Source organism: Bradyrhizobium sp. 187 (assembly GCF_023101005.1).
In the GTDB taxonomy this organism is placed as follows: Bacteria; Pseudomonadota; Alphaproteobacteria; order Rhizobiales; family Xanthobacteraceae; genus Bradyrhizobium; species Bradyrhizobium canariense_D.
Map to the genome: position 1 here is coordinate 6,238,269 of NZ_CP064693.1, position 56,116 is coordinate 6,294,384.

Sequence of the window (56,116 nt, forward strand, 5' to 3'; positions counted from 1 at the left end):
ACGCGCCAGCCCCAGCTCAGGAAGTCCGCTTCGGGCAGCTGCGTCATCAGACCGAAAATGCCGGTGGACGCGCCGACGCCGACAGGAAAGCCGATCTGCACCAAGCTGCCGTAGAAGCCGCGGCGGTTGCCGGCGTGCTCGGCCACCATCACTACCGCGCCGCTCCACTCGCCGCCGAGCCCGATGCCCTGGACGAAGCGCAAGATGACGAGAAAGATCGGCGCCCAGACGCCGATCTGGCTGTAGGTCGGCAGGCAACCGATCAGGAACGTGCCCAGTCCCATCGCCATCATGGTCGCCACCAGCATCTTCTTGCGGCCGAGCCGGTCGCCGTAATGCCCGATGATCGCGCCGCCGATCGGCCGCGCGACGAAGCCGACCGCATAGGTCGAGAACGCCGCCAGGGTACCGACGAAGGGATCGAAGCTCGGGAAGAACAGCTTGTTCAGCACCAGTGCCGCCGCCGTGCCGTAGATCAGGAAGTCGTACCACTCGATCGCGGTGCCGAGCGCGGCTGCCCACACCACATGCGCCGTCGTCGTTTTTTCCGCCGCAGTGGAGACCCCCGATGCTGCCGTCATTGCCGCGCCCCACAATTTCCGCGTGGCATCATGGCTAATCGGGATGGTGGTTGCAACTTGTGGGAGTTGTTAGTTCTCCCCAGATCACGATGCGAGATTTTCGCAGCGAGGAGTTTGGCGAAAACCCGTGCTCCGGTACTGCGGCCGCGCGGCATCGAGAGATCACGCGGTATGGGTCCCGGCCTTCGCCGGGACGACGCGGAGGCATTATTCGTCATTGACAAACTTATTCGCTATTATCTAACTTAGTGCCACAATAACCAGCCGCGCCAAGCGGTCCATAAACGAGAGGGAACGACGATGAGAGGGTTTTTGGCCTGCGCCATGCTCGCGGCCATGACTTCGGCTGCCATGACCACCGTTGCGAACGCGCAAATCTCCGACGACGCGGTGCGGATCGGCGTGCTGACGGATCTATCGAGCTGGGGCCGCGACAACAGCGGGCCGGGCTCCGTGGAGGCCGCGAAAATGGCGGTGGAGGAATTCGGGCCCACCGTGCTCGGCAAGCCGATCGAGATCATCAGCGCCGATCACCAGATGAAGACCGACGTCGGCGTGCAGATCGTGCGCGGCTGGTTCGACAACGGCAAGGTCGATGCCGTCGTCGACATCCCCAATTCCGGCATCGCGATCGCCGTCCACAACATGGTGCGCGAGCGCAACAAGATCGCGCTGCTCTCCGGCCCCGGAGCGAGTTCGCTGACCGACGAGCTTTGCAGCCCCAACACCGTGCACTTCACCTACGATACCTACGCGCTGTCTAAGGTGACAGCTTCCGCCGTGATCAAGGAAGGCGGAAAATCCTGGTATTTCATCACCGCCGACTACGCCTTCGGTCAGCAGCTCGAGAAGGACGCCACGCGCTTCATCAACGAGATGGGCGGCAAGGTCTTGGGCGGCGTGAAGCACCCCACCAACACGGCCGATTTCTCCTCCTTTGCACTCCAGGCGCAAAGCTCGAAATCGGACGTCGTCGCCTTCGCCAATGCGGGCCAGGACACCGACAATGCGATCAAGCAGTCGGGCGAGTTCGGCCTGGTCCAGGGCGGCCAGAAGCTGGTCGGCCTCTTGATGTTCGACACTGACGTGCATGCGATCGGCCTCAAATCCGCGCAGGGCACCTACATGACCACGGCGTCGTACTGGAATATGGACGAGGCGACCCGCGCATGGTCGCGGAAATTCTACGAGCGCAACAAGGTGATGCCGACCATGATCCAGACCGGCGTCTACGGTTCGGTGCTGCATTATCTCAAGGCCATCAAGGCCGCCGGCACCGATGACCCCGCCAAGGCGATGGCCAAGATGCGCGAGCTGCCAATCGAGGATACATTCGTTCATGGCGGCAAGTTGCGCGAGGACGGCCGCGTCATTCGCGACATGTATCTCGCCAAGGTGAAAACACCCGAGCAGTCCAAAGAACCCTGGGATTACCTTGAGATCATCAAGACGGTGAAGGGCGAGGATGCCTTCCGCCCGGTCTCCGAGTCCAAATGTCCGCTGCTCAAGAAGTGAGGCCCGCATGACCGGCAACGAGCGCGACGCAGGCGAAACATACGAGTGCGATGTGCTCGTGGCCGGATCGGGCTGCTCCGGGATGTCGGCCGCGATCACCGCCCGCTATCGCGGTCTCGACGTCCTGATCGTCGAGAAGGAGCCACGCTTCGGCGGCACCACCGCGCGCTCCGGCGGCTGGTTGTGGATTCCCGGCACCTCGCTGGCAAAGGCCTACGGCATCGAGGAGACGCCCGAGCAGGCGCGGACCTACCTGCGGCACGAAGCCGGCAACAACTTTGACGCCGCGCGCGTCGATGCATTCCTGAGCGCCGGCCCCGAGGCGGTGGATTTCTTCACCAGCAAGACGGCGCTCCGTTTCGACATGCCGCTGGTGTTCCCGGACTACCACGCCGAGGCGCCCGGCGGCACCCAGGGCGGTCGTTCGATGGTGGCGCGCCCGTTCGACGGCCGCGAACTCGGCGACCAGATCAAGACCCTCGGCATGCCCCTGCCCGAGCTGACCGTATTCGGCATGATGCTCGGATCCGGCAAAGACATCGTCCATTTCATGCGCGCGACGAAGTCCCTAAGCTCGGCGGTCTATGTCGCAAAGCGCCTGTCGCGGCATCTGATGGACGTACTGCGCTATGGCCGCGGCATGACGCTGACCAACGGCAATGCGCTCGCCGGGCGCCTGGCAAAATCGGCCCAGGACCTGAAGATACCGATGTGGCTGTCCTCGCCGGTGCGCGAGCTCACTGTCGAGAACGGCACTGTCACGGGCGCCATTGTCGCCCGCGACGGACGCGACGTCCGCATTCGTGCGAGACAAGGCGTCGTGCTCGCCTGCGGCGGTTTCCCGCATGATGTCGAACGGCGCAAGAAGATGTTCCCGCACGCGCCGACCGGGAACGAGCATTTTTCGCCGGGACCGACCGGCAACACCGGCGATGGGCTGCGGCTCGCAGAACGCGCCGGCGGACATGTCGAGGACAGGCTGCCGAACGCGGCAGCCTGGGTCCCGGTCTCGGTCACCAAGCGCAAGGACGGCTCACACGGCGTGATGCCGCATTTCATCGACCGCGCCAAACCCGGCGTGATCGCGGTGATGCGTGACGGCAAGCGCTTTGCCAACGAGGGCAATTCCTATCACGACTTCGTCCAGGCCATGGTCAAGGCGGCGAAACCCGGCGAGGAGATCGCGGCGTACCTGGTCTGCGATCACCAGACCCTGCGCAAATACGGCCTCGGCTGCGTGCCGCCGTTCCCGATGCCGCTGGGTCATCACCTCAAGACGGGATATCTCATGCGCGGCGAGACACTGGAGGCGCTCGCGGCAAAGGCGGGCATCGACACCATGGCGTTCGTCGAGACCGTCAAGCAGTTCAATGCGACCGCACCACACGGGCACGATGCCGCCTTCGGCAAGGGCTCGAAGGCCTATAACCGCTACCAGGGCGATGCGCTGCACGGCCCGAACCCCTGCGTCGCGCCGATCGAGAACGGCCCGTTCTACGCCATCAAGATGGTGGTCGGCGATCTCGGCACCTATGCCGGCATCGTCACCGACGAGAACGCGCGGGCGCTCGATGCGGAGGGACGGGTGATTCCCGGGCTCTATGCCGCCGGCAACGACATGGCGAGCATCATGGGCGGCAATTATCCGGGCGCCGGCATCACGCTTGGGCCGGCGCTGACCTTCGGCTACATTGCCGGCCGTCACCTCGCCGACAGCGCCGCCAAGCGCAACGCGGCGTAAGCCACGCCAGGAAGCGCATGAAGAGAGAAAGCCGCGGCATCCAGTCGATCGAGGTCGGCGGCGAATTGCTCCGCGCCCTCGCCCGCAGCGGCGAGCCGATGATGCTGCGCGATCTTGCACGCGAGGCCGGCATGACGCCGGCCAAGGCGCATCCCTATCTCGCCAGCTTCTCCCGCATCGGCCTGATCGAGCAGGACGAGACCACCGGCCGTTACGAGATCGGCGCACTGGCGCTGGAGCTCGGCCTGATCAGCCTGCGCCGACTGTCCGGCGTACGCATCGCAGGACCGAAGATCGCGGCGCTCGCAAGCCAGATCGGGCATGCGGTCTCGCTCGCGGTCTGGGGCACGCACGGCCCCACCGTGGTGCAGCTCGAAGAACCCGGCCAGCCCGTTCACATCGTGATGCGCGCCGGTTCGGTGATGGCGCTGCTGGAGACGGCCACGGGCCGGGCCTTTGCGGCCTTCCTGCCGGAAAAGACGATCAACGCCGCACTCGAAAGCGGCCTCGATCGTTACGGCGTCGGCTATAATCCGAAGCGCGCTGTGAAAGGCGCGAAGGTCACTGAGATGCTCACAGAGGTCCGCAAGCACGGCCTCGCCCGCGCGCTCGGCGACCCCCTGCCCGGCGTCAACGCATTCTCTGCGCCGGTGTTCGACCATTCCGGCCATGTCGCGCTGGTAATCACCGCGATGGGGCCGGAAGGCACTTTTGACGCGCGCTGGGACAGCCCGATCGCCCATGCGCTACGCGATTGCGCGGGCGGCATTTCGAAACGACTGGGTCACGGGATGACGGCTGCGGCGGAGTGATCTACTTCACCGGCACCGTGTAATTCAGAATCAACCGCCCACCATCTGGATAGATCGTCTGCCCCGTGATGTAGGACGCGTCGTCACTCGCAAGAAACGCGACGACGGAGGCAACTTCGCTCGGCTCGCCGCCACGGCCGGCCGGCGTGCGTGACATCACGGTCTTGCGGGCATCTTCCGAGGTGTAGATGGACGATGCCACCATGTCGGTCAGAATCGTGCCCGGCCCGACCGCGACGACACGAATATTGTGCGGAGCGAGTGCGACGGCAGCGACCGAGGTGAGCTGCTTCATGCCGCCCTTGGACATGGCGTAGGTCGCAAGCGCCGGGATTGCCAGCAGTGCATTGACCGAGGACATGTTGATGATGACCCCGGCGCCGCCTTGCGCGATCATCTGCTTCGCCGCCGCCTGCACGCCGAAGAACGCGCCCTTCAGGTTGATGCCGATGATCTCATCGAATTCTTCTTCGGAGATCTCCAGGAGGTCCCGGTTGCGAGCGACGCCGGCATTGTTGACCATGATGTCGAGCCGGCCGAACTCTTTTGCGGCAGTTGCGACCAGCTGGTCGACATCGGCACGCTTTGCGACATTGCCGACGACAGTGCGCAAGGCATCCGGTCGCGCGAGTTCGGCGGCCGTCGCGGCCAAGCCCTCGGCATCGACATCCGAGATGACGACCTTGACGCCGTCGTCCAGGAATCGCTTTGCGCAAGCCTTGCCGATACCGCGCGCCGCGCCGGTGATGGCGGCGACCTTGCCGGATAGTTTCATGGTCTCACTCCAGAGTAGCTGCTTCGACAGCAGACTTTCGCCGGGCGAGAAACCCGGCTCAGACCTACGCGAAGCTAAGATGAGCACGGAACCGATTCTTGATAAAGACGGCATCGCGCGAGGGTAGCGAGCGCGGCGGATTTTCGGCCAGAACCTTGATGACAACAAGGCGCGGGCCATCGGCCGGCTCGTCGAGCTGCGTCGCCAGACGTTCCACCTCCTCGAGCGTCCGCACGGTCCCGGTCGCGGCAAAGCCGCAGGCCACAGCGATCGCAGTGAGATCGACGCCGCGCCCGGTGTGGCTGGCCTGCATACCGGTCTCGCCAAAATGCTGGTTGTCGATCACGACGATGTCGAGATTGCGCGGGCGCGCGACGCCGATGGTGGCGATGCCGCCGAGGCCCATCAATTGCTCGCCATCCCCGGTCAAAGCGAGGACGCGCTTTCCCGGCTGGGCTTGCGCGAGGCCAAGCCCGATCAGCGCGGCGCCGCCCATGGCGCCCCAGAGATAGAAATTGCCGTCATGGTCGCCGACCGAATGAAGATCATAGGTCGGCGAGCCGAGGCCGGACACGACCAGCGTGTCCTTGCGATTCTTCAGGAGCGCGGCGACGGAGGCGCGGCGGTCGAGCTGAGCTTGCATTGGCATCACCACTTCTTCTTGCCGATCAGGCGTTGCCCGATCAGCACCGCGATCTGCTGATCGGAATCGTAGGCGAGCGCTGCGGCCGATTCCACGGTCTCGACCAGATCCTCCGCCGTCTCCGCGCGCATCACCTTCAAACCAATCGCTTCCAGCGAGGGCTGCGTCGCACGGCTCATCGGCACCTGCCAGGGATTGAACTCGGCCCATTCGCCGCGCATCGTCACCAGCATCAGCAGTGGAAATCGTCCGATCGCCGACAGCGACAGCATGTTGATGCAATTGCCGACCCCGCTCGACTGCATCAAGAGCACGCTACGCTGGCCGCCGAGCCAGGCGCCTGCGGCGATGGCGACGCCCTCCTCTTCCGTCGTCAGCACGTTGGTGGTGACGTCGCGGTCGGCGGAGAACAGGCGGATGAGCTGGCTGTGACCGGCATCGGGAACGTAGGACATCTGCCGCACGTCGGCGGCTTTCAGGATGCGGTAGAGCTCGGACGGCCAATCGTCTGCGCGCGTGTCGGGATTGGATTGAAGGCTGTGCACCGCTGGTCTCCGTGGATTTCGAGAGGCACTCTAGCGATGTTCAGGCGCCAAAGCTCTGACCGTCTGGCGCGATCAGGTATCGAGGGATTGTATAGCTGCCTCTTCCGCTGCCGGTGGGACAGCGCACGGTGCGCATGGCTGCGCCCTCTCCCCTTGCGGGAGAGGACATCACCGCTGACAGATACAAACTCATTTGGGTGAGGGGTATCTCTCCGCGAACTCATCCGCATCCATATGGGCGGAGAGATATCCACATCCGGCGCTTCGCGCCACCTTCTCCCGCACGGGGAGAAGGAAGAGGAGTCATAGACAACTTCTCGACCTCTAGCCAAACTGGCGCGGCCGCAGCCCGGCATGAAACCAGGTGATCATGGAATAGATATCGTAGACGGGCAATCCGACCTCGGCCTGAAGCGCCGCTGCATAAGGCGGCATGTTGGTGCATTCCAGCACGATCGCGCCGACATCCGGGTTCCTGGCGATCAGCTCCTTGCCGGCCTCGACCACGTCACGTTCGGCCTGCGCGATGTCCATGTCGTCCTTCTCGGCTTTGATCAGGACGCGGAAGAATTCCTTGCCATGCTCGGTGCCGACCAGCGGCGTATCGAGCGGCACGCCGGCGCCTGCGAGATGAGCCGGCGTCAAGGACGCACCGGAGACCGTGACGAGGCCGACGCGCTTGCCCGGCGGCAAGGTCGCCTGCACCCACGGCACCTGCATCAGTGACGAGGTCGCGACGGGAACGCCGACCGCAGCTGCGATCTCTTTCTGGAACAGCGAGAGGAAGCCGCAGTTGGTGGTGATGGCTTCGGCCCCGAGCCGCACCAGATCCTTCGCCGCATCGATGAAATCAGGCAGCAGACCGGCGGCGCCCTTCAGCACCACCTTCTCCGGCGAGGCACCGCTCACCACGCGATAGAGCACAGGGAAAGGCCAGGTGGTGCCGTTGCCCATGTCGCCGGGAATGCGGGGGAAGCGCGCCTCCAGCATCAGGATGCCGAGCGGCGCTCCATAGATGGCCTTGCCGCCGCGGGCGATTCGGGGGGACGAATTGGCTGGAGCGGTCATGATGCGATCTCAGAGAAAACGATCGGGCGAAAACGGTGCAAGCGGAATTTCCGGCGGCTTGCCGCTTAGAAGCTGGGCGACGAGACGACCAGTGCGAGCCGAGCCGACCAGGCCGATATGGCCGTGGCCGAAGGCATAGACAACGTCGCGCGAGGCCCGCGCGTAACCGATGCAGGGCCGGCCGTCCGGCATGCTCGGCCGATGGCCGAACCAGGTCTTGATGCGCGAAGCCGGAATGTCCGTCGGCAGTTTCGGGAACATGCTGAAGAGGTTGTCGCGCAAAATCTCGGCGCGCTTCCAGTTCGGTGCGGCCTCGAGGCCGGCGATCTCGACCGTGCCGGCGGCGCGCAAACCCTTGTCGGTCCAGTTCACCACCATCTTCGCATCCGAGGCCATCATCGAGCTGCGCGGCCCCGATTCCGGATTCTCGATCATGACGTGATAGCCGCGCTCGGTCTCAAGCGGCAGCGGATCGCCGATGGACGCCGTGAGCCGCTTCGAATGCGCACCGGCGGCAATCACCGCGGCATCGCACGCAATCTCGCCGGTCTCGGTCAGGACAGCCACGAGCTTGTTGCCGGATAGCTTCAGCCCAATTGCCTTGGCCCGCACGAGCTTGGCGCCGCTTGCCAGGGCATGTTGCGCGAGCGCCGCGACATAGGCACCGGGATCGCGGCAGCGCCCGGCCTCCTCCACCACCACGCCAAAAGTGTAGCGCGGATGCAAATCGGGCTCGCGTTGACGCATCTCGTCGGACGAAAGCTCAAGCCATTCGACGCCGACGCGCTTGCGCACGCGCCAACCGAGATCGTTGTCGAAATTGCCGCGTGACGGGAAGACATGCATCACGCCGTTACGCTCGATCAATTCAGGGACGCCCGCCTCCTCCGCGAGCTTCCTGTGCAACTGCGGCGCGTCCTTCAGGAGGCCGCGCAGCGCGAAGGCCGTCGTCTCGACCCGCGCCTCGGTCCAGCCCGAGAGCAGATATTTGACCAGCCAGGGCAGCGCCTTCGGCAGATAAGACCAGCGGATCGCGAGCGGCCCGAGCGGGTCCACCAGATAACCCGGCACCTTCTTCCAGACACCGGGCTCGGCCGGCGGGATTACCGAATGCGAAGAGAGCCAGCCGGCATTGCCGTAGCTCGCCGCCTGTTCGCCACCGGGCTCGCCGGCGTCGATCAGCGTGACGCGATATCCCTCGCGCAGCGCCTCGATGGCGCTGATCACGCCGACCGCGCCGGCACCGATGATGGCGACGTGGCGGCCCTCCGACATCGCTTAAGCCTTCACCGCAGGGGCGAAGTCCTTGCCGACCGACATCGCGCGCGGATCGATGATGCAGTGGAGGATCGACGGCTTGCCCGAGGCGAGCGCACGCTCGAACGCCGGCGCGAACTCTTCGGTGCGCTCGACGCGCTCGCCATGGCCGCCGAACGCTTTTGCGTACATCGCAAAATCCGGGTTCTTGAGCTGGGTGCCGACCACGCGTCCCGGATAGTCGCGCTCCTGGTGCATGCGGATGGTGCCGTATTGCGCATTGTCGACGATGATGACGACGAGCGGCGCATCGTATTGCACGGCAGTCGCGAATTCCTGCCCGTTCATCAGGAAGCAGCCGTCGCCGGCGAACGCGATAACGGTGCGATCCGGATATTGCCGTTTCGCGAGCACCGCCGCCGGCACGCCATATCCCATCGAGCCCGAGGTCGGCGCGAGCTGGGAGGCAAAGCTGTGGAAGCGATGATGGCGATGGATCCAGCCGGCGTAGTTGCCGGCCCCGTTGCAGACGATCGCGTCCTTGGGCAGGCGATCGCGCAGCCAGGTCATGACCTGGCCGTACTGGAACGTGCCCGGCAGCTCGCGCGCCTTTTCGGTCCAGGCGAGATGGTCGGCATGCGCCTTGGCGGCCTCGCCCTTCCAGGCAACGGCGCCTGCCGGCTTCAGCGTCTCGACCGCGGCCGCGAAGGCGGCGGGCGTGGCCTGGATCGCGAGCTCAGGCTGATAGATGCGGCCGAGCTCTTCCGAGCCGGGATGAACGTGGATCAGTTTCTGCCGCGGGGTCGGAATGTCGAGCAGCGTGTAGGATGAGGACGGCATTTCCGACATGCGGCCGCCGATCAGCAAAATGACGTCGGCGTGGTCGATGCGCGCCTTCAGGCCCGGGCTCGGCCCGATGCCGAGATCGCCGGCATAATGCGAGTGATCGGCGTCGATCAGCGAGGCCCGGCGGAACGAGGTCGCGACCGGCAGGTCGAACCGCTCGGTAAAACGCGCGATGCTCCGGGTCGCTTCATCCGTCCAGCGCGAGCCGCCAAGAATGACGAGCGGCGCCTTGGCGCTCGCAAGCATGGCGCCGACGCGATCGATATCGGCAGGCGCCGGCCAGCTCACCGCCGGCTCGATGCGCATGGCGTCCGCAACGGCTGCGGTCTCGGTCAGCATGTTCTCGGGCAGCGAGATCACCACGGGACCGGGACGGCCCTGCATGGCGACGCGGAAAGCGCGCGCGACCAACTCCGGAATCCGGTCGGGACGATCGATCTCGACCGCCCATTTCGCCATGGTGCCGAACACCGCCTTGTAGTCGAGTTCCTGAAACGCCTCGCGCTCGCGCATGCCGGTGTCGACCTGACCGACGAACAGGATCATCGGCGTGGAATCCTGCATCGCGATGTGGACGCCGTGGCTCGCATTGGTGGCGCCGGGGCCGCGGGTGACGAAGCAGATGCCGGGACGCCCGGTGAGCTTGCCATAGGCTTCTGCCATCATCGCCGCACCGCCTTCGGCGCGGCAGATCATGACGTCGATCGGGCTGTCGTGCAGCGCGTCCAGCGCCGCCAGATAGCTCTCGCCCGGCACGCAGGTGACGCGCTCGACGCCCTGGGCGACGAGCTGATCGATCAGGATCTGGCCCCCGGTGCGGGCGTTGCGAATGGTCATGACGGCTCCCTCAAGGCTTTGGCGATGCGTTTCGCAGCTTCGCGAAATTTTGCTCGGAGCTGGCGTAGGACAGGCCGACAGGGCGCGCAAGATCGAAAGGCTCCTCGCACCCTGCGCAGGCGTCATGCCCGCCCCTGCTGGTTGCACTGCAGCCCATGTCGCAGCCGCTTGCCGGACGAGAGGTGGCGAGCTTCGACGCCTTCGTTGACGACCTGGCCGAACCAGATCGGTGCCCTATTCGACCGCGACCTCAGCGAGGCCGACGTGCCGGCAAACAGCAGGGCACAGATCGTGGAGATGATTTTGGCGTGGCTGGCGGCGAAAGCGTGAGACGGCGAGGTTCGTGCCAAGCGTTCGGTGTCGTCCTGGCGAAGGCCAGGACCCATAACCACCAAACGCAGTTTGGCGAAGATTCGGGATTGCCAGCTCGCGCAGCAAGATCTTCTTGGGGGTAATGGGTCCTGGCTTTCGCCAGGACGATGAACAAAAATCACCCGCCCTTTTTCTGCCGCGCGCTCGCCAGCAGTACCAGCACGAAGGAGGCCGCCGTCATCAGCGTCGAGATGGCGGCGATGGTCGGGTCGATCTCGTCGCGGAGGGCGGTGAACATGCGCTTGGTCAGCGGCTGATACTGGCCGCCGGAGATGAAAAGCGCGACGATGGTCTCGTCCATCGCCGAGATGAAGGCGAAGATGCCGCCTGCGACCACGCTGGACTTGATCTGCGGCAAGGTCACCGCGAAGAAGCTACGCAGGCGATTCATGCCGAGGCTGCGTGCGACCATCTCCTGCGCCGGATCGAAACTCTGCAAGCCCGCCAGCACCGAAATGATCACGTAAGGCAGCCCCAGCATCACATTGGCGAGCACCAGGCCCGGCAGCGTCGCGACCAAGCCGATTTTGGCATAGAGGAAGAAGATCCCCACCGCAGTGATGATGATCGGCACCACCAGCGGCAACAGCAGCATCATGTGGATCAGCCGCATGATCCGCAGCTTCGACTGGCTGATGGCATAGGCGGCGGAGACGCCGAGCGGCGTTGCGATAAGCACGGTAAGGAGCGCGACCGTCAGCGTTACCCGCGTCGCCTGCATCCAGGCCGCGTTGGAGAAATACTGCTGATACCAGCGCAGCGAGAACGACGGTGGCGGAAAGGTCAGAAAACGCGCGCTGGAGAAGGAGATCGGCGCGATGATCAGCACCGGCAGGATCAGGTAGATCAGCACCAGCGCGCTGATCACATAGAGGGCGATCCGGGCGGGTGACAATCGCGTCATTTCTGCCCCAATATGCGATCGAGCGAGATGAAGCGGCTGACGACGAAGAAGATCGCGAGCACGCTTAAGAGCAGCACGACGGCGACTGCGCTCGCCGCGCCGAACTGGTTGTATAGCTCGACATTGCGGCTCACCAGCATCGACACCATCACCGTGCGGCCGCCGCCGAGCAGTTCCGGCGTGATGTAAAAACCGAGGCAGAGCACGAACACCATGGTGCAGCCTGCCAGCACGCCCGGCAGAGACAGCGGCAGGAAGACGCGGACGAAGGTGAGCGACGGGCTCGCTCCCAGGCTGGCGCCGGCCTGCATGAGGTCGGACGGGATCTTCTGCATGGTGGCGTAGAGCGGCAGCACCATGAACGGCAAGAGGATGTGTACCGTCGCAACCACCGTGCCGAAGGTGTTGTGCACCAGCGCGAGCGGTTCGCTCGTCACCTCGAGATAACGCAAAAGCTGGTTGATCACACCGGTGCGCTGGAGCAGCGCCAGCCAGGCATAAGCGCGCACCAGCACACTGGTCCAGAACGGCAGCACGACCAGCGACAGGATGAGAATGCTCCATCCTTTCGGCACCGAGTTGGCGAGGTAGGCCACGGGATAGCCAAGCAGCAGCGCGATTCCCGTGACCACGAGGCTGATCTCGAAGGTCAGCGCAAAGCTGCGCCAGTAGATGTCTTCGGTGAAGACGCGGCGATAATTCTCCAGCGTGAAGCCGTCATGGTAGATCGACTGCCAGGCGAGCCAGCCGACCGGCAGCACGATCAGAGCCAAGATCACCAGCAGCGCCGGCGACACCAATGCCAGCATCAGGCCGTGTTCGCGACGCTGATGCTTTTGGGAGGGATCCGGCACGGATGTCATCGACGCGGCCTCGCTTCGCCTACTTCTGCATGAACGACGCCCAACGCTTCTCGGTGGCTTCGCCCGCCGGCGAGGACCACCAGGCGTAGGACATCAGGGCCTGCTTGGCCGCATTGGCCGGCTCGCTTGGCAATTGCGCGGCGCGCTCCGGCTTGATCACGCCGGTATCGAACGCCTTGGGATTGCCCGGGCCGTAATCGATATTGAGCGGCAGATTGGCCTGGTGCACGGGATCGACGGCCTCGTTGAGGAATTTGACTGCCGTCTCGAGATTCGGCGCGCCCTTGAGAATGCAGAGCGAGGTGCTCTGCAAAACGCCCTGGTTGTAGGTGAAGGCGACCTTGGCGCCTTCCTTCGCGACTGCGCTGACGCGGCCGTTCCAGGCCATCTCCATGTCGACCTCGCCGTCATTGAGAAGCTGTGCCGACTGCGCACCGGAGGTCCACCACACCGTGATGTGCGGCTTGATCTCTTCCAGCTTCTTGAAGGCGCGCTCGACGTCGAGCGGATAGAGCTTGTCGGGCGCGACGCCGTCGGCCATCAGGGCCGCCTCGAGCGTCGCGAACGGGTGGTTACGCAGTGCGCGGCGCCCGGGAAATTTCTTGACGTCCCAGAAATCGGCCCAGCTGTTCGGCGCGTCCTTCGGAAACGTCTTCTGGCTGTAAGCCAGTACGCTGGAATAGAACTCGTAGGAAACCGAATAGGGGCTGCGATAGGACTCCGGCATCGCCGCGCCATTCGGGATCTTCGAGAAGTCGAGCTTCTCGATCAGCCCCTGCTCGCCGCCACGCAGGCAGTTGCCGGTCGGAGTATCGACGACATCCCAGATCGGCTTGCCGCTGCCGACTTGCGTTTTGATTGCGGGCCAGGCATCGGGAATGGAGTCCTGGTTGACGGTGATGCCGAGCTTCTTGGCGGTGGGATCGAGAATCGCCACCGTCTGCGCCTGCTGGTAGGCGCCGCCTTGCGAGACGAAGGTGATCTGTTCGGCAGCGGCGGCGATGCCGGTTGTTGCGAACATTCCGAGCGATCCGCCCAACAAAGCGTAGCCAAATCGAAAATCTCGTTTCGTCGTCATCCTCGCCTCCTCTGTCACTAATTAAATGTCACTGTCCGATCGCATCGAGAAACTGGTACCAGCCGGCGACCATGCGCACGGCGGGCTCGCGCAACGGATAGAACGGGATGGCTTTCAATCGCCTCGCGTCGAGCAGCCCGACCTCTGGCGTCTCGCCGCGCACGAAAGCGGCGAGATAGCGGCCCATCAGGCTCGACATCGCCACGCCCGCGCCGTTGTAGCCCATCGAGAACAGCGTGCGGTCGTCGAGCCGGCCGATATGCGGCACGGAGTCCAACGTCATCCCGACCAGGCCCGACCATTTGTAGGCGAGCGGGACGTCGGCAAGGTCGGGAAAGATTCCGACCATCGCCTTGCGCAACGCGTCGAAAGCGGTTTCCGAATCCTGCTTGCCGAACGCGCCGCGGCCGCCAAAAATCACACGATTGTCGACCATGCGGAACCAGCGCATCATGCGCTTGGTCTCGGTGTAGGTGCGCCCGGTCGGCATCAGGCTTCCCGCGAGGTTGCGCGGCAGCCTGTCGGTCGCGATGATGGCGCTTCGGAACGGGATCAGCGTGCGCTGCATGTTCGTCGTCGCGCCGGTGAGGTCGGAATAGCTGTTGGTGGCGATGATCGCCTGCTTTGCCCGCACTGCGCCTTGCGGCGTTTCAGCGACGATGCCGCTGTTGTCGCGGCGGAGCCTTACGACCGGCGACTCCTGGAAAATCGGGATGCCGCGGCGCGCCACGCCATCGGCAAGGCCGCGCAGATAATTCAGCGGATGGATGCCGCCGGAGCCGGGATTGAGCACGCCGCCGACGAAGATGTCGGAGCCAGTCTCGTCGCGCACTTGCCCCTTGTCGAGGATGCGGACCTCCGCATCCCCCATCTCGCGCTTCATCCAGTTGGCCTCGTCGATCGCGGCCTTCAGGGTCGTCTCGTTGTGAGCGGCCTTGACCTGGCCGGTGCGCGTCAACGCGGCACTGGTGATGCCAAATTCGGAGACCAGCTCCTCGACGATATCAGTGGATTCATGCGCGATCCCGTACATGCGCTGCGCCATGGCGCGGCCGTGCACGGCGTCGATCTCGCGGAACGAGAGGCGGAACTTTGCGGTGATCACGCCGCCATTGCGTCCACTCGCGCCCCAGCCCGGGCGGTTGGCCTCAAGTACGATCGGCGACAAACCGCTTTTGGCGATGTGGTGCGCAGCAGACAGGCCCGTGTAGCCCGCACCGATGATCACCACATCCGCCTGGTGCTCGCCTGACACGACCGGAAACTCGCGCGCCGGCTCGGCCGTGGCGGCCCACAGCGAGTTGGCCGACGGCAGCGCGTTCCAGTCCCGTGTCATGCCACCGCTCATGCCTTACGCCGCCGGCCCGATGGCCGCATCGGCAAGCGCCTTCAACGTCGGAAAATGGAAGTCCGGCTTGGTCAGCGTCTCCACGGCCGGTGTGCCTCCGAAACCGGCCATGCCCTGGCGGCGCTCGATCCAGCACACCTTGTAGCCGAGTTTCCGCGCAATCCCGATGTCGTGATACTGGCTCTGCGCGACGTGAAGGATATCGGACTGCTTGTAGCCGAAAGCGGACTGGCGGCCCTTGTTGTAGGCGAAAAACTCCGGATCGGGTTTCGCAACGCCAGTCTCGTCGGCGCAAACGGTATCGTCGAAGGGATTGCCGAGCGCGTGCGCGTAACAGGACAGCGCGACGCGGTCGGCATTGGTCATCGCGACCAGGCGGAATTTGGTTCTCAGGCGCTTCAGAGCCTCGACCGAGTCTGGGAACGGTCCCCAGCGCAGCACCGCGAGCTGGAACACGTCGCAGGAGGCGTCATCGGCCTGCAGCCCGAGTTCCTTGGCAAGATAGCGATAGACATGGAACATCACCTCGCTCGAACGCTCGTGGTGCTTGTCGCGACCGCGCTTGTAGGATTCGAAGATCTTGTCGTCGCTGAGCTCGGCCGGCGACTTGCCCGAGATCCGGCGCACCGCGGAGAGCACGCCGGTCTCGAAATCGATCAAGGTGCCGACGACGTCGAAGGTGAGAACCTTGAAATTGCTGAACGAGGCTGCTGACGACATTTTTGGCTTCTTCTCTCGGTTGGACAAGGCTTGGGTTCAGTCCCTCACCCTGGGCACGACGATGGTGTCCTCGGGGTGAAGGGTCACGGTAAGGCTGCCGCCCAGCGGCGGGATGCGGCTGTAGGCCTGGTGATAGCTCGCCTGGCGCAGGCTGAGCACGATGCCATCGGCGAGCGCCAGGAAGATGCGCAGGCTCTCGCCCTGATAGACGATGTCGGTGACCGTGCCGGTGAGCCGATTGCAGGCGGTGTCCGGCGCACCATCGTCGATCAGCAGTTTTTCGCTGTGCACGGCGAGCATCAGCGCGTCCCCGTCGGGAATGGCGCGGGCGCTGCGCAGAAGCACATTGCCGAGCGCAACGCCGGAGGCATCGACGCGTCGCACGGGAAGCATCGTGGCCTCGCCAATGAAACTCGCGACGAAGGAATCCGCGGGATGATCGTGCAGGCGCTCGGGCGCGTCGATCTGGATCAGCCTGCCGTCCTTCATCACGGCGACGCGGTCGCTCATGGTCAGCGCTTCGCGCTGATCGTGGGTGACGTAGATGATGGTGGCGCCGATGCGCTTGTGCAGCGCGCGCAGCTCGATCTGCATGGATTCGCGCAGTTGCTTGTCGAGCGCGGACAGCGGTTCGTCCATCAGGATCAGCCGCGGCTCGAAGATCATGGCGCGTGCGAGCGCCACGCGCTGGCGCTGGCCGCCGGAGAGTTGCGCGATACCGCGCTCTTCGTAGCCGGCAAGACCGACCATCGAAAGCGCCGCGCGCACCTTATCCGGCCAGGCCGCCTTCGGCAGCCGTCGCGCGCGCAAGGGAAAGGCAACATTCTCGCCGACGCTCATATGCGGGAACAGCGCGTAGTTCTGGAACACGACGCCGATGTCGCGCTTGTGCGGCGGCATCCAGGTGACGTCGCGGCCGCCGAACAAGATCGTTCCGCTCGATGGCAGGATGAAGCCGCCGAGGATGCCGAGCAACGTCGTCTTGCCGGAGCCGGAGGGGCCGAGCAGGGAGACGAACTCGCCGGCGGCGACATTGAGGGACACGTCGTCGAGGGCGCGAACGGCACCATAGGCCTTGCTCGCGGATCTGATCTCGACGCTTTCCGCTCGTTTGTCCAACGATCGACCTCGCCATGTCCTGAGCCGGCGTGCTTCACTGCGCGCCATAAGCCTGCTTTATAGACAGGAATTTGAGCACTCCTGGTCGAAGCGTGCACCGCACCAACATCTTCGCTCGCAGGCCCTGTCTTTTGGCTATGACGCCAATGACACCAGACTTGGCAAAACTCGGCAATTGCCAAATTCTCACCTGGGTCATAACATGGTGTTATGCCAGAGCTGCGCCGGATGCTGCCCTCAAGTAACGCCCTGTTCGTCTTCGACGCAGCGGCGCGCAATGGCAGCTTCACGGCGGCGGCCGCCGAACTGAACGTCACCCAGCCTGCGGTGAGCCGGATGCTGGGTCAGTTCGAGGACCATCTCGGCGTTCGCCTATTCGACCGCAAGGCGGGACGCGCGGTGCTCACTGAGGAAGGCGAACTCTTGTATCGCCGCGTGCTCGAAGGCTTTCGCAGCATCGAAAGCGGGCTGGTCGAGATCGAGCGGCGCCGGAAGGGCACCGAGACGGTGACACTGTCGGTCTCCTCCGCCTTCACCACGCATTGGCTGATGCCGCGCATCGACAAGCTGCAGAAGCAATTTCCTCAAGTCGATTTGCGCTTTCAGCTGATCTCCGGCGCGCTGCGCGGACCGGTGGAGAATGTCGACCTCGGCATGCGCTTCCGCGATCGCGAGGAGCCGTCATCCGGCGGCACGCTGGTGATGAAGGAGGTCATGCTGCCGATGTGCAGCCCTGCCTATCTCGGCGAAACCGATCCCGCCGAAGGCAACACCATCATTCGGCTCGCCGAGACGCCGGGCGACTGGGCCGCGGATTACGCATCGCTTCTCACCGGGCGCCGCGGTGTGGCAAAGGCGCTGAGCTTCACGGACTATGCCGTCGTGATGCAGGCCGCCCTGCTCGGCCAGGGCATCGCGCTCGGTTGGCTGACGGTCGCCTCGCACTGGCTGTTGACCGGCGCGCTGGTGCCGGCCTCCGACACGCTCACCACCACACGCCGCATCTGCGAATTCCTGCCACCGCGCAACCGGCCGATGCGTCCGATCGCCGCCGAGATCCGCGACTGGATCACCGCGCAGATGAAAAGCGAGATCGCCGCGATCGACCGGCTCTATCCGAAGCTCGGCGCGATGGCGGCTTGCTACTAGAGCGTTTTCGGGCGAAGTGGACCGGTTCACGTGAAGAAAACGCATCAAAACCGGAGTCTAGGCGGGTGTCAGCGCGGCACAGTAACGATCGGGCAGGTGATCGCCGATCCCTGCCGGCAGCAGCACCGTGAGCCTGCCGACGACATCCGTCCGCGTGTTCTCGGATACGCCGCTGAGGAGATTGCGGACCTGCTCACCAATTCCAGCATTCGCCATTGGCTCATCCGAACCAACATTCGTCATGAGCTGGCTGGCGCTGAATTTGGCGCCGCGTGCACAGGCGAGATAACGGCCGACGTGATGAAAGCCAAGCCCGGGCGGAGGCACGGTCGGGACGATGTCGGTGCCGTGCACGAGACGATAGGTCGTCCTGCCGAGCGTACCGCTGTAGAGGGCGACGAAATCGTCGCGGCCCACGCGCGGACAACCGTAAAGATAGATCTGCGCATCCGCGAGCTGGAGCTGCTCCCGCGCCAAGTCCGCCGTTGCCACCGCGATCGCGGCGCCGAGGCTGTGCCCAGTGATGAAGATCGGTGATTTGCGCGCCAGCGCTGCCGCCAGTGCGCTCTTCACGTCGTCCCACACGGCCGCCGCCGCATCGACGAACCCCTGGTGCACGGGCGCCTTCGGTCGGCCAAGCGTGAAATCGCTGACCCAGTTCAGGAGATGAAGCGGGTCGGTGCCGGCGAATGCGACAATGGTTGCGTCGCCCTTGCTCGCGATGATACCGCGCGTGTCGGTCAGCGGCAGCGTCGAATGCGCCGGCTGGCTCAGCAACTTGACGCCGGACAGATCCCAGAAAGGAGAGACCCTGTTGATCGTGTCCGGCACATGGGTCTCGTAGGCGAGTTGCGACATCCACATCATCGCGCGAGCGATGTCGAGATCAAAGCCGGTTGATGTCTCGTTGAATTTTGCAAATGCCCGTCGGTCATATTGATCGGGAGGAAGTTCGACCAGAATGCTCACATCAAGCTCCTAAATGGCTTATTGCTGCAATGCGTCGATCGAAATCGGAATGACGCTACCTTCGCATATGGCTGGAATTTTGACAATCTGTGCGCGTGCCCGTGACGTATTCTGCCTTTGCGCCTAAGGGGACAAGGTTGAGACGAGGCACCTCTCCCCCCGCGTCATTGCGAGCGTCGCGAACCAATCCAGAGTCCTTCCGCGGAGGAATTCTGGTTTGGTTCGCTACGCTCGCAATGACGGTATGGATAAAGTTTTGGCCTCTATCGATGCTCGATCGCGCGGATCGCGCCGCGGAGCTCGGCCAGGCCGCGGAGGCGGCCAATCGCGGTGTAGCCCGGATTGGTGCGCTTGGTGGCCGCGAGATCGTCGAGCATGCGATGGCCGTGGTCGGGCCGGAACACAATTTTCTGGCCGGGCGAACGCCGCGCGTTCTCCTTCAGCAGCGCCTTCAGCACCGAGACCATGTCGACGTCACCGTCGAGATGATCGGACTCGTAGAAGGACAGGCCATCCGCCTCGCGCTTGGTCGCGCGCAGATGCGCAAAGGCAATGCGCGAGCCGAAGCGTTCGGCCATCGCGGGAAGATTGTTCTCGGCGCGCACGCCAAGCGACCCCGTGCACAGGCAGATACCATTCGCCTTTGACGGCACCGCATCGAACAACGCCTGATAGTCATCGGCGCTGGACGCGACGCGCGGCAGACCGAACAGCGGGCGCGGCGGGTCGTCCGGATGCAGCGTCAATGAGACCCCGAGCTGCTCGGCGACGGGGGTGACGCGGCCCAAAAACTCGGCGAGATGCTGCCGCAGGATTTTTGGCGTGACGTCGCGATATGTTTCGAGCCGATCGCGGAATTGCGGGATGGTCATCGGCTCGGTGGTCGAGCCCGGCAGCGCGCTGGCGATGACCATGACGAGATAGTCGATATCTGCCTGGCTCATCTGCTCGAACAGTTTTTTCGCGCGGGCCTGCTGCTCGGGCGAGTATTCCTGGACGGCGGCGGGACGCTTCAGGATGTGCAGCTCGAAGGCCGCGAAACGGTCTTGATCGAAGCGCATGGCGCGGGCGCCGTTCGGCAGCTCCCATTCGAGATCGGTGCGGCACCAATCCACGACGGGCATGAAGTTGTAGCAGATGATCTTGATGCCGGCCGCGGCAGCCGCCTCCAGGCTGGCGATCCATGTCTCGATCGAGCGCGTCGCTTTAGCCCCGAGACGCTTGACGTCGTCGGGGATCGGAATCGATTCCACCACCGACCAGGTCAGCCGCGAGCGCCCGGGTTGGCCGCTCTCGATGAAGTTTTTGCGCTCCTCGACCGCCTTGCGTGTCCAGGCTTCGCCGATCGGCACCTGATGCAGCGCCGAGACGATGTCGCTCGCGCCGGCCTGCCTGACATCATCCAGCGAGACCGGATCGTCCGGCCCATACCAGCGCCATCCCTCGAGCATCATAGGAATTCTCCCGGATCAGTTCGCGGTCAGCACGACCTTCACGCTCTGCGAGCGGTCGAGCGCCAGCCGCAGCGCGTCCGGCGCGGTGGACAGCGGCCGCTCGGCGGTGACCAGCGACAGCACGTCGACGCTGCCGTCCGCGATCAGCTCCACCGCCGTCATGAACTCGAGCCCGAAGCGGAACGAGCCGCGCAGGTCGATCTCCTTGGCCATCACCGCATTGGCCGGCACCGGAATCTGGCCACCCGGCAAATTGCCGATCTGCACCACAACGCCGCCGCGCCTGACGATACCGATCGCACTGGCAAGGCCTGCAGCCGTGCCCGAGACTTCGAAAGCGACATCGTAGGGGCGCGAGGCGGCCTGCGCCTTCAGGCCTTCCTCGCCGGCTGCGACATTCTCGACGTGAGAGGCGCCGAGCCGGGTCGCAAAGGCCAGCGGCGCCGGCGCGATGTCGGCCACCGTGATGTCGGTCATGCCGGCGCGGCGCGCGGCGAGCATGGTCAGAAGCCCGATTGGACCGGCGCCGAAGATGATGCCGCGCTTGCCATCGATGTTGCCGGCACGCGCGACGGCGTGCAGGCAGACCGCGAGCGGTTCGGCGAGCGCCGCGGCCTGATAGGACACATGATCGGGAATCTTCACGCACTGTGCCGGGATCGCGTCGAAATAGTTGGCAAAGCCGCCCTGCATGTGCGGTGTCTTCGAGGCCGAGCCCATGAAGTAGATATTCTCGCAGAGGTTTTGCCGGCCTTCGCGGCAAGCGACGCAATGGCCGCACCAGCGCGACGGGTTGACGGCGACACGGTCGCCGAGCTTCAGGTTCGCCGCGGAGCCCGCGATCTCCACGACCTCGCCGGAGATCTCGTGACCGAGCACCAGCGGCGATTTCACGACGAAATCGCCGGTGCGGGCATGGCGGAAATAATGCATGTCCGAGCCGCAAATGCCGCCGGCGCCGAAACGGAGGCGCACCATGCCTTCAGCGAGCTTGTCGAGCGGATGCTCGACCATGCGCAGATCTTCGGGGCCAAACAGGGTTGCGGCGAGAGCAGTTGAAGTCATTTGGAAAGTCCCATGTATTTCGGCAGCCAGAGGGTCAGTTCGGGGATGTAGGTGATTGCGATCAGCGCAACCATCAGCGGCACCAGCCACGGCAGGATCGCCACCGTCGTGCGCTCGACCGAGAGCTTTGCGACGCGCGCGAGCACGAACAACACCATGCCGAGCGGCGGATGCAGCAGACCGATCATCAGGTTCAGCGTCATGATCAGACCGAAATGGATCGGGTCGATGCCGAGCTTGAGCACGATCGGCAACAGGATCGGCACCAGAATGGTGATCGCCGCCGTGGTGTCGATGAAGCAGCCGACGAACAGGATCAGGACGTTGGCGAGCGCCAGGAACACCCATTTGTTGTGGGTGATGCTGAGCATCCAGTCCGACAGCATCTGGGCTGCCTGCGACACCGTCAGCAGCCAGGCGAAGATCGAGGCTGCCGTGACGATGAACAGCACCGAAGCCGTGGTCTCGATGGTGTCGAAAGTCGCTTTCGCGACCGTTTTCATCGTCATGGTGCGGTAGCGTACCAGGCCGAGGAACAGCGACCAGATCACGGCGGCGACCGCGGCTTCCGTTGGGGTGAACCAGCCGAGCGTCATGCCGCCGATCAGGATCACCGGCGCCATCAGCGCCATCACCGCGGAGAAGTCGAAGTACCAGTCGATCGCGAGCAGCGCGAACAGGCCGAGACCAACTGCCCAATTGGTGGAGAGACCGGCGACCGTCAGAAGCCAGACAGCCATCGGGAAGCTCAATACGACGAGGATCTCGAGCCCCGCCGATCCCAATTGCGGCCAGGAGAACGGCGTATCGCTGCCCCATTTGTTCTTGTGCGCGAAGTAGGTGACGGTGGCCATCATCAGGAGCGTCAGCACGACGCCTGGAATGACGCCCCCCAGAAACAGCGCGCCGATCGAGACGTTGGCCATCATGCCGTAGATCACGAAAGGCAGCGACGGCGGGATGATCGGCCCGCGCGTGGCGGAGGCCGCGGTGACGCCCACGGAGAATTCCGTGGAGTAGCCGTGGTCCTTCATCGCCTTGATCTCGATGGTACCGAGACCGGCGGCATCCGCGATCGCGGTGCCAGACATGCCGGAGAAGATCACCGAGCCAATGATATTGACGTGGCCGAGGCCGCCGCGCATCCAGCCGACCAGCGCGACGGCGAATTTATAGATGCGCCCGGTGACGCCGGCGATGTTCATCAGATTGCCGGCCAGGATGAAGAACGGCACGGCGAGCAGCGGAAAGCTCTCGATACCGGCGATCATGCGCTGCGCCAGCGTGACGTCGGGCGTCACGCCGCTGACCAGGATGTAGAGCAGCGACGACGCCGCCATGGCGATGGCCACGGGAACGCCGAGCAGCATGAGGATGAGGAAGCCTCCAAGCAACAGCAACATGGAATTACCCTTCAAAGCCGTCGTAGGCGCCGGGACGTTCGAGGATCGAGTAGCCCTGCCGCAAATGTTGTATGGCCACTTGCACCGAGCGGACGAACATCAGCACGAAGCCCGCCAGCACGGCGTAATAGACGTAGTCCTTGGGAAGATTGATGGTGGTCATGGATTCGTCGCCGATGATCTGGATGTAGACCCAGACCAGCTTGATGGCGTAACCGAAGAAGACGATCCGGATCAGATCGATCACTGTCGACAATGCGCGCGCCACAAGGTGCGGAAGATAGCGATAGAGCAGGTCGACCTGGATGTGCCGCGACAGCCGCACGCACATCGAGGAGCCGATGAAGACCACGCCGATCAGGCAGTAGGTCGCGATCTCCTCGGTCCAGGCGTAGCTGTCGTTGAGGACGTAACGGGTGAAGAACTGGAGGAAGACGGCGAGCGCCATCACCCAGAAGATCGCCAGCGCGACCCAGTCCTCAAAAGCGTAGATGCCGAGATCGACCTTGGGCGTCGCCTCTTCCTCGAAGGTGTGGGCGATCTCGTCCGCGGTGATCTGCCGGTGCGTTTCGGCGGTGGACATGGGTGTGCTCCTCAAACTGATCACGTCGTTCCGGGGTGGTGCGTCAGCACCAGACCCGGAACCTCGAGATTTTCAGGTGCGCAATTGCACACCTGAGGTTCGGTCCTGCGGACCGCTCCGGGATGGCGACTACGTCATTACTTCACCGCCTGAATGCGTTCCCAGTCGGCCTTGCGGTAGCCGAAGGTCTCGAACGCGACGTTCTTCAGCACGGTGTCGCGGAACTCGCTCTTGTCGACCTCGGTGACGGTCAGGCCCTTCTCCTTGAAGAAGGCGACCAGCTTGGCCTCGTTCTGCTTGATCTCCGCGGTCGCCTTGGCGGCGGCCTCCTGCGCGACGTCGGTGAAGGTCTTCTTGTCCTCGTCGCTGAGCTTCTTCCAAAGCGCACCGGCCACCACCGTGTTGAGATGGTCGACGATGTGGCCGGTCAGCACGATGTGCTTCTGCACCTCGTAGAACTTCTTGGCCTCGATCGTGGTGAGCGGATTCTCCTGGGCTTCGACGGTACCGTTCTGGAGCGCCAGATAGACTTCGGCGAACGCGATCGGCGCGGTGTTGGCGCCGCAGGCGCGCGGCATGGCGAGATAGGCTGGCACATCGGGCACGCGCATCTTCAGACCCTTGAGGTCGGCACAGGTCTTGATCGGCTTGTTCGACGAGGTCTGGCGCACGCCGTAATAGGTCACCGCGACGATGTGGTGGCCGCTCTTGTCCTCATAACCCTTGGTGAGCTCCTTGAAGATGTCGCTCTTGGTGTAGGCGAGCAGATGATCGGCATCGCGGAAGGTGTAGGGATAATAGGTCACGCCGATCGGCGGAAAGCTCTTGGCCGCGAAGCTCGAGCCGGAGATGATGATGTCGACCGAACCGAGCGAAAGGCCCTGGTTGATGTCGGCCTCCTTGCCGAGCTGCGACGCTGGATAGACGTCGATCGCATAGCGCCCGTTGGTGCGCTTGCCGATCTCCTGCGCGGCCCAGACCGAAGCAGTGTGGAAGGGCTCCGAGGTCTCGTAGACATGGGCCCATTTGAGCTTGGTCTGCGCCATGCCGGCGCCAGCCGTAGCAATCATCGCCGCGGCCGAGACCGCCAGCACCATTGTCATCTTTTTCAACACTGACTTTTCCTCCATTTTTCAAGTCTGCTTCTTTTAAATCCGCTTCTTGTCCGCCCGCCCCCAAACGCGGGTGCGGGCCGCACGATCTCATCGCGGTCGCGCGCTGCTGCTCGCAGCTCGCTTCTTCTTCGGCGCACGTTCCGGTTTTGTCGGTTTTGCCGTCGATCGCGCCGCGCGCCCGGAGGACGGTCCTGCCGCGCTCTCGGCTCCGAAGTTCTGCGCAAAGCGCTCCTGGGATCTCGCGAGATGATCGCGCATGGCTTCGCGCGCGGCCCCGGAATCATGCGCCGCGATCGCGTCGCGCACCGCGCGATGCTCGTCGAGTGCAGTGCGCCACGTGCCCGGGCTCTCGAAATAATGCGCAAGCTGCGCGAAATAGGGATTGAGGCGCTGGTCGAACAACTCGCCGACCACGCGCACCAGAACGGCATTGCCGAGGCTTCCGGCGATCGCGACGTGGAAGGCGCGGTCGTGGACCATCGAGGCTTCGCCGGGGTGTTCTACATTCTCCATCGCGACAAGGGACGCATCGATGCGGGCAAGGTCGTCCTTCGTCGCCACGCGCGCGGCTTCTTCGGCGATGGCGCTTTCCAGGAACTCGCGGGCACGCAACAGCTCGAACGGGCCCTCGATGACGGAAGCAGGCGCGGTCGCCGCAACCGCCGCAGGCTCGATCACATAGATGCCGGAACCGACGCGGATACGAAGGCGGCCCTCGACTTCGAGCGCGATCAGGGCTTCGCGCACCGTCGGCCTGGATATCTTGAGCTGCTCGGCGAGTTCGCGCTCGGTCGGCAAGCGGCTGCCGACCGCGTACTCACCGCTGTCGATCAGGCTTCGCAATTGATCGGCGACTTGGCGATAAAGCCGTCTCGCCTCCACAGCTTCCAGCGGCACGCTGGTCCTCCCGAAAGGGTCATGCCGGCAGCTCTCGCTGCCCGCGGCCCGCCAATTTTGGAAAATTGGTCTTACCAATTGACCGCAAGCATTGACCGAGGACGGGCGCCATGTCAAGCAGCGGCCAAACAAGGGGAGAGACGACATGCGCCTCGGCCGCGCCAATCTCGACCGGCTGCCACCCGGCATCCGCCGCCCGGCCTACAACCGTTCGCGCGTCACCTCTGGCATCGTGCATCTCGGCCTTGGCGCGTTTCATCGCGCCCACCAGGCCGTCGTCATCGACGATTGTCTTGGCGCCGGCGCGACGTCGTGGGGCATCGTCGGCGCGAGCTTGCGCAGCCCTGATACACGCGATGCCCTCGCCCCGCAGGATCATCTCTATACGGTTGCCATCCGTGCAGCCGAAGGCACCGAACACCGCATCATCGGTGCGCTGCTCGACAGCGTGGTCGCGCGCGAAAGCCCGGCACGATTGGTCGAGCGAATGGCCGATCCCGCCATTCGCATCGTCTCCCTCACCGTCACCGAGAAGGGCTATTGCCACACGCCGCAGACCGGCGATCTCGACGAACGGCATCCTGATGTCGTGCACGACCTCAACAATTTCGACGCGCCGCGCTCGGCTCCCGGCTTCATCATCGCCGCGCTGGCGCGCCGGCGGGCGCTGGGCGCCCTGCCCTTTACCGTGCTGAGCTGCGACAACCTCGCCGCCAACGGCCACACCGTACAGCGGATCGTGACGCAATTCGCCGCGCTGCGCTCGAAGGATCTCGGCAAGTGGATCGCGGATACGGTGGCCTTCCCCTCGACCATGGTCGACCGGATCGTGCCGGAGACGACGGATAGTGACCGCGATGCGGTTTCATCGGCGCTCGGTTTACGCGATGCATGGCCCGTCATGACCGAGCCCTTCACGCAATGGGTGGTCGAGGATCGCTTTACGGCCGGCCGGCCCGATCTTGCCGCCGCGGGCGTCGAACTGGTGAACGACGTCAAGCCGTTCGAGCTGATGAAGCTGCGGCTGCTCAACGCCAGCCATTCGGCGCTGGCCTATCTCGGCTATCTCGCAGGCTACGAGACCATCGCCGACACCATGCTGGATCCGCATTTCGCGCGCCTCGCCGCGCAGGTGATGGAAGAGGCCGCGGTGACATTGACGATGCCATCAGGCGCAGATCTGGCCGCCTATCGCGCCTCACTGCTCAAGCGCTTCGCCAATCCGGCACTGCATCACCGCACCTGGCAGATCGCGATGGACGGCTCGCAAAAGCTGCCGCAGCGCCTGCTCGGCGCGATCCAGGATCGTCTCGCCAGGAACCTGCCGATCGCGACGCATGCGCTCGCGGTGGCCGGCTGGATGCGCTACGTCAGCGGCCTTGACGAGAAGGGCCGCACCATCGACGTGCGCGATCCGCTCGCAGCCGAGTTCGCCGGCTTGGCGCGCGAGGCAGGTCCCGTCGCCGAACGATTGGCACCCGCGCTGCTCGGCGTCGGAAAAGTGTTCGGGCCCTTGGGCGCCGAGCCGCGCCTGCGCGAAGCCGTGACCGCTGCGCTCGGCCGGCTCTACAAGGATGGCGCGCGGCGTGCGGTGGAGATTCTGGTCTCGGCGTGACCACAAAACGGGCAGCGATGCTGCATTGCGGTCCAGATCGACGGAAAGTCGACGGAAGTCTTGCTTGATTTTTGCCTGTCATTGCCCCACCCGAGAGGCATGGCAAAGGACAGCAAGGTGATCGCCGCGAACGCAGCGTTCTACGCCGCCTTTTCGACCGGCGATTTCGACGAAATGGAGCGGATGTGGGCGGACGATGACGCCATTTCCTGCATTCATCCCGGCTGGCCGGCCATCATCGGCCGGGCCACGGTGATCGGAAGCTGGCGCGACATCCTGCAGAGTCCGGAGCGGCCGCAGATCGTCTGCGCGGAACCGCAGGCCATCGTCGATGGCGACAGCGCGCGCGTGCTCTGCATCGAGATCGTCGACGGCACGGCATTGGCTGCGGCCAACCATTTTCGGCGCGTCGGCGACGACTGGCGCCTGGTGCACCACCAGTCCAGCCCGATCGCGCAGATTGTCGAGCAAGCTGAGGACGATAGAGCGAGCCACCGCGTCCATTGAGGGCGCCCGGCCCGCAGGCACATTCTACTGTGCATAGGGTTGTTTTTCAGTTTTTTTGTTTTGCCGCCTCACCCGAGCCCCGACAGATCATCCAGCACGACCCGCGCCTGGCTAAAATCGTCGTCCCGGAAGAACATGCTTCTGGTGATGAGCACGGGAATGTTCGCCCGCGAAGCTGCGGTCAGGCCGTTAGCGGAATCCTCGATCGCGACGCAGTCGGACGCGTTGAGCTTCAGCCGCGCCAGGGTCTCGACATAGACATCCGGCGCAGGCTTTTTGTGCTGCACGTCATCCCCGGCGACGATCGCATCAAAATCCGCGGCCCAGCCCTTTCCCAGGGCGCGCGACAGCAGCGCGTCGATGTTGGCGTGCGACGTGGTCGTCGCGATCGCGAGCCGCTGGCGGCGCGCCTTGGCAGCGACGAGGAGATCCGTCACCCCGGGCCGTAAGGGGCAGCAGCCGGTTTGGACCAGTTCGGCATAATGCGCGGTCTTGATGCGGTGGAGTTCCGCGATGTCCACATCCGATAATGGCGCGGCGATCCTCAGCCTTTCATGGTGGGCGCGAATGCGTTCCTTGCCGCCCGTGACCCGCAGCAGGTCCTTGTAGACGGCCCGATCCCATTGCCAATCGAGACCGTGGCGGGCGAAGGCATGGTTGAAGGCTTGCCGATGCAGCTCTTCGGTCTCAGCCAAGGTGCCGTCGACGTCGAAGATCAGCGCGGCGGCGCGGCGGACTAGCTCAGCCGCGTCAGATAGCATGATGGCTGGCGCTTCTGCCTGCATGATCGATGCGTCCCTCCGGTGAGCGACCATCGCCTGCACAGGCGGGCGAGACAAATTGCAATATCTTTTGCCGGACCCAAAAATCTCTTATGAGCGGAGGCGCGCTGCGGCGCGAACGGGAACTCCGACCTGCAAGGAAGATGTATGCGGCTCTTTATCCTTGGCCTCGGCTACAGTGCGCGGCACTTCGTCCGCCTGTTCGGTGGCCGCTTCTCGCATATCGCCGGCACGGTGCGCGATCCCGCGCAGCGGGGCGCTCTCGCCGGCGTCGAGGTGCATGCTTTCTCCGGCAGCAGTCCGGCACGCGAGACGATCGAACGCATGAGGGACGCGGATGTCCTTCTCGTTTCGATCCCGCCCGGCAGTGCCGGCGATCCCGCAATCGCGGCCTTCTCCGGCCTGCTGGCGGCGGGCGGCGACCGCAAGATCGTCTATTTGTCCACGATCGGCGTATATGGCGATCACGCCGGCGGCTGGGTCGACGAGAGCACGCCGCCGAAGGCGGACCTCGACCGGACGCGCATGCGGGTCGCGGCGGAACAGGCATGGACCGACACGACCGGTGGCGACGCCGCGATCCTGCGGCTTGCGGGTATCTATGGCCCCGGCCGTAACGCGCTGGTGACGCTGCGCGCTGGAACGGCGCGGCGCATCATCAAGCCGGGACAGGTGTTCAACCGCATCCACGTCGACGACATCGCGAGCGCGATCATGGCTGCGATTCATCACCCGAGCGGCGGCACGTGGAACGTCTGCGACGACGAGCCGGCGCCGCCGCAGGAGGTGATCGCTTACGCGGCGAAGCTGATGAATGTTGCACCGCCGCCGGAAGAGCCGTTCGAGACCGCCGAGATGTCGGCGATGGCCCGCAGCTTCTATGCGAGCAGCGCCCGCGTCTCCAACGCGAAAATGAAGTGCGAGCTCGGCGTCACGCTTGCTTATCCGACCTACCGCCACGCCCTGGATGCGTTGTGGCAAGCGGGGGAAGGAGGATCAGGATCAAGCGTCAGCTCAACACGCCATACTTCTTGAACCAGGCCTGGGCCTGCTTCCAGGCATCTTCTGCTGCGTCCTTGCGATAGCTGCCGCGGTAGTCGGCATGGAAGCCATGCGGCGCTTCCGGATAGATCTTGAAACTCGGCCGTCTTCTTGTTCTGCTCCAAGGCTGTCTTGAGCTGCTCGACCTGGGCGACGGGAATGCCGGTATCGGCGCCGCCATAGAGGCCGAGCACCGGTGCCTTCATCTCGGGCGCGAGCTGCATCGGGCTCTTCGGCCACGGCCGATTGGCTGGATCGACCGGCGGACCGTAGAAGGCGACGCCGGCCTTGAGGCTGCCCCTGTGAGCGGCATATTCCCAGACGGTGCGTCCGCCGCGGCAGAAGCCGATGATGCCGAGCTTACCGGTGTCGCCGCCTTGCGATCCCGCCCACGCCACCGTCGCGGAATACTGGATCGCCCGGTCAAGCCGGGCGATGACAGGGAGTGTGTAGCCGTAGACACGCCTTCGCGTCCTCGCGGCGTTTCGCCCGAGCTTTGCCTGGTCATTCCACCCTCAAAGCCAAGAGGGCGCAGGGAAGACCGGGTGCCGGCTGGCACCCGCGGTCCGCTGCGCGAAAAGCACACGCAGAGAGAACCGCACAGCAGCATACAGGTGTAGCCAATCACTCGGCCTTCCCTGCGCGATGGTTGGACGGCTTATGCCGTGCTCTCCCGGGAGCCGAGTTCGTTCTGGCCTCCCTCGTCCCAACGAAAGTCACCGGCACCGCGCCGGTTGACGCGGATGCCGCATTCGCCAGGGCTTGACCGTAGCAACGACGGCCAGGACCACACGGTTTTGCCGTACGCACGGCTCGCCATTTCGCCGCAGTTTTTCCAGCCCTGTCGACGGAGCCGGAAACTTACAGACGAGACGAAGCCTAGCAGCGCCGCTCGTCGGAACGCAGCCTTCTCACGGAGAGCAATCCGCCCTGCCCTTGGCCTCTCGCACCCGAACGCTGCCGCGTCCACCGCAAGCCCGGCTCGCGAACATGACGACCACAAGATCGCCCCTCAAGGATGAGCCGGGATGGACGACACATACGCCATTTCCGAATTTCGGTAAAGCGGAATATTTTTGTGAGAGCGGATTGACACGGGGGCGACACAGGCGCGGTCCCGTAGCCCGGATGAAGCGAAGCGTGATCCGGGAAGGTGCCAGACGCAGCGCGAGCAGCCCCCGGATCACGCTTGCGCTCCATCCGGGCACCGGGGCTTCGCCGCCCTATCATCTGCCTTGCGCAAAAAAACACCCGGCGGTTTCCCGCCGGGTGTTCGTTCATGTGTTTCGATAGATTTTACCAGTTGCGCTGAGCGCGGAGGATCATGGCGACCGAGTCCTGATCCTTCAGCTCGTAGGCCGCGGTCGGCTTGGCGGTCGCGACGCTCGGGGAGGCGCCAACCGTACCAGAATATTTCTGGTCGAGATGGGTCCAGGACACGTCCGCCGAGAAGGTCAGGTTCTTGACCGGGGTCCACCGGGTGACGACACCTAGCTGGCCGATCGCGAAGTCCGGGTTGCAACCCGTCACACCTGCCAGGGCTCCGAACACACCGGCGCCGCCGCCGGCGCCGCAGATGGTGGTCTTGGCCAGCGTGCCGAACTGGGCCTGAGCGTAAGCACCGTACAGCGAGGAGTTCCAGTTGGGATCCCAGTTGTGGGTGTAAGCGCCACGGAAGCCCCAGGTCTTGACGGTTTCCTGCGAGCTACCGGTCACGTACACCGTGTCAGGAGCATTGGCGAAGCCAACGCTCTGGTAGGCAACACCCGAGCTACCGAACAGCGAGTAGCTGCTGCCCGACAGGTTCTGGAAGTTGTAGCGGGTCGCGCCGTCGGTGTAGACGCCCTGGATGTTGATCGTGTCACCCGCGCCGGTCGGGATGTTCTTGATCGACAAAGCGAGCTGAACAGCCCAACCCCATTTGTCGTCGGGATGGCCGGTGGCTTCGGTCGCGCCGTAATAGGCGACATGGTTGTCATGCGCAGCCACTGACGCCTGGAAGAGACCCCAGGCCTGATCGACACGCAGCTGACCGACGAGGTTCGGCGAACGCGAGCCGCCGAGGGCGTTGGTGCCGTACGAACCGCCGATGATGCCACCTGCGGTCGCGCCGGTCATGTTGAGGTTGCCGGCCTGATAGTAGGCCGTCGCATCTTCAGCGGAGAACGATGCCGTGACGCCCTGGCCGAAGTCGGCGGTGTATGTGAACTGGGTGACGCCGGTAACGGTGCCGCTGCCGCCGACGAGGTTGTCGGTGATGTTGCCGGGATAGTTGGTCCAGGGCGCGTCGAACTGCGACACGGCCTTACCCATCGTGAAGCCGGCGAACTGGATGAAGGCGTAGTATACGCCGAGCGCACCGGCCGAGGTATTGCCGTCGGTGCCGTTGACGTTGCCGCTACCCGAACCGACGAGGCCTGTGCCCGCAGCGTTGAGACCGAGCGTACCGCTGTACTGGGTGCCACCCGTTGCCGAACCGGTGCCCGAATAGTTGCCGGTCGTCCAGGTAAAGACGCCGTCGAAGAACGTGCGGACCACGCCGTATTCGGTCGCGGTGCGGGTGTCGATGTTGAGGTCTTCACGAGCGCGGAAGGTGTAGTAGTTCATCAGGCGGTTGCGTGCACCGGCAACACCGCTCTGGTTCGGGTTGAAGTCCGAATTGGTGTTGAGGTTCGCATCGGCCCGCAGGTAACCACCCAGCTTAATGCAGGTGTCGGTGCCGGGGATGTAGTAGAAACCGGCGCCGTACAGCGAGCAGATCTTCACGTATTCGACCGCCTTGGCCTTCACGGGAAGATCGGCAGCGAACGCCCCGGAGGCGGCCATCAGGCCGGCAGCCGAGCCGAGAAAGAGTGTCTTCGTCAACTTCATCAGTAAACCTCCAGGTCGGTTCAGGGGGCTCGGGTCCTCGGTGGACGCCGCTTTACCTCTCAATTTCCGTTCAATTCAGGCCCGCACCGAAGGTTCGGACTGAAACGACAGCGAGGTGCCCCCTCCGTCGCGGCTTCACATATAGTTTATAAAAACAATGGTCTCAATTTATTGCTTTGATGAATCGACACTTCAGGTCGCGATGTGGCTTGAGGGCAACAGCGGCGATATTACCCCGGAAGATCACTATAGAAAAACCAGAAAAGCCCTCGGGGGGCATCCCGAGGGCTTCTTGGAGGTCTCGCATCGCTGTCCGTCGCGTGGGTCAAGAGCAGCGAAATAGAGTGCGATAGTAGATAATAAAATTAATTGTTCTTTGTAAGTAATAATTGAGCCTACGATTTCTTCCGCGCGGTATCTCCCCTTTGGTCGACGCGCGATTTTCGAGACGCTTCCAAGATATCCCATTAAGGATAGGCAAGGGATAAACGGGGAGGGAGCCACATGATCGAGAAGAAACTCGACAGGGCGATTACGGACTTCATCTGGAACGTCGTCGAAATTCATTCCCAGCTGGAGGACATCCACACCAGCTGGGCCGGACTGCTGGGCATTACCGAGCCGCAGTGGCTGATCCTGATGGCCATCACCGAACTGGACCAGGGGCGAGGTGTCGCGGGAATCGACATCGCGAACAAGCTGCGCGTCCACCCCGCCTTCGTCACCAACCAGACCAAGAGTCTCGAAAAGGGCGGCTTCCTGTCGCGACGGCCGGCCGCAGACGACGCACGCTACGTCCTGATGTCGCTGACGGCGAAAGCAACGACGGAGATCGAAAAACTGTCGAAGAGAAAGCTCGCCTTGAACTCGACCATGTTCAACGAGCTCGACGAGACGACCTTGGCCGATCTGAATGCCGCGCTCGCAACGATTGCCAAGAATGCCCGGCTGGCCGCACGGTTGCTGGCCATCGACGCTTCCTGACTCCCTGACGTCAGGCGCGGAACGCGCGCCTCGATTCATCCCCAATCTCTCCTCGCCTTCCCAATCTTTTCTCGCCTTCCCCCAATCTCTTGGCGCCTTAGAGGTAGGTCACGGAATCCAGCTGGCGGGCAATTCCAAGTTTGCTGTCGAGCCATTCGAAAATGAAATCGTCCACCGCGATGAAATTCTCGACCTCGCCCAGAGGGTACGGAATGCAGTTCGGCACGACGGTCGCGCAATCGGCTCCGGCCTGCCGATAGCCGGCTTGCAGTTCGAGAGCATCCTCCTCCCAAACCATTGAGCGGCTGCCGACGACCATCAGAAGCGGGCAAGGTATCCGACACAACGGCAGCAACGAACCCGTCGAGGGCCCGTCACGGACCGCCTGCTCGACGCCGATCATCCAGCGCAGCGATGCCCGGCGCATGACCGGCGTCGCAATGCCGCCGTCGCACACGGCGGCAGCCATTCTGCGATCCACGAGGGCAAGACGGGATGCGTGACTGGCGGCCGCCCCCTCGCCGTAGACCGCGATCTGCTGCGAATCGACGTCCGGACGAGCTTCCAGGTAATCCAGCCAGCATTGAAGAATATGCGCCGGCTTGAAGGGGCTACGACCGGATGAATCGCCGGCATCAACGAGCAGGAGTGACACGTTCCGTCGCCCTGAAGCCGGCAACAGCCTGCTCATCATCGAGCCGAGGGTGATGTCCTCGTCGCTGACGCAGATAACCGCGGGTGCGAAAGACCGATCGGGGAACGCCGGCAGAAAGTAGCCCGCAAGCGAGCCTTGATCAAAGCAGTCGATCTCCACACGCTCGATCGCCGAACCGGCGTCCTCCTCGAAGCCCCGGAGGCAGAGTCTGACCTTGTCTACGAGGTCGGTACCCCCGGGATCTCCGGGCCAAGACAGGTTCCTCGCGACTTCAAGGGCCGTCAGCGAGCACAGCCACGCTTCCCGCACGATCTGAGCTGAACTGGTTACGCGCGCCGATTCGGCGAATATCCGGTACTCGCCTGAGATCCTCAACCACTCCGAAATCCACCGATGCCTGTGCGCCTCGCGCACGAGTTCCCCGACGGACAAGCTTTCAAAAAAATGGGACGCACGTTTTCGCAAGCACGCCAGGCTTCGACCGGCGCCGTCGCACGTGCCGTGAGGCCAATGATCATCTTCCATGTCCGTCCCCGAACGGCGCGTCGGCGGTTGCTTGGACTCGGCGCAGCGCTGTCAGCGCAACGCCCTGCATGTCTGCTCGATGCGATGGCACGCGTGCGTGATCGCGCTTGCGTCTGCCGTCCCGATGATCGTTCCGTTTTCCCTTCGCGGGCGGGGGCACTGGACCGGACGGACTACAGTCCGAACGAACCGGTCGCAAAACAAGTCGCACGCCGACTCCAACTCAATCGTCACGTCTCAGCTCCGTTGCTGATACACAGTTTAGGCCCGCACCACTCTGCCATTTTTTGCTGTCCCGCGTTTGCAGTTTTTTGTTGCGGTGGACGACTAAAATTGGAGCTCATTTAACGAGGGAGAAGGCATCGCCTGTGTCGGCTTCCATCATGATTCCTCATGACGCTGATCCGGCGCGCCACCAATCACGCCAGCGATAAAAATGCGGCGGGTTACCGCCTGATCGATGCCGACGGCCTTCGCCAAAGGACTTTCCGCTAGTCAATGTCGCAGCAAAACCGGCGCGACAAAATCCTCGAAGTCGCTCATCCGCACCCGGCGCGCGAGACGTGACGAGGTATGATCGCGTTCTGGGAGAGCTTGGGCGATCGAGATGTGCAACATTTCTTACTTCGGTAAGCCAGTTATTTGAGCAACTCAACGACCCTGCACAACCGCCGCCGGTTTGGCGTCGTCTTGCTTTCGGCGTCAAGCAACACGGCGGGCCGCCCGCTGATCCGCGCCTTGTATCCATTATCCCAGTTGCCATCCTCACGCACTTTGCCTTACATGCCCGCCAAACTCGCCCGCGGATGACGGCCGGGCTCAAAAATCACAATTGTCAAAGGGACGAGACATGGCGCGTAACATCCTGATTCTTGGGGCTTCCTACGGCTCCCTGCTGGGCACGAAGCTGCTGATGGCGGGGCACAACGTGACCCTGGTCTGCCGCACCAAGACCGCGGAGCTGATCAACCGCGAGGGGACCGAGGTGCGCATCAAGTTGCGTGACGAGGCTGTTCACCGCGCCATCTTCTCGCGCGACCTGCCCGGCAAGCTCGACGCCGTGACGCCGGCCAATGTGGACTTATCGCGTTACGACATGGTCGGCCTTGCGATGCAGGAGCCGCAATACACCAACCACACGGTGCGCGTTCTCATGGTCAGGATCGCCGCGGCGAAGCTGCCGTGCCTGTCCATCATGAACATGCCGCCGCTGCCCTATCTGAAGCGGATCCCCTCGCTCGCGGACATGGATCTTGAGGAGGCCTACACCAATGCGCAGGTGTGGGAGCGCTTCGAGCCCGGGCTGGTGACGCTGTGCTCGCCCGACCCGCAGGCGTTCCGTCCGCCGGAAGAGGCTGCGAACGTGCTGCACGTCGGCCTGCCCACGAATTTCAAGGCCTCCGTGTTCGGCGACGAGAAGCACAACAAGGTGCTGCGCGAGCTCGAAGCCGACATCGACGCGGTGACCCTCGACGGCCACGACGTGCCGGTGAAGCTGAAGGTGTTCGATTCCCTGTTCGTGCCGCTGGCGAAATGGTCGATGCTGCTGACCGGCAACTACCGCTGCATCACGCCGCACGAGCCGCAGTCGATCCGCGACGCCGTGCACGGCGATCTCGCGCGTTCGCAGACGATCTATGAGCATGTCGACGCCATCGCCCGGCGTCTCGGCGCCGATCCGCAGGACCAGGTGCCGTTCGCGAAATACGCCAAGGCTGCCGAGAGCCTGCTGAAGCCGTCATCGGCCGCGCGCGCGGTGGCCGGCGGCGCACCCTTCATCGAGCGCGTCGACCTGCTGGTCAAGCTGATCTCGCATCAGCTCGGCGCGCCCAATGCAGAGATCGACCGCACGGTCGAGACCGTGGACCTGAAGCTCAACGAGAAGATCGTGCAGGGCGGATCGGGCGCGCTGTAACGGGCCGCGATCCCCTTTGCCCCGCACCCATCATTGGCTGGGCGCATGCCAAGCGCACGGTGCAATGGCGGTTTCGCACATCAAGGGGGGAACTCGCGCAAGTGATACCCCAGGACGCCGGTCCGCAAGCGCCCTATCGGCCCGCACTTCTACGGCAATCGAATCGCGCCTGAAATCCGCCGTGGGCAACAACGCATGATTTACGCCATGGTGCTCGACGCGCCACGGCCGGATTGATAAGCCCCTGTCCGCGAATGATGGGACTTGAGTCGGGCATGACGGTTGCGATCGAGATGGGGCAGACCACGGCGGGCGCCGCGGCGGCCATGGACCTCGAGGAACTGCTGGCGACCCGCCTCCTGGTGCAAGGCAATTCGGGTTCCGGAAAATCACATCTGCTGCGGCGGCTGCTGGAGCAGAGCGCACCCTGGGTGCAGCAGGCGATCATCGATCCCGAAGGCGATTTCGTCTCCCTGGCGGAGCATTTCGGCCATCTCGTGATCGAGGCCGAGGATCACACCGAACGCGGCCTTCAGGTTGCCGGCGAGCGCGCGCGGCTGCATCGCGTCTCCACCGTGCTCAACCTCGAAGGGCTCGACGCCGAGAACCAGATGCGCCGCGCCGCGGCCTTCCTCGGCGGGCTGTTCGACGTGGACCGCGACCATTGGTACCCGATGCTGGTGGTCGTCGACGAGGCGCAGCTGTTTGCGCCTGCGGTCGCGGGCGAAGTCTCTGACGAAGCGCGAAAGCTTTCGCTCGGCGCCATGACCAATCTGATGTGCCGTGGCCGCAAGCGCGGGCTTGCCGGGATCATCGCGACCCAGCGGCTGGCGAAGCTCGCCAAGAACGTCGCGGCGGAAGCGTCCAACTTCCTGATGGGCCGCACCTTCCTCGACATCGACATGGCGCGCGCCGCCGACCTGCTCGGCATGGAGCGGCGGCAGGCCGAATCGTTTCGCGATCTCGAACGCGGACAATTCATGGCGCTCGGCCCCGCGCTGTCACGCCGGCCGCTGCGTTTGAACATCGGCGCGACCGAAACCCAGCCGCGCAATTCCACGCCGCGGCTGATGCCGATGCCCGAAGCCGCACTCGAAAATATGCGCGCCGTGATCCTGGCCGCGCCGCCGCCCGATGCCAGCCGGCCGCAGCGCCGGCCCGCGCCCGATCTGCTCGAGCAGCTCCGCGCCGCGAAGGCTGCCGCACCGGAGCTCGGCCCCGAAATAATCGAGGTCCCGATTAGTGCCGAAGAGCTCGCTGAACGGCGCGAACGCGTGGATCGGACCCTTCGTGCCGTGCTCGCCGCGCCCGATGCCGGTTTCCGCGCGGTGGGCGTGCTGTACCAGGAGTTCGTGGTCCGCTGCCGCATCGAGGGCCTCGGCTCGGCGGTGCCCGACCTCACCGAATTCCGCCGCATGCTGACACGCGCACGCGCCGGGCTCGGCGCCGAGCATGCCGAGGACGACGCCTGGCAGGACGTGTCGCTGCGCGCCTCGATCCTGCCCGACGACATGCAGGGCGTGTTCATGATGATCGCGCGCGCGGCGAAAGAAGGCTGGCCCTGCCCCGGCGACGCCGCGATCGCCCGCGCCTACGGCTCGCATTCGCTGCGCCGGGCTCAGCGCCTGCTCGGCTACATGGAAGAGCAGGGCCTGATCGTCTGCCAGCTCGACGGCGCCGGCCGCCGGTTCGTGACGCTGGTGGAATTGGCCTGGGCCACCGCGCCGGGCGATCCCAATGCCGACGACCTGCCGGCGGAGAGCGCAGCTTCGGCTTGAGCCCACGATTGACTCACGCTGTCTCGGTAGCATCGGCGCCCACCAGCACATCAGGCGTGCGCCGCCGCTCGAGCGCGAATAGCCTGCGATAGAGCACGACCGAAACCAGCCATGCAATCGCGAACAGCGCGATCACGGCGAAGCCGACGTTCGCGAGCGAATCGTTGAGGCCGTCGACCAGCGTCCACACACCGCCAGACAGGCCGAGCCGATCCCCGATCAGGCCAAGCGCCTCAATGCCGCCGATCAACAGCGCCACCGCGACCGAGGCACCCGTGATCGTGAGGTTGTACCAGAGCTTCCGTAAGGGATCGACGAAGGCCCAACGATAAGCGCTGACCATCAGCGCGGAATCGGCGGTATCGACCAGCGCCATGCCTGATGCGAACAGCGCGGGAAAGACCATGACGTCGGCCAGCGATGCACCAAGCGCGTATTCGCTGGCGGAGATGCTGAGCAGGCCGATCTCGGTGGCGGTGTCGAAGCCGAGGCCGAACAGGAAGCCGAGCGGGTACATATGCGCCGGCTTGGTCACCAGGCGGAACATCGGGCCGAGCAGCCGCGCCAGCAATCCGCGGCTGGCGAGCAGCGCATCAAGCTGCGCGGCGTCGTGGATGCCTTGCGCGCGCGCGATCCGGAACGTCCGCCACAGGCCGGCGAAGATGACCAGGTTGATGGCCGCGATCACCAGCAGGAACAGCGCCGACACCGACGTGCCGATGAAGCCGCCGACGTCCTTGAGCAGGCTGTCGCCGCCAAGGCTCACCAAGCCCAGCGCGAGCAGCATGGTCGCGACCACAACCACGGTGGAATGACCAAGCGCGAAATAGAGACCAACGCTGCGCGGCGCATCGCCGGCCTGCATCAGCTTGCGCACGACGTTGTCGATGGCCGCGATGTGGTCGGCATCGACGGCGTGGCGCAGGCCGAACACCCAGGCAAGCAGCGCGGTCGCCATCACCGTCGGCCGGTCACCGAACGCCGCGAACGCCCAAGCCCACGCCGCGATGTTGGCCGCGATCAACCCGCCGAACAGCAGCATCATTCCGGGGTCGACCGCCCGCAAAGATAATTTCGTCACGCCAATCATTCCGTCCGCTGCACGACCCATCGCACGAGCGGTATGATCTTTTCATAAGGTGGTCATACTGACCAGTGCAATCCCGGAGGGGCGGCACGGTTCTGCAGCAGTGCTTGCGGCGTCCTTCGGGACGCCCGCTGCGCGGGCTCCTTTAGGATGAGGTCTTGCTTCGCCGCGAGATCGCCACACCCTCACGGTGAGGCGCCCGCCAAGGCGGGCGTCTCGAACCATGCAGGCCGAGATGGCGCTACGCCGCCTCGGAGCCGCCGAGATAGGCATCGCGGATGCGGGGATCGTCCTTCAGCGCGCGGGCGGAGCCGGAGAGAACGATCTTGCCGGTCTGGAGCACATAGGCCTCGTGCGCGATCTCGAGCGCGAGGCTGGCGTTCTGCTCGACCATGAAGACCGAGACGCCCTCCTGGTTGATGGTGCGGATCAGCTCCAGCACGCGGTCGACGTAAAGCGGCGACAGGCCCATGGTCGGCTCGTCCATCACGATCATCCGGGGACGGCTCATCAGCGCCCGCGCCATCGCGACCATCTGCTGCTCGCCGCCCGAGAGCGAGCCGGCGCGCTGCGACAGCCGTTGGCCGAGCTTCGGGAACAGCGTGAGCATCTTGTCGAGATCCTGCGCGATCGCCTCGCGGTCGTCGCGCACGAAGGCGCCCATCAGGATGTTCTCGCGGACGCTCATGTCGGCGAACAGCCGCCGTGCTTCCGGCACCGAGGCGATGCCGCGGCGGACGATCTGCGGCGTGGTAAGTCCCAGTAGCGAAGTGCCGTCGAACGTCACGTCGCCCGAGCGCGGCTTCACGAGGCCTAGAATGATCTTCATCGTGGTCGATTTGCCGCTGGCATTGCCGCCGAGCAGGCAGACGATGTGGCCGCGCGGAACTGATATCGACAGGTCGAAATGCACCTGGGCCTGACCATAGAAGGTATTGACGTCGGTGATCGCGAGCAGCGCATCGGGAGGCGGGTTCGTCATGCCGCGCTCTCCTGCTTCGTCGTCAGGCCGTGGCCGAGATAGGCCTCGATCACCTTGGGATCACCGCGCACCGCTTCGCCCGGGCCTTCCGCGATTTTCTTGCCCTCGTCCATGACGATGACGCGATCGGAGAGGCGCATCACCATTTCGAGCTTGTGCTCGATCAGCAAGATCGTCAGCCCTTCGGCTTTCAGCTCGGCGACGAGCCCCTGCATCTCCGTGGTCTCGGTCGGATTCATGCCGGCGGTCGGCTCGTCCAGCAGCAGCAGGCGCGGCTTCAAGGCGAGCGCGCGCGCGATCTCGACGCGGCGGCGGTTGGCGTAAGAGAGGCTGTAGGCCGGCTGATCGATACGCGGCAGCAACCGCTCGCCGAAGCGCGCGAGAATGACCTTCACCTCCTCGCGCAGCCGCTCTTCCTCCGCCTTGACGCTGGCGGGGCGCAGCAGCGCCAGACCCAATTCCAGCAGCGGGCCGATCACCGGCACTGCCGGTTTCACCGCGCGCAAGCGCGTATGCGCACCGATCAGGACGTTGTCCATCACGCTGAGATTGCCGAAGACGCGGCCGAGCTGGAACGTCCGCGCGATGCCTCCGGCCGCCAGGCGTTCCGGCGAGAAACCTGTGATGTCCTGACCTTCGAAGCGAACCGTCCCGGCGTCCGGAAGGTCAAGCCCGGTCACAAGATTGAACAGCGTTGTCTTGCCCGCCCCGTTCGGGCCGATGATGCTGATCAGCTCGCCTTTGGCGAGATCGAGATCGATGGCGTCGACGGCGGTGAGGCCGCCGAAGCGCCGCGTGAGCCCGCGCAGGGACAGCATCGCCGTGTGTGCGTCCATCATCACACCGTCCCCAAAAGGCCCTGCGGCCTGAACCGCACCAGCAGCAGCAGCACGATGCCGTAGATCAGGATGCGATACTCCGCCGCGATGCGGAACACTTCCGGCAGGCCGACCAGCGCGACCGCCCCGAGAATCGCCCCGACGACATTGCCGAGACCGCCGAGGATGACGACGGTCAGCGCCAGGATGGATTGCTGCGTGTTGAAGGTCTCGTGGTTGATATAGGAATAGAGATGCGCGGCGATGCCGCCGCTGACCCCCGCGGCAAAGCCGCCGAAGATGAAGGCCAGCGATTTGTAGCGATTCAGGCTGAGGCCATAGGCCCGCGCGGCGATGTCGTCGTCGCGGATGGCGCGAAAGCTGCGGCCGAGATGCGAGCCGAGCAGGCGTCCCTGCAGCAGCGCCAGCACGACCATCACGATGAAGCTGAACCAGTAGATCGAAATCGGGCTGACCAGCTCATAGCCAAACAGCGACAGCGGCGGGATGCCGGAGATGCCGATCGGCCCGCGCGTGACGCTCTCCCAATTCAGGATCACCAGCGAGACGATCTCGCCGATCGCGAGCGTCGCGATTGACACATAATGTCCGCGCAGCCGGAACGACGGCGAGATCAGCGCCGTGCCCAGCGCAGCACTCATCAGGCCGCCGCCGATGATGGCAAGGCCGACCGGGACAGCGAACGTGAGCGACAGCAGCGCGGAGGTGTAGGCGCCGATCGCGAGCAGCGCGGCGTGTCCCAGCGAGACCTGACCAATCGTGCCTGCAACCAGGGTGAGGCTCAGCGCGAGCATGCCGAGCAGCCAGGCGTTGATCAGGGTCTGGAGCACGTAGAACGACAGGGGCAACAGCGGCAGGATCGCGAAGACGGCGGCAGCGATCAGCAGAGCCCAGCGCGGAATCCGCACCGGGCGGCTCGGCGCGATGAAAGTGCCGGTGAGCGGCTCGGGCGGCGCCTGCCGTGCGCTGGCGAACAGACCGTTCGGGCGCAGCACGAGCACCACGACCAGCAGCAGGAACGCGAACAGATTGCGGTAGCTGGTGCCGAACACGGCGACGCCGTAGCTCTCCACCAATCCCAGCAGCAGGCTGCCGATCACCGCGCCCGGCACATTGCCGGCACCACCGACGACTTCGGCGACGACGCCCTTGAGCGTCGCCTGCAGGCTCATGGCGGTGTCGATCTGGTTATAGTACATGCCGACCAGCAGGCCGGAGACGCCCCCGAGCGCAGCCGCAATGCCGAACACGGCCTGATTGACGCGGTTGACGTCGACGCCCATCTGCATCGCGGCGTCGCGGTCCTGCGCGGTGGCACGCACGGCCCAGCCGAGCTTGCTGTAGCGCAGGAACACGAACAGCAGCAACGCGCTGGTGAGGCCGACACCGGCGATGAGCAGATCGAGCGGGCCGATCGTGCCGCCGCCGATCTGGAAGCGGACATCCGGCAACTGGCTCGGCAATGCGCGCGGATTGGGCGAAAAAGTCAGCATCACGAGCTGATCGAGCACGAAGCTGATGCCGATGGTCGCCAGCAGCGGTGCGATGCGCACCGAGTTCTGCAGCGGACGCAGCCCGAACCGCTCGATGATCAAGCCCACCAGCGCCGCCGCCACCGCGACCACGATGATGGTGAGCGGCAGCGGCGTATGCAGCTGCACCACCGCGACCCAGCCGATATAGGCGCCGACGAGGTAGATCGACCCTTGCGCAAAGTTGATCAGCCGGCTGACGCCGAAGATCAGCGCGAGCCCGACCGCAACGAGGGCGTAGACGTTACCGACGATCAGCCCGTTGATCGTGTAGTCGAGCCAGGAAGACACGCAGAAATCCCCTCAGGTCGGCTTGCCGTCCCAGAGCGCGAACTGGCCCTTGCGCACGACGAGCTCGGCGTTCATGGCGCCCTTGACGCGCCGGCTCTCGACGTCGAACGTCGCTTTGCCGAAGATCACGCTCGAGACGTCCTTCACTTTCGTGAAGGCGTCGCGGATCGCGCGCCGGTCGGCGCCGCCGATCTTCACCACAGCGGCCGCCATGTTCATCGCGTCGTAGGCGTAGGCGTTGAACGCGTCGGGCTCCACCCCGTTGTATTTCTTCTTGAAGCCGGCGATGAACGTCTGCACCTCGGGGCGCGGGTCTTCCGGGAAGTAGCGCGTGCCGACATGGACGTCCTCGACGGCCTCGCCGCCGAGCTCCAGGAATTTCGGCGAGTAGACCGAGCTCGCGGCGCAGATCACCTGCTTCAGCCCGACCTGGCGCGCCTGGCGCGCGATCAGCGCACCGTCGGAATAATAGGAGATCAGGATCAGCCCGTCGGGATTGGCGTCGCGGACCCGCACCAGCGTGGAGCGGAAGTCGCGCTCCTCCGCGATGTAGCCTTCGGTCACCGCGATTTCGGCGCCGTGCTCCTTCGCGGCCTTAACGAAATAGTCGCGGCTGGTACGGCCCCAATCGGTGTTGAGGTGCAGCACGGCGAGCTTCTTCAGGCCGAGGCGCTTGACGGCATAGGCCGCCAGCAGCGGCTGCTCGTCAGCCTGGCTGACCGAGGTGCTCCACATGAAGTCGCCGCCCTTGGTGAAATCGGGATGCGAATTTGTGAATCCGAACTGCACCAGCCCGCCGCGCTGATAGATCGGCGAGGCCGCCATCGAGGCGGGGCTGGAGAAGTCGCCGAGCTCCATGACAATCCTGGGATCGGAGACGAATTTCTGGGCGATCGCCACCGACTGGCGCGGGTCGCTCTGGCTGTCCTCGAAACTATAGGCGAGCTTGCGACCGTTGATGCCGCCCGCTGCCTGGATCTCGTCGAGCGCGAGATCAAAGCCCTGCTTCCACTGCGTGCCATATTGTGCGTTCGGCCCGGTCAACGGACCGCTGACGCCCAGCAAAATCGGTTCGGACGATTGCGCAAGCGCGGCGCGCGAGAAGGCTGCCCCCGCCATCATGGCGGCAAGCGAGCCCTTGACCAGGGTACGACGATCGATGTTGCTCATGGACGGCTCCATCCTGTCAAGCGTTGAAACAACTAGCAATTTCCATGCCGGTGAGATCAGCTATTTCGAGGGCTCGCCGAGCGACAGCATCAGCCGGTTCGCCCAGTTGAAGAACGACGCGCCGTTGATGACATCGACGATCTCGGCATCGTCGAGACCGGCGCGGCGCAGCTCATCGATATTGTCGGGGCCGAACGCGATCGGCGTCGCAGCCAGCGCCACCGAGGCCTTGACGACCGCATTCCAGCGCTCCCCGAGATCGGCGCCGACGCCCTCGTCGAGCAGGCGCTGCACATCGTCGCGGCGCTTGGAATAGGTGCTGGCGAACCGCGCATGCACGGAGGCGCAGTAGATGCAGCCGTTGTAGCGCGAGGTCGCAGCCGCCGCGAGCTCGCGTTCGGCGCGCGGCAGGCCGTCGGCGACGTTGTAGAAGATGTCCTTGTCGGTCTTGGTGCGGGCCTCCAGCACCTCGGGATCGCGCACCAGCAGGCGGAAATACTCGGACTTGGAACGGGAGCGATCGACGAGGCCCGCGAAATGCCGCTCGGTCAGCTCGGCTTCGAGCAGCGGGTCGATCCAGGACACCCAGCCCAGTTCGTCCTGGGTGAAGACGACGGGCGGATTGGCATTGTTTGCAGCGCTCATGATGCAGCCTCCTTACGCGCCGGCCGCGGCGTTCGTGGTGCGCCCGAGCGAGGCACCGAGCACGCGCAGTCCGGTGACGACGCGCACCTGGAACGACAGGAACGCAACGAGCTGAGAGAACGTGACGATTCCGGTGTTCGACCAACCGGCGGCGAGCAGAGCCTTCATGTCGGCGGCGGCCGCATCGCGCGGGCGGAACACCAGCAGATGCGCATGTTCGAACGCCGCAGCGAGCCGGTCCCCGAGATCGGGCTTGCGCTCCGCGCTGACGCGGTAGATCAAGCCGGCCTTGTTTTCGACAGACAGGGGGCCGGTTGGAAAGGCACCGTAGGGGCCCGAGGTCTCGCCCCGCGCGATTTCGACATCGACAGCTTCGACCAGGCGCGCGCCATCGGCGGTCGCAGCTAACTTCGCCCGATAGAAGCCGGCCATCGTGGGCTCGCGGTGAAGCCCGATCACGAAGAGCGCGACCGCGGCGCGCTCCACCAGCGAGACATCGCCGGCGTCGATCGGCTCGAACAGCGAGAGATAGCTCTTCTGCGCATTGTCGCGCGCCTGGATGCGCTTGGCCCGAATGCCGTCCAGAGCCGAACCCGGTTCGATCCCGGCGAGCGTGTCGATGATATCTTTCGTAGCCATCATTCAGCCTCTTGCAACCTCATTCCGACTAACCCGCCAGCGCCACGTCGGGCGCCGTCCGCGCCCAACCCAGCGCCGGCGCGACCTTCTCCGCCACCAGCTCGATCGAGCGCAGGATATGGGGATGCGGGGCATCGACCGAATGCGCCTGGAAGACGAGATCGGTCACCCGCTCCAGCGTGGCGTCGGCGCGGAGCGAAGCGATGACGTCGTCGGCCGCGCCGACATGGGTGTCGAACGCCGCGATCATCTCCTCGAGCGTTTCGCCTGGCTTGGCGTGGCCGCCCTTGAGGAATTGCGGGAGCGCGCGCCGCAGGCCGATATCGGCAAGACGCATCGCCTCAGTCCGGTCGTCGGCAACGAAGACGGTGCGCGAGGCCATGATGCGGGGCTCCCGTCCCGGCGGCAGCGCCTCGAGATAGGCATCGATCACCGGATTCTGAATCTCGGCGAGCATTGCCTTCGGCGCCTCCTTGGTTCGAGGCTGGGTGCGCGACAGCAACAGGCCATCGCCTGCCTTGCCGGCACGCGCGCCGCCCGCGACAGAGAACGTCGCCTGCCAGATCCTGTCGTCCAATTGCGGCCGCTGCGGATAGAGCGTGTCACCACCTTCGAGCGGCTTGCCGACCAACGCGGTGCGGACGACGTCCAGATTGCGCGCAAAGATCTCGTTGCGCTGGGCGCTGTCGAGGCCGAAGGCGGCAAAGGCCGAGGGATTGCCGCCGGTGCCGACACCCAGCTCGAAGCGACCGTTGCAGAGCAGATCGAGCACCGCGGCATCCTCCGCCACCCGCACCGCGTTCTCCAGCGGCAAGGTGACGATGCCGGTGCCGAGCCTGATGCGCGAGGTCTGGGCTGCGACATAACCGAGGAAGGTGAAGGGGGACGGCAGGCCGCCCTCGCGCTCGTGGAAATGGTGCTGCGCGATCCACGCGGAATCGAGGCCCGCCGTCTCGGCGCGCACGATCTGCTCGGCCGCGAAGCGATATCGGTCGGCCGGCGGGGCCTCGTCGAGAAGCCGTGTGAAAAACCCCAGGCGTTTCAGGTTTGCTAAGCGTTTCATACGACCCCTGTCGGACGAGGATAGGTCCCGATGATGTCGGTTGCCGCAGCTCCAGACAAGCGGGCATTGCGCAGGGCTAGTACGCAAGCCCGCCCGCCGGGATCGCCCTGAGCTGAACTTTGGCTGGGCAGACTGCCTACCAGCTCGGCAGAACCGCGCCCTTGAACTTGGTCAGGATGAACTCGTTGACCTCCGCCGTGTGATAGCTGTCCACCAGGATCTTGACCCAGGGCTTGTCCTTGTCGACCGTGCGAACGGCGATGAGATTGACGTAGGGACCCTTCGGGTCCTCGCGCAGGATCGGATCCTTGACGGGATCGAGGCCAGCCTGGGTTGCATAATTGGTGTTGATCGCGGCGGCGTCGACGTCGTCGAGCGCGCGCGGCGCCTGCGCCGCGTCGACCTCGATGAACTTCAGCTTCTTGGGATTCTCGGTGATATCGAGCACCGTCGGCTTGAAACCCGTGCCGTCCTTCAGCTTGATCGCGCCCTTGTCGCGCAGCAGCAGCAACACGCGGCCGCCATTGGTCGGATCGTTCGGGATCGAGACCTTGCCGCCCTCGGGGATATCGGCGAAGGCCTTGTGCTTCTTGGAATAGACGCCGATCGGGAAATTCACGGTCAGGCCGACGGCTTCGATCTTGTAGCCACGGTCCGCCTTCTGATTGTCCAAATATGGTTGGTTCTGGAACGAATTGGCCTGGATCTCGCCGGCATCGAGCGCGGCGTTCGGCACGACGTAGTCGGAGAATTCGATGAGCTGGATGTCGAGACCCTGCTTGGCGGCGATCGGCTTCACCGCCTCGAAGATCTGGGCGTGCGGCCCCGGCGTCACGCCGATCTTGATGGTCTCGCCTGAAGCGGCGGCCGACCAGGCGGCGAGCACGGTCGCAAGGATCAGGGTGGAACAGAACGACATCTTGGTCTCCATGACTCGGCAATGATTGGAACCGTATTCGCTTCTCCGCGGCGCGAAATCAATGAAATGTAAATCCATATTGACCGATTGACGCGGACCACGCTTCTCCGTTCGACCGCATGTGGGGAACGAATGCATCTGCGCAAGCGTGAGACGCGTCACGACAAAACCCACGGATCGTTGCCCGTAGCCCGATGGAGCGATGCGCAATCCGGGGCGCCGCCAGCGCGGCTGGACTTATCCTGGTTGCGCTCGGCTCCATCCGGGCGTCAGACCTCTCCCCACACATTCGTCATTTCGCCGCAGGGTTTTCTGACCTTGGTGGCATTGCCGCCTCGCCCATGATCAAACATGATGGGCCTTGGCCGGTGACGACTTGTCCTTGAAGTGGGGGATCATCCGATGAACGAGAACGAAATCCGCAAGTCCATCACTGAGGTGCAGCAGGGCACCTTGTCGCGACGCTCGTTCATGCAGACGATGGCTGCGATCGGGATCGCGGCGCCTGTCGCGAGCCAGATCCTGGTCTGGAACGACGTGGCGATGGCGGACGCCACCCTGCCCTACAAGCCGACCAAGGCCGGCGGCGGCGGCCCACTCAAGATCCTGCTCTGGCAGGCCCCTACACTGCTCAATCCGCATTTCGCGCTCGGGACCAAGGACCAGATCGCCTCGCGCGTCTTCTTCGAGCCGCTCGCCGGCTGGGACAAGGACGGCAACCTCGTCCCCTGCCTCGCGGCCGAGGCTCCGTCCAAGCAGAACGGCGGCCTTTCGCCGGACGGCCTGAGCGTGACCTGGAAACTGAAGCAGGGCGTGAGATGGCATGACGGCAAGCCCTTCACCGCCGACGACGTCGTGTTCACCTGGCAATACGCCTCGGATCTCGCCACGGCGGCGTACACTACGGGGTCTTACAAAGACATCACGGTCGAGAAGATCGACGACCACACCGTCAAGGTGCTGTTCAAGGCGCCGACGCCGTTCTGGGCCGATCCCTTCGTCGGCTCGGTCGGTCCGATCCTGCCGAAACATCATTTCGGCGACTATGTCGGCGCGAAGTCGCGCGAAGCGCCCGGCAATCTGAAGCCGGTCGGCACTGGTCCCTACAAATTCGTCGAGTTCAAGCCGGGTGACCTGATCCGGGCCGAACGCAATCCCGACTATCACGTCAAGAACCAGCCGCATTTCGACACGCTCGAGATCAAGGGCGGTGGCGATGCGGTGTCCGCGGCGCGCGCCGTGCTGCAGACCGGCGAATACGACTATGCCTGGAACATGCAGGTGGAGGAGGAGGTCCTCAAACGCATGGAGGCCAGCGGCAAGGGCAAGCTCGACGTCACGCCATCAGGCAACGTCGAATTCATCATCCTCAACACGACGGACCCCTGGACCGAGGTGGACGGCGAGCGCTCAAGCCCCAAGACCAAGCACCCGACGCTGTCCGATCCCGCCGTTCGCCGCGCGATCAATCTGCTGATCGACCGCGAGTCGATTCAGAAATTCATTTACGGGCGCGGCGGCGTCGCCACCGCGAGCTTCGTCAACGCGCCCAAACAGTTCAAGTCGCCGAAGCTGAAATACGAGTTCGACGTCGACAAGGCGAACAAGATCCTCGACGAGGCCAGCTGGGCCAAGGCCGCGGACGGCATCCGCGAGAAAGACGGCAAGAAGCTCAAATTCGTCTTCCAGACCTCGACCAATGCGCCGCGTCAGAAGACGCAGGCCATCATCAAGCAGGCCTGCCAGAAGGCCGGGATCGAGATCGAAATCAAGGCGGTCACGGCATCGGTGTTCTTCTCGTCCGACGTCGGCAACCCCGACACCTACTCCAAGTTCTATGCCGACATGGAGATGTACAACACCACGCAGCCGCAGCCCGACCCGGAGCGCTTCCTGAACCAGTGCGTCTCCTGGGAGATCTCCAACAAGGAAAACAAATGGCTCGGCCGCAACGTCTCGCGCTGGTCCGATCCCGAGGCCGACAAGGCCTACAAGGCTGCGCAGAACGAGCTTGATCCGGTCAAGCGGGCCGCGCTGCTGATTAAGGTCGACGAAACCTTTTGCGAGGCCAACGTGTTCCTGCCGCTTCTATCCCGCAACATCGTCAACGCAGGGGTCAACAACCTCATGGTCGACATGTCGGGATGGGACGTCACGACCTGGAATCTGGCGAGTTGGTATCGCAGCTGACGCCGGAGAGGCTGAACGCGCAAACTCCGCCTCGGCAGACCACCAGCTCAATCCCTGCCGGCGAATTGACGGTCGAGGTTTGACGCCGCGTCGGCGCTTCTGAGCCGTTTCATCAGCTCATCCCGCTCCTTGCCGTCGGGCAACGCCTCGGCCTTTTCACGGATGGTCCTGGTGAACTCCGCAAGCCGTTCTTGCAGAGTGGTGGTTTGCTGAACGCGACGCCGCCTGAGCACGATCGGGTCTCCATCTCATGGCACCATGCGGTGCCTTTCCGGATTGCCGATGATAAGTGCGAGCGCAGCCATGTCTGTATCAAATGATATAGTTCACGCCATTGGTGCCGACACCCTTTGTTCACATGTGAACAGTGGGAGCCACCTTCACCTGCCGCTCCGGAACGAAAATGGCGGCTGTTACATTGACGCGGCGAGACAGCACGGACGCGCCATGGGCAAGATATTGATCAGCACCGCCGTCGTAAGCCTGGCGCTCATCATTGCCTTCGCGGTCTATGTCATCACTCTCTGAATTGCCAAGTAGAAGCGAATGATGGTGCGGCTCGGACATCAACCGCGCGCGCAGCAATCGACCAACAGGTCCCAGATCCGCTGCGCCTCGCGCGATGCGCTGCTTTCCGGCCCCTTCTCCGGGTTGGACTGCGAATAGTCCGCCACCGGACGTTCCTCGCGAGGCACGATCCATCGCTGGGAGATCGGGTCGTACCATTTTCCGATCATCATTTCAGTCACGCCGATCGACTCACCGATTTGATCCTGGGCGAGCTACGGCTCACGGGCTTCGTCAATCCCATTCACCGCGCCTCGCCCATTTTACAAATCGGCTTCTGACACAATCGTTCCTGCCGCGGCTCAGCCAGGCCGTGCCGGATGAAGCGTACGGGGATGCCGCTCGTGCAGCAGCCGCGCGAGCTCTTCCCGCTCCGCAGGACGCCCCTTCATGGCGGTCTCGAACAGCGCTTCCTGGATGTCGCGGGGCATGTCACCCCACACGTCCATCGCCGCTCGTCCGAGCAGGCCCGCAAGATGATCCGCACCATCGCTCATTCGGCTCTCCTGATCTGATCACGGGAATGGAACAGCTAGGGCTGTGCAGCGTTCCAGTTCCATCATTGTCAAAGGAGACGTCGTTTATGGGATTCTTCACCAAGGACATCAAATCGATGGAAGACCTGCTGCTGCACGGCCTGCAGGATATCTATTACGCGGAACAGCAGATCCTCAAGGCTCTGCCGAAGATGATCGAGAAGGCGACAAACAGGGACCTTGCCGCCGGCTTGAAAGCCCATCTGGAGGAGACCAACAAGCAGGTCGACAGGCTCGGCAAGGCATTCGCGAAGCTCGGCAAGGAGCCCAGCGGGACACACTGTCCCGCCATCGACGGCCTCATCAAGGAGGCCGATGAGACCGCGGGCGAAATCGAGGACAAGGCCGTGCTCGATGCCGCGATCGTGGCCAACGCACAGGCCGTCGAGCATTATGAGATGTGCCGCTACGGCACGCTGATCGCATGGGCGGAGGAACTCGGGCACGACGACATCGTGCGCTTCCTCACGACGAACCTGAATGAAGAGAAGGCCGCCAACACCAAGCTGAACACCGTGGCGCTTCGCAAGGGCGTCAATGCCAAGGCGTCCAGCGCGGCTTGATCGAGACGTACTGAACGTGGCGGTCCTGCTCGCGGGTCGCCACGTTCCCGTTGCACGATCGCTTAGATAAACGGCTTGCCGCCGGTGACCGCCAGGGTCGCTCCCGACGTGTAGCTCGAGAGCGGATCGGCGAGCATGACATACGCGGTCGCGAGTTCGGCCGGTTGGCCGGCCCGTTGCATCGGCACTTGCTTGCCGAAGTTCTTGACTTTGTCCTCCGGCATCGTCGACGGAATCAGCGGCGTCCAGATCGGACCCGGAGCGACCGCATTGACCCGAATGCCCTTTGCCGCCAGCATCTGCGCAAGGCCGCCGGTAAAGTTCTGAATGGCGCCCTTGGTCGTGGCATAGGCCAGCAGGGTTGGATTCGGCATGTCGGAGTTCACCGACGCGGTGTTGATGATCGCCGCTCCCGGGCGCATGTGGGGGACCGCAGCCTTGGTGAGATAGAACATGGCGTGAATGTTGGTCTCGAACGTCCGCTGCCATTCCTCGTCGCTGATCTCAGCGATCTCCTTGAACGTGTCCTGATGCGCCGCGTTGTTGACGAGGATGTCTATTGCGCCGAACGCCTCGACGGTGCGCTGGATGATCGCGCGACAATGATCGGGATTGCGGATGTCGCCGGGGATCAGGACGACCTTGCGTCCCTCGCGCTCCACCAGCGTCTTGACTTCAGCGGCATCCTCGTCCTCGTTCAAATAGGCGATGACGATGTCGGCACCTTCCCGGGCATAGGCGATCGCGACCGCGCGGCCGATGCCACTGTCGCCACCGGTGATGATTGCCTTCTTTCCGGACAGTCGCCCGGAGCCCTTGTAACTCTCTTCGCCGTGATCCGGTCGTGGATTCATCGCGCGGGTCGAACCGGGCATCGATTGCTGCTGGGACGGATAAGGCGGCTTTGGATATTCGGTCATGGAGGGGCTCCAGGGATTTACTCCGCTAACGGAAAGCTTTCGGAAGCGTTCCTCGCGGTTCCATCACGCCTCGTGGCCAAGCCGCACGATGATGTCGCTCGGCAACAGCGCTGGCGCGTCGGCGGCGCCCAATCGCCATAGGCTCTCGCCCGCGACCAGCGCCGGCATGGGCAGTTCGTGGTCGGCGAAATTGGCAACAATCTGCAAGATGTCTCCCTTCTGCGTCCGCCAACCGGCATCCAGGCCGCCCTTACGCTGGTTCTCCCCCAGCAACCTGCAATGAGCCGAAACGAAACCCCGTTTGATCAGCGGAACGATCTTCTCGCGCCGTATCTTCAGCAATCGGGCTGTGAGGCCGCGAAACCTGGCGCTGGCGGGAGAGCGGTCGATGCCGGCCCAGTCGAGCTTCGATGCCCCGAAGGTTTTTTCATCGCACGGATCCGGAATCCTGGCGCGCATGCCGGGCGTCGAGAACGCCTTGAAGTGCGCGAACTCCTTGCGCCGCCCTTCCCGCGTCAGCTCGGCAGCTTCGCCGGACCAGTCTGCGAAAAACAGGAATGGCGTCTCGGCCGCGGCTTCCTCACCCATGAACAACAGGGGAATATGCGGGTTCAAGAGAACCAGTGCCATGGCCTGGTCCAGCTTCTCCGGACCGACCAGCGCGGAAAGCCGCTCCCCGAGCGCGCGGTTGCCGATCTGGTCGTGGTTCTGGGCGAAGAAGATGGTGGCATCAGGCGGCAGATGCGCGCTCGGCTCGCCGCGCGGTTCGTCATGCAGCGGAAAGATTTCGCCCTGGTAGGCAAAGCCCTCGGTGAGCGCTCGCGCGAGATGTTCAAGCGGCCTGTCTGCGAACGCGCGATAATAGCCTTCGTCCTCGCCCGTCAACAGGACGTGGAGCGCGTTGTGAAAATCATCGCCCCATTGCGCGTCATAGAGCCGGGTTCGCCCCTGAGCACGGTCGAGCAGGCGGGCCTGATTGGCCTCGTTCTCCAGCATCAGATGCACGCGCCGGTCCGGCAGCTGACTGCGAACCGTCTCGGCAAGCTCGATCAGGAAATGGCGGTCGGAATCGTCCTTCAGGGCGTGAACGGCGTCGAGCCGCAAGCCGTCGAACCCGTAGTCGCGCAGCCACATCAACGCGTTCTCGATCAGGAACTCGCGCACGAACGCGCCGTCGTGTCCCTCGAGGTTGACGGCAGGGCCCCAGCCGGTGCTGTGGCGCGCGGTAAAGAAACTTTCCGCATAGAGGTGCAGATAGTTCAGCTGCGGTCCGAAATGGTTATAGACAACATCGAGATAGACCATGATGTCGAGGGCATGCGCCGCGCGTAACAGCCGCTTGAGGTCTTCCGGCCTGCCGTAGCGCGCATTCGGCGCATTCAGCAGCACGCCGTCATAGCCCCAATTGTGCCGGCCGGGGACATCATTGAGCGGCATCAGCTCGATTGCGGTAATGCCGAGATCGCGCAGATAGGGCAACTTCGTCTCGACGCCGGCATAGGTGCCCTCCTCACTGAAGGTGCCGACGTGCAACTCGTAGATCACGGCCTCCGCCCAAGGGCGGCCGGGATAGAGCACCGAGTCTCGGAACGCCGCAGTGTCCACCACCTCGCTCGGGGCCCCGACGTCGTCCGGCTGGAAGAACGAGGCGGGATCGGGAACGACCAGGTCTTCGTTGATCCTGAACTGATAGCGCGTGCCGACATGCGCGGCGGGACTCAACGCCTGGTACCAGCCATCGTGGTCGCGCATCATCCGGAGTGGCGGCCGGCCGGCTTCGAGCAATTCGACCGATTGCGCCGTCGGCGCCCACAGATTGAAGCAGACCCCGTGGTCGAGACATCGAGGGCCGTGGTGTCGCGCTGGCCCAGCCATTCCCAAACTGTGACTCAAACCTGGCCGCCTTTGCGTGCATGGCTGGAAGTTACGGCACGCTTCGCGAGGCTCGATTTTACGATCGCTTGAGCATGCTCAACGGGAGAAGCCGAGATGTGGGCATTCGTTCCTCAGCCGGCGCCACACCGATGCGCCATGTGCGTTGTGTGCACTTTTGGGCCGAGGTGCGGCGACGATGGGTTGGGGAAGATCACTGTTGCAAACAGGGAACGGAATCGCCGGGGCGACGGTTGCAACTCCACACGGGAGTTTTCGTCATGCGCCGCTCGAAGCCACAGCCGATCCGCAACAAGCTCGACCTCGCCGACCGTACTCAGGTGCGCCTCGTCAGAAAGCGTCTCGGACTATCCGACGCAGAGCTGACCAGCATCGTCGAGCGGATTGGCAACTCGATTGCGGCTATCAGCAAGGAGGCGGCGCTGCAAAGGGCAACCACGCTGCCGAAGCCGGACGATGTGCCTCCTGTCGCGGTGATTACTTCTGCGACCGTCGGCGAGCAGGCGACGCGGAAGTGACGGCAACCTCACCAAATTCTTCAGGGGCTATTCGGGGGCAGCGATGGATCAAACGGTACATTCAGACGACACCCTGACGCGGGCGGCCTCGAGCCTGCGCCGCTCCCGCATCAGCGAGGGCAAGCCGTTTCCGCTCGGCGCCACCTGGGACGGGCTCGGCGTCAATTTCGCGCTGTTTTCAGCCCATGCCACCAAGGTCGAACTCTGCCTGTTCGACGACAGCGGCGAAACCGAACTGGAGCGGATCGAACTCCCCGAATATACCGACGAAGTCTGGCACGGCTATTTGCCCTCGGCCCGCCCCGGCACCGTCTACGGCTACCGCGTCCATGGCCCCTACGAACCCGACGCTGGACACCGCTTCAATCCCAACAAGCTCGTGCTCGATCCCTACGCCAAGCAGCTGGTCGGCCGGTTGCGCTGGGGACCGGAGCTGTTCGGCTACCAGCTCGACCATGCCGACAAGGATCTCTCCTACGACGAACGCGACAGCGCGCCCTTGATGCAGAAATGCCGTGTCATCGACCCGGCCTTCACCTGGGGCGCCGCGCGCAAGCCGGAAGTGCCGTGGGAGCGGACGATCGTCTACGAGATGCACGTCAAGGGGTTTACCCAGTTGCATCCGCTGGTGCCCGACGCAGACCGCGGCACGTTCTCCGGTCTCGCGCACTCGGAAGTTCCGGCCTACCTGCGCTCGCTTGGCATTACCAGTGCAGAATTGTTGCCGATCCATGCCTTCGTTGACGACAGCTATCTGGTCGAGAAAGGCTTGCGCAATTACTGGGGCTACAACTCCCTTGCCTTCTTCGCGCCGGAGCCGCGTTACCTCAGGACGCCGTTCGCGAACGAATTCAAGGCCATGGTCAACCAGTTCCACGCCCATGGCGTCGAGGTCATCCTCGACGTCGTCTACAATCACACCGCTGAAGGAAACGAGCTCGGCCCAACCCTCTCGTTCAAGGGCATCGACAACGCCAGCTATTACCGCCTGCTGCCGGACCAGCAGCGCTACTACATCAACGACACCGGTACCGGGAACACGGTGAACCTGTCGCATCCACGCGTGCTGCAACTGGTCGCGGATTCCCTGCGCTACTGGGCGACCGAGATGCGGGTCGACGGTTTCCGCTTCGATCTCGCCACCATCCTGGCGCGCGAACCTTACGGGTTCGATGAAGGCGGCGGCTTCCTCGATGCCTGCCGGCAGGACCCCGTGCTTTCCAGCGTCAAGCTGATCGCCGAGCCCTGGGACATCGGTCCGGGCGGCTATCAGGTCGGTCAGTTTCCGCCGGGATGGGCGGAGTGGAACGACAAGTTCAGGGACACCGTGCGCGCCTTCTGGAAGGGCGACGAGGGATCGATCGCGGACTTCGCCAAGCGCGTGTCCGGATCCGGCGATCTCTTCAACAAGCGCGGCCGCCGGCCATGGG

The 56,116-nt window shown here is 64.1% G+C and carries 53 protein-coding genes and 1 pseudogene (2 of these 54 only partly in view); 15 read left to right on the plus strand and 39 right to left on the minus strand.

Annotation, left to right across the window (positions count from 1 at the left end; translation table 11 throughout):
• On the minus strand, positions 1-581 hold the beginning of the coding sequence (locus IVB19_RS30140) for an MFS transporter (RefSeq protein ID WP_247475593.1). 721 nt of this gene lie to the left of the window's left edge; 581 of the gene's 1,302 nt are visible here — the first part of the coding sequence; it begins with the start codon at positions 579-581; its stop codon lies off the left edge, out of view.
• A 300-nt stretch (positions 582-881) separates the two neighbouring features.
• Between IVB19_RS30140 and IVB19_RS30145 the strand changes: the two genes are divergently transcribed.
• From IVB19_RS30145 to IVB19_RS30155, 3 genes are read left to right on the plus strand one after another with little or no spacing between them, the layout of a single operon-like run.
• A complete protein-coding gene (locus IVB19_RS30145; protein ID WP_247475594.1) occupies positions 882-2,096 on the plus strand; it encodes an ABC transporter substrate-binding protein in 1,215 nt (404 codons plus the stop codon).
• Positions 2,097-2,103: 7 nt separating this feature from the next.
• On the plus strand, positions 2,104-3,837 hold the full coding sequence (locus IVB19_RS30150; protein ID WP_247475595.1) for an FAD-dependent oxidoreductase: 1,734 nt from the start codon (positions 2,104-2,106) through the stop codon (positions 3,835-3,837).
• 17 nt (positions 3,838-3,854) lie between these two features.
• Positions 3,855-4,649, plus strand: a complete 795-nt coding sequence (locus IVB19_RS30155) for an IclR family transcriptional regulator (protein WP_085351928.1) — start codon at positions 3,855-3,857, stop codon at positions 4,647-4,649.
• 1 nt (position 4,650) lies between these two features.
• Here IVB19_RS30155 and IVB19_RS30160 read toward each other — a convergent pair whose 3' ends face one another.
• From IVB19_RS30160 to IVB19_RS30185, 6 genes are all read right to left on the minus strand, one after another.
• A complete protein-coding gene (locus tag IVB19_RS30160) occupies positions 4,651-5,424 on the minus strand; it encodes an SDR family NAD(P)-dependent oxidoreductase (RefSeq protein WP_247475596.1) in 774 nt (257 codons plus the stop codon).
• Positions 5,425-5,488: 64 nt separating this feature from the next.
• Entirely contained in the window at positions 5,489-6,073 is a 585-nt protein-coding gene (locus tag IVB19_RS30165; protein ID WP_247475597.1) for a thiamine pyrophosphate-dependent enzyme, read from the minus strand.
• Positions 6,073-6,612, minus strand: a complete 540-nt coding sequence (locus IVB19_RS30170; RefSeq protein ID WP_247475598.1) for a thiamine pyrophosphate-binding protein — start codon at positions 6,610-6,612, stop codon at positions 6,073-6,075. Before IVB19_RS30170 ends, IVB19_RS30165 begins: the two co-directional genes overlap by 1 nt.
• Positions 6,613-6,936: 324 nt before the next feature.
• Positions 6,937-7,680 (minus strand): aspartate/glutamate racemase family protein, encoded by a 744-nt coding sequence (locus IVB19_RS30175; RefSeq protein WP_247370131.1) that lies wholly within the window; start codon positions 7,678-7,680, stop codon positions 6,937-6,939.
• Between the two features lie 9 nt (positions 7,681-7,689).
• Positions 7,690-8,955, minus strand: a complete 1,266-nt coding sequence (locus IVB19_RS30180; protein WP_085361519.1) for an NAD(P)/FAD-dependent oxidoreductase — start codon at positions 8,953-8,955, stop codon at positions 7,690-7,692.
• Between the two features lie 3 nt (positions 8,956-8,958).
• Positions 8,959-10,620: a thiamine pyrophosphate-binding protein gene (locus IVB19_RS30185; RefSeq protein ID WP_247820481.1), complete on the minus strand. Its 1,662-nt coding sequence runs from the start codon at positions 10,618-10,620 to the stop codon at positions 8,959-8,961.
• Positions 10,621-10,824: 204 nt separating this feature from the next.
• On the opposite strand from IVB19_RS30185, the gene IVB19_RS40285 reads away from it, so the two are divergent.
• Complete coding sequence (locus IVB19_RS40285; RefSeq protein WP_256464935.1) at positions 10,825-10,950, plus strand: hypothetical protein; 126 nt, start codon at positions 10,825-10,827, stop codon at positions 10,948-10,950.
• 160 nt (positions 10,951-11,110) lie between these two features.
• Here IVB19_RS40285 and IVB19_RS30190 read toward each other — a convergent pair whose 3' ends face one another.
• From IVB19_RS30190 to IVB19_RS30215, 6 genes are all read right to left on the minus strand, one after another.
• Positions 11,111-11,896, minus strand: coding sequence for an ABC transporter permease (locus tag IVB19_RS30190; protein ID WP_085361521.1), 786 nt, complete (start codon positions 11,894-11,896; stop codon positions 11,111-11,113).
• Positions 11,893-12,705 (minus strand): ABC transporter permease, encoded by an 813-nt coding sequence (locus tag IVB19_RS30195; protein WP_039798931.1) that lies wholly within the window; start codon positions 12,703-12,705, stop codon positions 11,893-11,895. Before IVB19_RS30195 ends, IVB19_RS30190 begins: the two co-directional genes overlap by 4 nt.
• A 73-nt stretch (positions 12,706-12,778) precedes the next feature.
• Complete coding sequence (locus IVB19_RS30200; protein WP_085361522.1) at positions 12,779-13,837, minus strand: ABC transporter substrate-binding protein; 1,059 nt, start codon at positions 13,835-13,837, stop codon at positions 12,779-12,781.
• A 28-nt stretch (positions 13,838-13,865) separates the two neighbouring features.
• Positions 13,866-15,173: an NAD(P)/FAD-dependent oxidoreductase gene (locus IVB19_RS30205; protein ID WP_085385419.1), complete on the minus strand. Its 1,308-nt coding sequence runs from the start codon at positions 15,171-15,173 to the stop codon at positions 13,866-13,868.
• Positions 15,174-15,188: 15 nt separating this feature from the next.
• Positions 15,189-15,905 (minus strand): HAD family hydrolase, encoded by a 717-nt coding sequence (locus IVB19_RS30210; RefSeq protein WP_018454007.1) that lies wholly within the window; start codon positions 15,903-15,905, stop codon positions 15,189-15,191.
• Positions 15,906-15,941: 36 nt separating this feature from the next.
• Positions 15,942-17,024 (minus strand): ABC transporter ATP-binding protein, encoded by a 1,083-nt coding sequence (locus IVB19_RS30215; RefSeq protein WP_018454006.1) that lies wholly within the window; start codon positions 17,022-17,024, stop codon positions 15,942-15,944.
• A gap of 210 nt (positions 17,025-17,234) precedes the next feature.
• On the opposite strand from IVB19_RS30215, the gene IVB19_RS30220 reads away from it, so the two are divergent.
• Positions 17,235-18,173, plus strand: coding sequence for a LysR family transcriptional regulator (locus IVB19_RS30220; protein WP_085361525.1), 939 nt, complete (start codon positions 17,235-17,237; stop codon positions 18,171-18,173).
• 57 nt (positions 18,174-18,230) lie between these two features.
• Here the strand turns inward: IVB19_RS30220 and IVB19_RS30225 are convergent, their stop codons facing one another.
• The 7 genes from IVB19_RS30225 to IVB19_RS30255 all read right to left on the minus strand — a co-directional run bounded on the left by IVB19_RS30225 (position 18,231) and on the right by IVB19_RS30255 (position 25,659).
• Complete coding sequence (locus IVB19_RS30225) at positions 18,231-19,142, minus strand: lipase family protein (RefSeq protein ID WP_247370125.1); 912 nt, start codon at positions 19,140-19,142, stop codon at positions 18,231-18,233.
• Between the two features lie 263 nt (positions 19,143-19,405).
• Positions 19,406-20,596, minus strand: a complete 1,191-nt coding sequence (gene uxuA / locus IVB19_RS30230; RefSeq protein WP_247403017.1) for a mannonate dehydratase — start codon at positions 20,594-20,596, stop codon at positions 19,406-19,408.
• Positions 20,597-20,611: 15 nt separating this feature from the next.
• The gene (locus IVB19_RS30235; protein WP_085351940.1) at positions 20,612-21,661 is read right to left on the minus strand and encodes an L-idonate 5-dehydrogenase; all 1,050 of its coding nucleotides are present in this window, start codon (positions 21,659-21,661) and stop codon (positions 20,612-20,614) included.
• On the minus strand, positions 21,658-23,064 hold the full coding sequence (locus IVB19_RS30240; RefSeq protein WP_247820482.1) for a TRAP transporter large permease: 1,407 nt from the start codon (positions 23,062-23,064) through the stop codon (positions 21,658-21,660). Before IVB19_RS30240 ends, IVB19_RS30235 begins: the two co-directional genes overlap by 4 nt.
• Positions 23,065-23,068: 4 nt before the next feature.
• On the minus strand, positions 23,069-23,647 hold the full coding sequence (locus IVB19_RS30245; protein ID WP_018454000.1) for a TRAP transporter small permease: 579 nt from the start codon (positions 23,645-23,647) through the stop codon (positions 23,069-23,071).
• 137 nt (positions 23,648-23,784) lie between these two features.
• On the minus strand, positions 23,785-24,744 hold the full coding sequence (locus IVB19_RS30250; RefSeq protein ID WP_018453999.1) for a sialic acid TRAP transporter substrate-binding protein SiaP: 960 nt from the start codon (positions 24,742-24,744) through the stop codon (positions 23,785-23,787).
• A 105-nt stretch (positions 24,745-24,849) separates the two neighbouring features.
• Complete coding sequence (locus tag IVB19_RS30255; protein WP_026232647.1) at positions 24,850-25,659, minus strand: FadR/GntR family transcriptional regulator; 810 nt, start codon at positions 25,657-25,659, stop codon at positions 24,850-24,852.
• Positions 25,660-25,804: 145 nt separating this feature from the next.
• On the opposite strand from IVB19_RS30255, the gene IVB19_RS30260 reads away from it, so the two are divergent.
• On the plus strand, positions 25,805-27,274 hold the full coding sequence (locus IVB19_RS30260; protein ID WP_247370119.1) for a mannitol dehydrogenase family protein: 1,470 nt from the start codon (positions 25,805-25,807) through the stop codon (positions 27,272-27,274).
• Positions 27,275-27,373: 99 nt separating this feature from the next.
• Positions 27,374-27,781, plus strand: a complete 408-nt coding sequence (locus tag IVB19_RS30265; RefSeq protein WP_018453996.1) for a nuclear transport factor 2 family protein — start codon at positions 27,374-27,376, stop codon at positions 27,779-27,781.
• Between the two features lie 68 nt (positions 27,782-27,849).
• Here the strand turns inward: IVB19_RS30265 and IVB19_RS30270 are convergent, their stop codons facing one another.
• The gene (locus tag IVB19_RS30270) at positions 27,850-28,566 is read right to left on the minus strand and encodes an HAD family hydrolase (RefSeq protein WP_247403022.1); all 717 of its coding nucleotides are present in this window, start codon (positions 28,564-28,566) and stop codon (positions 27,850-27,852) included.
• Positions 28,567-28,710: 144 nt separating this feature from the next.
• Between IVB19_RS30270 and IVB19_RS30275 the strand changes: the two genes are divergently transcribed.
• Positions 28,711-29,598, plus strand: coding sequence for an SDR family oxidoreductase (locus IVB19_RS30275; protein ID WP_247370112.1), 888 nt, complete (start codon positions 28,711-28,713; stop codon positions 29,596-29,598).
• Here the strand turns inward: IVB19_RS30275 and IVB19_RS30280 are convergent.
• Positions 29,573-30,008: pseudogene (locus IVB19_RS30280) on the minus strand (dienelactone hydrolase family protein); the annotation flags it as partial. The gene IVB19_RS30275 and the pseudogene IVB19_RS30280 overlap by 26 nt on opposite strands.
• Positions 30,009-30,900: 892 nt before the next feature.
• Positions 30,901-32,475, minus strand: coding sequence for a porin (locus IVB19_RS30285; protein ID WP_085348489.1), 1,575 nt, complete (start codon positions 32,473-32,475; stop codon positions 30,901-30,903).
• A 504-nt stretch (positions 32,476-32,979) separates the two neighbouring features.
• Between IVB19_RS30285 and IVB19_RS30290 the strand changes: the two genes are divergently transcribed.
• Positions 32,980-33,459: a MarR family winged helix-turn-helix transcriptional regulator gene (locus IVB19_RS30290; RefSeq protein ID WP_247337729.1), complete on the plus strand. Its 480-nt coding sequence runs from the start codon at positions 32,980-32,982 to the stop codon at positions 33,457-33,459.
• 97 nt (positions 33,460-33,556) lie between these two features.
• On the opposite strand, the gene IVB19_RS30295 is transcribed toward IVB19_RS30290, so the two are convergent.
• On the minus strand, positions 33,557-34,639 hold the full coding sequence (locus tag IVB19_RS30295; protein WP_247337728.1) for an alpha/beta hydrolase family protein: 1,083 nt from the start codon (positions 34,637-34,639) through the stop codon (positions 33,557-33,559).
• Between the two features lie 850 nt (positions 34,640-35,489).
• Between IVB19_RS30295 and IVB19_RS30300 the strand changes: the two genes are divergently transcribed.
• Together IVB19_RS30300 and IVB19_RS30305 are read left to right on the plus strand one after the other, a co-directional pair.
• Positions 35,490-36,554 (plus strand): ketopantoate reductase family protein, encoded by a 1,065-nt coding sequence (locus IVB19_RS30300; RefSeq protein WP_247337727.1) that lies wholly within the window; start codon positions 35,490-35,492, stop codon positions 36,552-36,554.
• 275 nt (positions 36,555-36,829) lie between these two features.
• Entirely contained in the window at positions 36,830-38,332 is a 1,503-nt protein-coding gene (locus IVB19_RS30305) for a helicase HerA domain-containing protein (protein ID WP_247366660.1), read from the plus strand.
• Between the two features lie 13 nt (positions 38,333-38,345).
• Here the strand turns inward: IVB19_RS30305 and IVB19_RS30310 are convergent, their stop codons facing one another.
• The 9 genes from IVB19_RS30310 to IVB19_RS30350 form a co-directional block, all read right to left on the minus strand.
• A complete protein-coding gene (locus tag IVB19_RS30310; protein ID WP_247401791.1) occupies positions 38,346-39,377 on the minus strand; it encodes a HoxN/HupN/NixA family nickel/cobalt transporter in 1,032 nt (343 codons plus the stop codon).
• 283 nt (positions 39,378-39,660) lie between these two features.
• Positions 39,661-40,401, minus strand: a complete 741-nt coding sequence (locus tag IVB19_RS30315; protein ID WP_085357560.1) for an ABC transporter ATP-binding protein — start codon at positions 40,399-40,401, stop codon at positions 39,661-39,663.
• Entirely contained in the window at positions 40,398-41,240 is an 843-nt protein-coding gene (locus IVB19_RS30320; RefSeq protein ID WP_018453942.1) for an ABC transporter ATP-binding protein, read from the minus strand. Before IVB19_RS30320 ends, IVB19_RS30315 begins: the two co-directional genes overlap by 4 nt.
• Entirely contained in the window at positions 41,240-43,063 is a 1,824-nt protein-coding gene (locus IVB19_RS30325) for an ABC transporter permease (protein ID WP_247401784.1), read from the minus strand. Before IVB19_RS30325 ends, IVB19_RS30320 begins: the two co-directional genes overlap by 1 nt.
• A gap of 12 nt (positions 43,064-43,075) precedes the next feature.
• Positions 43,076-44,233 (minus strand): ABC transporter substrate-binding protein, encoded by a 1,158-nt coding sequence (locus IVB19_RS30330; protein ID WP_247489854.1) that lies wholly within the window; start codon positions 44,231-44,233, stop codon positions 43,076-43,078.
• A 60-nt stretch (positions 44,234-44,293) separates the two neighbouring features.
• Complete coding sequence (locus IVB19_RS30335; RefSeq protein WP_247401782.1) at positions 44,294-44,878, minus strand: alkylhydroperoxidase domain protein; 585 nt, start codon at positions 44,876-44,878, stop codon at positions 44,294-44,296.
• A gap of 12 nt (positions 44,879-44,890) precedes the next feature.
• Positions 44,891-45,517, minus strand: coding sequence for a CMD domain protein (locus IVB19_RS30340; protein WP_204513992.1), 627 nt, complete (start codon positions 45,515-45,517; stop codon positions 44,891-44,893).
• Between the two features lie 28 nt (positions 45,518-45,545).
• Positions 45,546-46,580 (minus strand): putative FMN-dependent luciferase-like monooxygenase, encoded by a 1,035-nt coding sequence (locus tag IVB19_RS30345; protein ID WP_247820483.1) that lies wholly within the window; start codon positions 46,578-46,580, stop codon positions 45,546-45,548.
• Positions 46,581-46,716: 136 nt separating this feature from the next.
• On the minus strand, positions 46,717-47,511 hold the full coding sequence (locus IVB19_RS30350) for a MetQ/NlpA family ABC transporter substrate-binding protein (RefSeq protein ID WP_247820484.1): 795 nt from the start codon (positions 47,509-47,511) through the stop codon (positions 46,717-46,719).
• A 390-nt stretch (positions 47,512-47,901) separates the two neighbouring features.
• On the opposite strand from IVB19_RS30350, the gene IVB19_RS30355 reads away from it, so the two are divergent.
• Entirely contained in the window at positions 47,902-49,689 is a 1,788-nt protein-coding gene (locus IVB19_RS30355) for a peptide ABC transporter substrate-binding protein (RefSeq protein ID WP_247401769.1), read from the plus strand.
• A 47-nt stretch (positions 49,690-49,736) separates the two neighbouring features.
• Here the strand turns inward: IVB19_RS30355 and IVB19_RS30360 are convergent, their stop codons facing one another.
• The 4 genes from IVB19_RS30360 to IVB19_RS30375 all read right to left on the minus strand — a co-directional run bounded on the left by IVB19_RS30360 (position 49,737) and on the right by IVB19_RS30375 (position 50,753).
• Positions 49,737-49,922 (minus strand): hypothetical protein, encoded by a 186-nt coding sequence (locus IVB19_RS30360; protein WP_018453934.1) that lies wholly within the window; start codon positions 49,920-49,922, stop codon positions 49,737-49,739.
• Positions 49,923-50,043: 121 nt separating this feature from the next.
• A complete protein-coding gene (locus IVB19_RS30365) occupies positions 50,044-50,256 on the minus strand; it encodes a hypothetical protein (protein WP_143273036.1) in 213 nt (70 codons plus the stop codon).
• Positions 50,256-50,438 (minus strand): hypothetical protein, encoded by a 183-nt coding sequence (locus IVB19_RS30370; protein ID WP_143273038.1) that lies wholly within the window; start codon positions 50,436-50,438, stop codon positions 50,256-50,258. Before IVB19_RS30370 ends, IVB19_RS30365 begins: the two co-directional genes overlap by 1 nt.
• 120 nt (positions 50,439-50,558) lie before the next feature.
• Positions 50,559-50,753 (minus strand): hypothetical protein, encoded by a 195-nt coding sequence (locus IVB19_RS30375; RefSeq protein WP_007614011.1) that lies wholly within the window; start codon positions 50,751-50,753, stop codon positions 50,559-50,561.
• A gap of 86 nt (positions 50,754-50,839) precedes the next feature.
• Here IVB19_RS30375 and IVB19_RS30380 point away from each other — a divergent pair, with 86 nt between their 5' ends.
• The gene (locus tag IVB19_RS30380; protein ID WP_018453931.1) at positions 50,840-51,355 is read left to right on the plus strand and encodes a YciE/YciF ferroxidase family protein; all 516 of its coding nucleotides are present in this window, start codon (positions 50,840-50,842) and stop codon (positions 51,353-51,355) included.
• Between the two features lie 62 nt (positions 51,356-51,417).
• Here the strand turns inward: IVB19_RS30380 and IVB19_RS30385 are convergent, their stop codons facing one another.
• Both IVB19_RS30385 and treZ read right to left on the minus strand, forming a co-directional pair.
• On the minus strand, positions 51,418-52,275 hold the full coding sequence (locus tag IVB19_RS30385) for an SDR family oxidoreductase (protein WP_018453930.1): 858 nt from the start codon (positions 52,273-52,275) through the stop codon (positions 51,418-51,420).
• 63 nt (positions 52,276-52,338) lie between these two features.
• Positions 52,339-54,150 (minus strand): malto-oligosyltrehalose trehalohydrolase, encoded by a 1,812-nt coding sequence (gene treZ, locus IVB19_RS30390; protein WP_247453319.1) that lies wholly within the window; start codon positions 54,148-54,150, stop codon positions 52,339-52,341.
• 278 nt (positions 54,151-54,428) lie between these two features.
• Between treZ and IVB19_RS30395 the strand changes: the two genes are divergently transcribed.
• On the plus strand, positions 54,429-54,686 hold the full coding sequence (locus tag IVB19_RS30395) for a DUF3606 domain-containing protein (protein WP_018453928.1): 258 nt from the start codon (positions 54,429-54,431) through the stop codon (positions 54,684-54,686).
• Between the two features lie 43 nt (positions 54,687-54,729).
• Positions 54,730-56,116, plus strand: partial view of a glycogen debranching protein GlgX gene (gene glgX / locus IVB19_RS30400; protein ID WP_247401737.1) — the 5' portion only. Its footprint extends 851 nt past the window's final position; 1,387 of the gene's 2,238 nt are visible here — the first part of the coding sequence; its start codon is at positions 54,730-54,732; its stop codon lies off the right edge, out of view.

What these genes read in the sequence shown, in the direction of transcription:
- IVB19_RS30150 (WP_247475595.1), top strand. Translation starts at nt 2,104, where the DNA reads ATGACCGGCAACGAGCGCGACGCAGGCGAAACATACGAGTGCGATGTG.
- IVB19_RS30160 (WP_247475596.1), bottom strand. Translation starts at nt 5,424, where the DNA reads ATGAAACTATCCGGCAAGGTCGCCGCCATCACCGGCGCGGCGCGCGGT.
- IVB19_RS30205 (WP_085385419.1), bottom strand. Translation starts at nt 15,173, where the DNA reads ATGACACGGGACTGGAACGCGCTGCCGTCGGCCAACTCGCTGTGGGCC.
- IVB19_RS30380 (WP_018453931.1), top strand. Translation starts at nt 50,840, where the DNA reads ATGGGATTCTTCACCAAGGACATCAAATCGATGGAAGACCTGCTGCTG.
- IVB19_RS30275 (WP_247370112.1), top strand. Translation starts at nt 28,711, where the DNA reads ATGCGGCTCTTTATCCTTGGCCTCGGCTACAGTGCGCGGCACTTCGTC.
- IVB19_RS30265 (WP_018453996.1), top strand. Translation starts at nt 27,374, where the DNA reads ATGGCAAAGGACAGCAAGGTGATCGCCGCGAACGCAGCGTTCTACGCC.
- IVB19_RS30310 (WP_247401791.1), bottom strand. Translation starts at nt 39,377, where the DNA reads ATGATGCTGCTGTTCGGCGGGTTGATCGCGGCCAACATCGCGGCGTGG.
- IVB19_RS30335 (WP_247401782.1), bottom strand. Translation starts at nt 44,878, where the DNA reads ATGAGCGCTGCAAACAATGCCAATCCGCCCGTCGTCTTCACCCAGGAC.
- IVB19_RS30365 (WP_143273036.1), bottom strand. Translation starts at nt 50,256, where the DNA reads ATGTCCGAGCCGCACCATCATTCGCTTCTACTTGGCAATTCAGAGAGT.
- IVB19_RS30285 (WP_085348489.1), bottom strand. Translation starts at nt 32,475, where the DNA reads ATGAAGTTGACGAAGACACTCTTTCTCGGCTCGGCTGCCGGCCTGATG.
- IVB19_RS30375 (WP_007614011.1), bottom strand. Translation starts at nt 50,753, where the DNA reads ATGAGCGATGGTGCGGATCATCTTGCGGGCCTGCTCGGACGAGCGGCG.
- IVB19_RS30320 (WP_018453942.1), bottom strand. Translation starts at nt 41,240, where the DNA reads ATGATGGACGCACACACGGCGATGCTGTCCCTGCGCGGGCTCACGCGG.
- IVB19_RS30165 (WP_247475597.1), bottom strand. Translation starts at nt 6,073, where the DNA reads ATGCCAATGCAAGCTCAGCTCGACCGCCGCGCCTCCGTCGCCGCGCTC.
- IVB19_RS30155 (WP_085351928.1), top strand. Translation starts at nt 3,855, where the DNA reads ATGAAGAGAGAAAGCCGCGGCATCCAGTCGATCGAGGTCGGCGGCGAA.
- IVB19_RS30195 (WP_039798931.1), bottom strand. Translation starts at nt 12,705, where the DNA reads ATGCTGGCATTGGTGTCGCCGGCGCTGCTGGTGATCTTGGCTCTGATC.
- IVB19_RS30250 (WP_018453999.1), bottom strand. Translation starts at nt 24,744, where the DNA reads ATGGTGCTGGCGGTCTCGGCCGCGGCGATGATTGCTACGGCTGGCGCC.
- IVB19_RS30240 (WP_247820482.1), bottom strand. Translation starts at nt 23,064, where the DNA reads ATGTTGCTGTTGCTTGGAGGCTTCCTCATCCTCATGCTGCTCGGCGTT.
- uxuA (WP_247403017.1), bottom strand. Translation starts at nt 20,596, where the DNA reads ATGATGCTCGAGGGATGGCGCTGGTATGGGCCGGACGATCCGGTCTCG.
- IVB19_RS30395 (WP_018453928.1), top strand. Translation starts at nt 54,429, where the DNA reads ATGCGCCGCTCGAAGCCACAGCCGATCCGCAACAAGCTCGACCTCGCC.
- IVB19_RS30180 (WP_085361519.1), bottom strand. Translation starts at nt 8,955, where the DNA reads ATGTCGGAGGGCCGCCACGTCGCCATCATCGGTGCCGGCGCGGTCGGC.
- IVB19_RS30175 (WP_247370131.1), bottom strand. Translation starts at nt 7,680, where the DNA reads ATGACCGCTCCAGCCAATTCGTCCCCCCGAATCGCCCGCGGCGGCAAG.
- IVB19_RS30185 (WP_247820481.1), bottom strand. Translation starts at nt 10,620, where the DNA reads ATGACCATTCGCAACGCCCGCACCGGGGGCCAGATCCTGATCGATCAG.
- IVB19_RS30145 (WP_247475594.1), top strand. Translation starts at nt 882, where the DNA reads ATGAGAGGGTTTTTGGCCTGCGCCATGCTCGCGGCCATGACTTCGGCT.
- IVB19_RS30300 (WP_247337727.1), top strand. Translation starts at nt 35,490, where the DNA reads ATGGCGCGTAACATCCTGATTCTTGGGGCTTCCTACGGCTCCCTGCTG.
- IVB19_RS30200 (WP_085361522.1), bottom strand. Translation starts at nt 13,837, where the DNA reads ATGACGACGAAACGAGATTTTCGATTTGGCTACGCTTTGTTGGGCGGA.
- IVB19_RS30340 (WP_204513992.1), bottom strand. Translation starts at nt 45,517, where the DNA reads ATGGCTACGAAAGATATCATCGACACGCTCGCCGGGATCGAACCGGGT.
- IVB19_RS30290 (WP_247337729.1), top strand. Translation starts at nt 32,980, where the DNA reads ATGATCGAGAAGAAACTCGACAGGGCGATTACGGACTTCATCTGGAAC.
- IVB19_RS30350 (WP_247820484.1), bottom strand. Translation starts at nt 47,511, where the DNA reads ATGGAGACCAAGATGTCGTTCTGTTCCACCCTGATCCTTGCGACCGTG.
- IVB19_RS30235 (WP_085351940.1), bottom strand. Translation starts at nt 21,661, where the DNA reads ATGACTTCAACTGCTCTCGCCGCAACCCTGTTTGGCCCCGAAGATCTG.
- IVB19_RS30190 (WP_085361521.1), bottom strand. Translation starts at nt 11,896, where the DNA reads ATGACGCGATTGTCACCCGCCCGGATCGCCCTCTATGTGATCAGCGCG.
- IVB19_RS30305 (WP_247366660.1), top strand. Translation starts at nt 36,830, where the DNA reads ATGACGGTTGCGATCGAGATGGGGCAGACCACGGCGGGCGCCGCGGCG.
- IVB19_RS30260 (WP_247370119.1), top strand. Translation starts at nt 25,805, where the DNA reads ATGCGCCTCGGCCGCGCCAATCTCGACCGGCTGCCACCCGGCATCCGC.
- IVB19_RS30210 (WP_018454007.1), bottom strand. Translation starts at nt 15,905, where the DNA reads ATGTCGTCAGCAGCCTCGTTCAGCAATTTCAAGGTTCTCACCTTCGAC.
- IVB19_RS30355 (WP_247401769.1), top strand. Translation starts at nt 47,902, where the DNA reads ATGAACGAGAACGAAATCCGCAAGTCCATCACTGAGGTGCAGCAGGGC.
- IVB19_RS30220 (WP_085361525.1), top strand. Translation starts at nt 17,235, where the DNA reads ATGCCAGAGCTGCGCCGGATGCTGCCCTCAAGTAACGCCCTGTTCGTC.
- IVB19_RS30315 (WP_085357560.1), bottom strand. Translation starts at nt 40,401, where the DNA reads ATGACGAACCCGCCTCCCGATGCGCTGCTCGCGATCACCGACGTCAAT.
- IVB19_RS30270 (WP_247403022.1), bottom strand. Translation starts at nt 28,566, where the DNA reads ATGCAGGCAGAAGCGCCAGCCATCATGCTATCTGACGCGGCTGAGCTA.
- IVB19_RS30345 (WP_247820483.1), bottom strand. Translation starts at nt 46,580, where the DNA reads ATGAAACGCTTAGCAAACCTGAAACGCCTGGGGTTTTTCACACGGCTT.
- IVB19_RS30330 (WP_247489854.1), bottom strand. Translation starts at nt 44,233, where the DNA reads ATGAGCAACATCGATCGTCGTACCCTGGTCAAGGGCTCGCTTGCCGCC.
- IVB19_RS30245 (WP_018454000.1), bottom strand. Translation starts at nt 23,647, where the DNA reads ATGTCCACCGCCGAAACGCACCGGCAGATCACCGCGGACGAGATCGCC.
- IVB19_RS30295 (WP_247337728.1), bottom strand. Translation starts at nt 34,639, where the DNA reads ATGGAAGATGATCATTGGCCTCACGGCACGTGCGACGGCGCCGGTCGA.
- IVB19_RS30385 (WP_018453930.1), bottom strand. Translation starts at nt 52,275, where the DNA reads ATGACCGAATATCCAAAGCCGCCTTATCCGTCCCAGCAGCAATCGATG.
- treZ (WP_247453319.1), bottom strand. Translation starts at nt 54,150, where the DNA reads ATGGCTGGGCCAGCGCGACACCACGGCCCTCGATGTCTCGACCACGGG.